We start from the raw sequence: 55,416 nt of genomic DNA, 5'->3' as shown, positions 1-55,416 counted from the left end.
CCGATCTGCAGCTGCTGTGATCCCGCACGTGGCCGCCTGAGCTCCGCAGCGCGGCATGGAGGAAGCGCACCCCCTCAGAGATCGAGGAGGTGCGCTTCTTCGTTCGCTGTCCGTGCCGCGGGACGACTAGGTCGCCAGCAGCGGCGGCCGATGGGGGATGGAGATCGGACGTGTGGCCCTGCTCGAACCACGCATCCTCTCGACATCCTCGAGCACCTCGAATGCGGTTCCATAACGCGTGGCGAGTGGCAGGTCACGCAGCCAGGTCACCTCGACCTCGGTCTCGGCGAGTTCGTACACGCACGCGACGACATGGCGCGGGTCGTTGGGCGAGTATCGAAGGTCGTTGATCACCCATTCCGACGCCGTGATGCGATTCAGCATGAAACGCGGATCCGGAAGTTCAGACATGTGGGGCCCTCCAGGACTCTCTCTCCACAGAGAGTGCGCCACAAACCGCGCCCGGGGAAGCCCCTTGACACCACGCGCGGAGGGTGCCGTCACGGAAACCCGGGGCTACGACCCGGCGTCCACAGCCCCTGCCGAGGCCACCTGGGCCCGCCACCACGGCGTCTCGATGAAGCCGCGCTTCATGAAGACGAGCTCCATCGCCGCATTCCATCCGCGAACTCCCTTGAGGTGCGCGATGGTCCCGGTGAGGAAGTCGTGCAGGGTCTCGGTGCTCGGAAGGATGATCTCGCAATAGAGCGAGTTCTCCTCCAACGCCGCGGCGAGGAATCGCACCGACACGTGATGGGCGAGCGTCTGGGCGACGGAGGCGATCCGCGACGGTTCTACCCGCAGGATCAACAGTGTCTCGGCACTCATCCCCAGTGCCGATGCCGGCACCATCGTCACGGTGGTCAGGCATCCGGCGTTGCGCATCCGCTCGTAGCGACGGCGCACGCTGCTCTCGTTCATGTCGAGCGTGTCGCCGATCGACTGGAACGACGCACGGCCGTTGTGACGCAGCTCTTCGACGATGGCCCGGTCGGCGTCATCGAAGTGCGTGGGATCGCAAGTGTTCGGCGCGGGCATGTACGACTGCGGGTCGCTTGCAGCCTCGGCATGGGCGTCGTAGAGCTGCCGCCCCCAGTCGAAGCTCACCTTGTACGTGTGCACGACCAGGTCGCTGCGCCACCGTTCGACGCCCGGGATCGCCTGCAGATCGGTGAGGACATGCGCATACGTCGCGGAGTCGCCCGGGATGACGACCTCGGCGAACACGTCGAACTTGCCGGTCACCAAGGTCACGAAGCGCACGTAGGGCGAGCCGATCAGCGCCTGCGCGACACTCAACTGCGACCCCGGTGTGCAGTTGATGCGCACGAAGAAGGTCTCCACGTGCCCTTCGCTGCCCAGGGTCGGCACGATCCCTACACGCACCAGCCCTTCCGCCAGCAGCTGCTGGCCGCGTCGCGTGACGGTCGAGACCGATGCTCCGGCGAACTCCGCGATCGATGTCCAGCTTGCGCGCCCGTCCTGCTGCAGCGCTACGACGATCCGTCGGTCGAGGTCGTTCACTTCTCTCGTCAGGTGAACACTGCTCATCGGGTCGGCGGGTACACCCGGTGCAGGAACGTGCGCACGGTCTTCGTCCACGCCTCTGCCTCCTCGATCTGCGGGGAGTGCCCCGATTTCTCGAACACCACCATCTCGGAGTCCGGGATGAGATCGGCGATCGTCTGGCTACACGATACTGGCGTGATCCAGTCCGTCCGGCCCACGGTGATGAGTGTCGGCACACCGATCTCGTGCAGCCGTGGCTTGAGGTCATAATTCGGGAGGTTCACCGAGAAGGCGTAGTTGTGCGCGCGGTAGCGGTACGGCGTGGCCTGCACCTTGCGCTCGGTCGCCTCCGGATCGTAGACGAAGTCGTACAGAGGCAGGATCTCGCGCCAGCAGTCCTTGAGGTCTTCGTCGTCGTGGACCTGTCCCACGTCGATGCGATCGAACTTCTCCATGTCGATCGTCACGCGGTCGGAGGCGAGCGCGTTCTCGCGAGCCAGATGGGCGTTGGAGTTGTCCGGCGAAGTGTCGCGCAGCACGATGGCCGCCACCCGCTCCGGGTATCGCAGCGCGTACTCCATGGCCATGAAGCCGCCGTACGAGCCCCCCGCCATCACGATCTTCTCGGCGCCGATCCATTCCCGCAGACCATCGATGTCCGCCGCCCACTGCTCGTGGCTGTAGACGCCTTCCCCGTCGCTCTGGCCGCTCCCGCGCGCATCGAACACCACGACGCGGTACTCGTCGGCCAGGCGCCCGAAGCTGGCACGCGGTTCCGCACGGGAACCGAGACCAGGAGCACCGTGGTGGGTGATGATGACGGGCGCCCCCTCAGGACCGAGCACCTCGACGGCCAGGTGGTTGCCGTTGATCTCGACCCACTCGTGGGTGCTGGTGGCTGCGGCGAACTCCGGCGATACCGGCGGTGTCGATGTCATGTTCTCTTCTCTCTCTCGGATTCCGGGGCGTCAGAGCGCGATGGTGCAGTCGTCGAGACTGCGGGGGTAGGTGGTCAGAGGTTCGGCGCCGGTGTCCGTCACGAGCATGCTGTCGCTGATGCGGTACCCCGCGTGCTGTGGGACGTAGATGCCCGGCTCGTTCGAGACGACCATGCCCGCCTCCAGCAGCGTCGCATCGCCGTCTTCCAGCCAGGGCGCCTCGTGCATGCCGAGACCGATTCCGTGTCCTTGACGATGCCGGATGAACGCGCCGAGTCCGGCACCGCGGATCACGTCGAGACAGAGGCGGTTGGCTTCGCGACACTCGAGCCCGGCGCGGATGGTCTCACGCCCGAGCTGCTGCGCCGCGTTGATCGTGTCGTGGTAGCGCCGCTGCTCCGCCGTGGGCTCGCCCAGCACGAAGGTGCGCTCGCCCTCGATGAAGCGACCGCCCACCGCGCAGCCCAACGACAGCATGAAGGTGTCGCCGGCTTTGAGGCGGTTCACCGACGGGAGCCCGTGTGGGAAGGCGGAGTTCGCGCCGGAGTAGACCAGCCCGCCGGCGAGCAGGGAGGCCACCACCACGTTGCGGTGCTCTGCGTACATGATGCCGGTACCCGTCGCCGTGACGTGACGCTCGAGCTCGGCCTCGGTGGGGAGCTCTCCCCCGGCTGCGACGGCCTCGACCACCAGCGAAACCCCGGCCTCGAGCATCCGATCCGTCACGCGGGCGGCCTCGCGGTGCAGGGTCACCTCCTCGGGGAACTTCACGAAACGGGCGCGGGTCAACAGATCCGAGGCGACGAGATCGGCTCCGGGCATCGCCTCCCTCGCCGCCGAGAGACGGGAGAACGGCATGGACGACGCGAACCCGACCCGCCCCCGCGGCGAGACCGCGCGAGCCAGAGCCTCGAACGGTGCAACGACTCCGGGGAACTCGAAGAACGCCACCAGTTCTGCCCTCGCGGACTGCGACTCTGCGTACTCGCGTTCCAGTTCGGGCAACAGCATCACCACCCTGCCGTTCGCCTCGATCCAGATCGCCACCGGACGCTCGGAAGGGTGGTGGAAGAAGCCGGTGAGGTACGCGATGTCCTCCGGATGGTCGGTGAGGAAGGCGTCGAAGCCCTGCGCCCCCATCCGGTCGCGGACACCGGTCTGCACGCGATCGAAGAACTCGGGCGCGAGCCGCTGGTCGAACTCGGTCATCTCCGGCTCCTATCGGGCGAGGTGGCGCGGGTTGCGCGCATCGTTGTAGGCGATCGACAACAGGGTCGCGGACAGCACCAGGATGAGGATCGCGATCGAGGGGAACAGCGTCAGCCACCAGGCACTGACCATCGCGCCGGCCTGCTGCGCCTCGTAGAGGATGCGACCCCAGGACCAGGTCGTCGGGTCGCCGAGGCCGAGGAAGGCGAGTCCGGCGGCCGAGAGCACGGCCCGCGAGGCGGTCACGACCACGGACACCACGACCACCGGCGTGACGGCGGGGAGGACGTGTTTCGTGATGATCCAGACCGGAGAGGTGGTCATCAGGCGCGAGGCATCGACATAGGGCAGCCCGACCACGGTCAGCGCCTGCGAGCGCACGAGACGGGTGACCTCCGGCCAGGAGAACGCGGCGACCACGAAGATGATCGTCGACGTGCTCGGCCCCACGAGCGCGGCGATCAGGATCATGAGCGGGAGCACCGGCAGCGAGAGCGTCATGTCGACGATCACGCTGATAAAGCTGTCGAGCTTGCGGAAGTAGGCGCCGAGAACAGCGATGATCGTGCCGAAGACGATCGCGATCAGCGAGGCGGCCACCGCGACGAGCACACTCTGCTGCGTTCCCCAGATCACCTCGGAGAAGACATCGCGGCCCAGTGCGTCGGTACCGAACCAGTGGTCGCCGCTCGGCGGACGCAGGACGTCCGGTCCGTAGCTGGCGGGATAGGGCGCGATCAGCGGCGCCGCGAGAGCCACGATCACCAGCAGGATCAGCAGCCCGAGCGAGATCATGCCGAGCGGGTCCCGGCGGAAAGCGCGCCAGGTGTGCGCGCTCGCCCGCTCGCTGCCGGCGGCGGTCGGCTCGCTCGGAGCGAGGGTCTCTGAGGCGGGCATCGGAGCGGTCATGAGGTCTTCACTCTCGGGTCCAGGTAGCCGTAGATGATGTCGGTGATCGTGTTGGCGACCACGACGGTGATGGCGAGCATGAGGAAGGCGCCCTGCAGCACGGGGAAGTCGAGCTGTGTGACGGCCTCGTAGATCCCGCGCCCGATGCCCGGATAGGCGAACACGGTCTCGGTGAGTACTGCACCGCCGACCAGGAATCCGAGTTGCAGGCCGATCAGGGTCGTGGTGGGGAGCAGGGCGTTGCGCAGGGCGTGCTTCCAGAGGATGCGGCTGCCACGGATGCCGTTCGCCTTCGCCAGGAGGATGTAGTCCTCGCCGAGCGTCTCGATCAGCGTCGAACGCATCGTGAGCACGTAGGAGCCGACCTGGATGAGCATGAGCGACACCGCCGGGAGGACGAGGTGCTGCGCGACGCTGAGGTACCACTCGAAGCCGTAGGTGTTGTTGGTGTAGGCACCTCCGATCGGGAACCATCCGAGGTTCAACCCGAACACGAAGAGCAGGAGGATGGCGACGCTCGGGACGAACAGGGACTGCCCCGTCACGCCGACCACCTGCACCGCCCTGTCGATGAAGCGCCCCTTGTGGGACGCAGCCGCGACGCCGAGTGGAACGCCGATGAGGATCGTGAGCACCAGTGCCGTGATCGTCAGGAGAAGGGTCCACGGCAGCCGCTGCATGAGGACATCGGTGACCGGGATCGACTGCGTGAACGAGATGCCGAGGTTGCCCTGCAGCAGCTGCCACATGTAGAGCCCGTATTGCACGATCAGGGGCTGGTCCAGCCCGTACTGCTCGAGGATGGTCGCCCGGATGTCGTCCGTCATGTTCGGACTCGCCAGGGCCGGGTCGCCGGGAAGCAGACGCAGGAGCAGGAACGTCACGGTCACGGCGAACCAGATCGTGAGCAGACCTCGACCCACGCGACGGAGAATGAACGATGCTCGGGACACCCGGGCGACCTTCCTCGAGATTTCAGTGGTTGTTACTCGACCGGGTGCGCGCTCGCGAGCGAGAGCGGGTTCACGATCGAGAGCAGCTCGCTCGGCTTCGAGATGAAGCCGGCCCATTCGTCGCTGGCCGCGAAGAACAGGTTCTGCGTGTACATGATGTTGTCGTAGACCTGCTCGTGCACGATCTTGTTCGCCTCGCGCATGATCGAGATCTTCTCGTCCTCGTCGAACGTCACCATGCCCTCCTCGATCAGCGCGTTCAGGTCGGCGTCGTCGACATGGGTGTAGTTGATCGCACCGCCGGGAAGGTACGACAGCGAGAAGTTCGTCACCGGATCGTCCATGATCGCGAAGTTGCCCGCGTAGATGTCGTAGTCGCCCTCGCTGGTCATCGAGAGGTATGTGTTGCGCTCGGTGCCCTGCAGCTCGATCGTGATGCCGGCCTCCGCCGCGCTGTCCTTCACCATCTGCGCCCATTGGCTGGTCACGCTGTCCTGCAGCGAGTAGATCAGCCGGAACGAGACGGGGAAATTCCCGTTCGCGTCTGCCGTGTAACCGGCCTTCTCCATGAGGGAGCGCGACTTCTCGGGATCGAACTCGTACTCCTTCACCGACTTGTCGTAGTACTTCGCGAGCACTGGCATCAGAGCGCTGGAACCTGTCGAGACGGCCTGCCCCTGCAGCACGACGGTGCGGATCGCGTCATAGTCGACCGCATGGGCCAGAGCCTGTCGCACCTCGGTCTTCGCGAGGTCGGGCTTGTCCATGTTGTAGACCAGGTGCGCGTAGCCGAGCCCGGGCGCCTCGACGACCTGGAGGCCGTCGGTGCTGCTGAGCTGCTCGACCTGTGCGGGTGGCAGCGCGTTCGCGATCACGTCGATCTCGCCGCTCTGCAGCGCCAGGATCTCGGTGTTCACGTCCGGGTACACGCGGTACACGACCTCGGCGTGCCCGGGGACGCCGCCCTTGACGAGCGGGTAGTCCTCGACGCGCTTCAGCGTGTAGTGCTGACCGACCTGGAAGTCGCTCATGATGAACGGCCCCATGCCCACCCAGCCTCCGGCGCTGCCGTCGTTCGCGAACTCGGCGATCGACCCCTGCGGCTCGAACACGTGCTTCGGAACGACGACGCCCCAGAAGCCGATCTCTTCGACGATCGAGGAGTCGGGCTGGGTGAGGGCGAGCTCGACGCGGGTTTCCGACACCGCGGTCGCGGTGTCGAGGTTGCCCAGCTGCCCGTAGAACGTGCCGGGAGCCTGATCGCGCTTGACGGCGTTCAGCGTCCAGGCGACGTCCTCGGCGGTGAGGGGCTCACCATCGCTCCAGGTGAGATCGTCGCGGATCTCGTAGAAGCCGGTGGTGTCGTCCACGTAGCCCCAGTCGGTGGCCACGTGGGCTTCCTTGGTGCCGTCGTCGCTGATGCTCAGCAGATGCGGATACATCAGGTTCGTGATCCACGAGTCCGTGCGGCTGTTCCCGAGGACCGGATTGAAGTTCACGACATCTGTCGTCGTGCCGATGCTGATCGTCTCGTCGCTCGGGCCGGTGGAGCCGGATGACTCCCCCGGTTCCGGCGCGGACGGGGCGCACGCGGCGAGGCCGACGGCGAGAGCCGCGGCCGCACCGAGGGCGAGGAACTTGCTGTACTTCATCAGACCCAAACCTCCTCGAGTACGCGCATGGTGTTCCCTCCGACGACGGCGCGAATCTCGTCGTCGGAGTAGTCGTGCTTCACGAGCCAGCCGATGATGTTGTAGAAGGCCTCGGCCGGGTTCTCGATGCCGTCGACGTACGGCTGCTTCTCGTAGTCGACGTTCGCATGTGCCTGCCCGAGCGACAGGTTCGACGAGAACGCGTCGTGCAGGCCGACGTGATCGCCGAACAGCGTGTCAGGACCGAAGCTGACGTGCTCGAGTCCCACCAGGTCCACGCAGTACTGGAAGTGGTCCATGACCGATTCCAGGGAGTGCTTCGGGTGCTGGGGGGAGATCGTCGTGTGAGGGGCGGCCTCGATTCCGATCACGCCGCCACGCTTGGCGCATTCGATGATCGTCTCATCCGTCTTCATGCGGTTCGTCGGCCACAGGCCGCGCGCACCGGCGTGCGTGATGAATACCGGCTTGGTCGAGTGGGCGATCACATCGAGACAGGTCTGGTCACCGGAGTGGGAGATGTCGATCGCGATGCCGAGCTTGTTCATACGCTCGACCGCGCGCTCGCCGAAGTAGGTCAACCCGCCGTCTCCGCGCTCTTTGAGACCGCCGCCGAGCATGTTCGCCTCGGAGTATGCGATGCCCATCTGCCGCACGCCGAAGCCGTACAGGACGTCGAGGCGGTCGACCTCGTTCTCGATCATGGTCGAGGCTTCGAGCGCGAAGATGTGCGCGACCCGTCCGGTCTCGGCGGCGTGACGGATGTCCTTGATTGACTCGGCCTTGATCACGTAGTCCTGGTGTGCGAGGTCGGCCATGCGCACGCCGAGGTCGAACAGCACGTCCTGGTACTTCCAGCCGGCATCGCTCGAGATGCAGCAGGTGCCGTCCATGCCGTTGTCGAACACGGCGGTCAACCCGGAGCGGGCGAGGCCCTGGTAGCCGGTGGGTTCGCGGCCCTGGCGGATGTGGTCGCGCAGCTCGCCCATGTCTTCGGGAAAGACCTGCACGTGCTCGTGCAGGGAGATCACGGTCTCTTCGCGAAGCAGACGTTCGGTGCGTTCCTGCTGCGCGGCACTGAGCCCGAGGTCGTAGGCCGGCACACGGCCGATCTGCTTGGCGTAGCGGAACTCGCGGTAGTCCTTGCCGGCTTCCAGGTAGTCGTACGCGGTGTAGCCGGTGTACCGGCCAGCTTGTTCGAGCACGGATGCGCTCCTTCGGTTCGATGATGCGGGTGCCCCTCCCGGTCGACGAGCGGGAGATTCCTCGAATCTGGAGGATTTCGGCGCAGATGTCAACCATTGTGATTATCTTCGGCTGAAATGTTTCCTGTTCGAAACAATTCAGAACAAAGAAGCTGGCATGATGGCATCCATGGAGAACACATCCGCCCCCCGGAACGCCGTCGTCCTGGACGTCAAGGGACTCACCGTCACCCTCACCGGCGATGGACGCCACAGCCGCGTGGTCGACGGCATCGATCTCGCCGTTCGCCGCGGCGAAGTCTTCGCGCTGCTCGGCGAATCAGGCTCGGGCAAGTCGATGACCGCCCGCGCGATCATGGGTCTGATCGACGAAGGAGACGTCGAGGCGGAGACGATGTCACTGAGCGGAACCGACCTCCTCGCCCTCTCCCCCGAGCAGCATCGACGCCTGCGAGGCGTGCGCGTCAGCCTGGTCATGCAAGATGCCCTTTCCGCGTTGAACCCGGTCCTCAGCATCGGCGACCAGATCATCGACCTCATCCGCGCTCATGGCAGCATCGGCCGCCGAGCCGCCGAAGCGCGCGCGGTCGAGCTGCTGACCCTCGTCGGTATCCCCACCCCCGACAAGCGCGTGCACGACTATCCGCACCAGTTCTCCGGCGGTCAGCGCCAGCGCATCCTGATCGCCATGGCGATCGCGCTGGATCCTGATCTCATCATCGCGGATGAGCCGACCACCGCGCTCGATGTGACGGTGCAGGCGCAGATCCTCGACCTGCTGCTGTCCCTGCGCGACCGGCTGGGCATGGGAATCCTGCTCATCACGCATGATCTGGGCGTGGTGATGGAGGTCGCCGATCAGGTCGCCGTCATGCGCTCTGGCCGCATCGTGGAGTCAGGGCCCGCCGACGAGGTGCTCACGAAGCCGCAGCACGCTTACACCATGCGTCTGCTGAACTCCATGCCGCGAGATGTGAGCGCCGCCGCGGAGAACGACGGGACGGTGCCCATCCTCGAAGGCCGCGGCCTGAAGCGCACGTTCCGTTCCGGGAGCGGGCGACGAGCGCACCGAGTCGCCGCCGTCGCGGGTGTCGATCTCGAGCTCCGCCAGGGCGAGATCCTGGCGATCGTCGGCGAATCGGGCAGCGGCAAGTCGACGCTGGCGCGGATGCTGGTCGGACTCGACTCACCCGATGCCGGCACCCTGCGCTACCGCGATCAGGACGTGACGCGCGGTCGGCTCCGCGACCGGAAGATCCTGCGTCGTGGCGTGCAGATGGTCTTCCAGGACCCGTATATGTCGTTGAACCCGCGGATGACCGTGCAGCAGATCATCTCCGAACCGCTCGCCGCGACCCACTCCGGAACGCCGGCGACGCGACGGGAGCGCGTCGCCGAGCTGCTCGATCTCGTCGGCCTCACCCCCGAGATGGGCTCGCGCTTCCCGCACCAGTTCTCGGGCGGCCAGCGCCAGCGCATCGGCATCGCCAGGGCGCTCGCGCTCGATCCGGACGTTCTGGTGTGCGACGAGCCTGTCTCGGCGCTCGACGTGTCGATCCGCGCACAGATCATCGACCTGCTGTGCGACCTGCGCGAGCGGCTGGGCATGTCGATCGTCTTCATCGCGCACGACCTGTCCCTCGTGCGTCACATCGCCGATCGCGTGGCGGTCATGTACCTGGGGAACATGGTCGAGATCGGGGAGACGGAGGACGTTTACCGCCACCCCGAACATCCCTATACGCGGTCGCTGCTGTCCGCGATTCCGCCGCAGACGCGCGCGGAGCGCGGCATGCTCGCACGCCGAACGCGTGTGACCGCCTGACCGTCCGGTACGACGAGGCCGGATCAGCGACCCGGCCGCACCGTGAGGTCGGTGATCTCCGCGTCTCGCGGAAGATCGAGGGCGGTGAGGATGGTCGTGACGACGGCGTCGGGGGTGATGAAACGCTCCGCGTCGTAGTCCTGCCCCTCCTGCTGGTGCACACGCTCCTGCATGGGAGTGGCCGTGCGACCGGGATAGATCGAGGTCACGCGCACACCGTGTGCGGCCTCCTCGGCTCGCAACGCATCGGCGAGGGCCCGGAGACCGTGCTTCGACGCCGCATATGCCGCCCACCCGGCGTTGGCACGCAGTCCCGCCCCCGAGTTCACGAATACGACCTGCCCTTGCGACACGCGCAGAACGGGCAGCAGAAGGCGCGTGAGCTCGGCAGGAGCCACGAGGTTCACGGCCAGCTGCTGTTCCCACAACGCGGGAGCGAGGTCGGCCACGTCACCGAGGTCGACGACCCCGGCGACGTGCACGAGCGAGTCGATCCGGTCGGGCAGGTGCTGCTTCGACAGCGCCCACGACAGACGACCCGGCTGAGCCAGATCAGCGACCAGGACGGATGCTCCCAGAAGGCTCTCTGCGATCTGCCTGGCGCGTCCGGCGTCGCGGGCAAGCACCACCACGTCATCGCCACGGTCCAGCAGACGGCGCGCGAGGACTGCACCGATGCCGGAACCCGCACCGGTGATCAGGTGCGTGGGCATGTCAGCTCGGGTCTGTGGTGGCGGGCTCTGCCACGTCGATCGGAACGACGGGGCAGTCCTTCCACAGTCGCTCGAGGCCGTAGTAGACGCGCTCCTCCTGATGGAAGACGTGCACGATCAGGTCGCCGAAGTCGAGGAGCACCCATCGGGCCTCCGCGCGCCCCTCGCGCCGTACGCGCTTGTGGCCCGACTCGATCAGCCGGTCCTCGATCTCATCGGCGATGGCGGCGACGTTGCGCTCGCTGTTTCCGGTGACGAGCAGGAAGATGTCGACGAGCGGAAGAGGCTCGGACACGTTCAGTGCGACGAGATCTTCACCGCCCTTGTCGATGGCGGCTTGTGCTGCGAGACGCAGCATCTCTTCGGCAGTTTCAGGTGATTGCATCAGAACACATTCGTGGTGATGGCGATGATGACGACGACACCGACAGCGAGGGCGAGGCCTCCGGCGACGATCGCCAGGGTGATCATCAGCCGGTTGCCCTTCTCGGGCGCCGGCGGACGGATCACCTCGCCGGCGGGCTTGATGGTGCTGACCGCCGAGCTGGCGGCGATCGGCGTAGGCGACGACGCGGGGGGAAGCTCGCCGTCGATGAGAACGGCGTCGACGTCCTTGCCGTCGGTGGTTCCCAGGGCGTGGCCCTGCGAGCCCATGCCCTGAGGCAGTTCATAAGACCCGGTGACGAGGATCTCACCGGTGGAGGCGACAGGGCCGGAGAGCGAGCCCTCTCCCGGGGACGGCGTGAAGATCAGGGCGTTCGGTGCGGAGTGCTGCGACCCGGTCGAGTCACCGACGGAGAGCAGCTCGTCGAACGACGGGCGGAAGGGGGTGTGCGGGTCGGGAGCATCGGCGAGGATCCCTTCACCGAACGCGGGGTTGACGGTGGGGCGGGCTGCGGCGTCGTCATCGTCATCATCGGCGTCACCGACATCTGCCAGCACGTCGTCACCGTCGGCCTCGGAGTCACCGGTGCTCTCGGCCGGAAGGCCCAGAGCCGAAGCCACGTCAACATCGTCCTCGTCGGACTCGTCACCGGCACCATCGACGGACTCCAGCGGAACATCTCCCACGGAATCCGCGACGATGGATGCACGCACGGGAGCGACGGCGACCTCGTCGTCGACGTCATCATCGTCGGCGTCGCCCGGCTCTTCGTTCCGTGTGAAGTTCGGGACCCCCGACACGATCTCCGCGGGGTCGTGCGTCGCGGCGGACTCCTCGTCGGTCGGTTCCGCCGGCGCGTCGGGGGCTGGCTGCTCGACCTCCGCCTCTTCGGACTGCTCTCCGGCGATCACGGGCACCGAGGCCGTGCGCACCTTCTCGAGCTCGCGCGCCTGGCGGCGCGTCAACGGCGCATCGCCGCTGACGTCGTCAGGCACGGAAGTCGGCGCGGGCGGGATCTCCACGGGCTCGGCGGCACGGGGCAGCGGCGGTGCGGGCGGTGCCGCCTCAGCCGCCGCGGCAGCCTCCTCGCTGGAGATGACCGGGGTCGAACCCGTCAATCGAATCTCCCGCAGCTGCTTTCGCGTCAGCGGACCCTGCTCCTGCTGATCCGATGTACTCATGCCTTGCTCCGATACAGATGATGCTTCGCGATGTACTGAACGACCCCATCAGGGACCAGATACCAGACCGGCTGATCGTCGCGAACGCGTTCACGGCAGTCCGTCGACGAGATCGACAGCGCCGGCACTTCCAGTTGGCTGACGTTGTCGCTCGGGAGGCCGTCTGTGCTCAGGACATGTCCAGGGCGTGAGACCGCGACGAAGTGGGCCAACTCCCACAACTCATCATGGTCCCTCCAACTGAGAATTTGCGCTACGGCGTCGGCTCCGGTGATGAAGAAGAGGTCGGCATCCGGTCGATCACGCTTCAGGTCGCGCAGTGTGTCGATCGTGTAGGTGGGGCCCTCGCGGTCGATGTCGACCCGGCTCACCGTGAACTGCGGGTTCGAGGCGGTGGCGATGACCGTCATGAGGTAGCGGTGCTCGCTCGGCGAGACTCCCGACTTCTGCCACGGGTGGCCGGTCGGCACGAAGACGACCTCGTCGAGCCCGAAGGAGTTCGCGACCTCGCTGGCTGCGACGAGGTGGCCGTGATGGATGGGGTCGAACGTACCGCCCATCACGCCGATGCGCGGGGGGCGCGTGGTCGCAGCGTCGTTCATGGGGGCCTAGTGGCCGTGTCCCGCCTCGTGGCCGTCCTTGCCGTGCTGCGCTGCCCATGCCTCGGCCTTCGCCGAGTGACGGTTGGCGACGTTCTTGTACGAGAAGGTCACCAGCCCGAGGAAGGCGAACACGACCGCAGCGATGGCTCCGAAGATCACCGTTTCGAGCGCGACGTTGCCGTGGTGCTCGGTTTCGGCAGCGGCCATCGCGATCTGTGCGACGAGGTTCATCCTGACTCCGTTTCGTGGCGTGCTGTTCGGGATCCTGTGAGGTACAGCGTCCCCCAGTCTAGCCCTCAGCCGCGGGTCTGCCCCGACCCACGCGCGAGCCATTTCGTGCTGGTCAACTCGGACAGCCCCATGGGCCCGCGAGCGTGCAGCTTCTGGGTCGAGATGCCGACCTCCGCGCCGAATCCGAATTCGCCGCCGTCGGTGAAGCGCGTCGACGTGTTGACCATCACGACGGCGGAATCCACCTCGGCGAGGAAGCGTTCCGCGTTGCGCGAGTCGGTCGTGATGATCGACTCCGTGTGTCCCGTGCTGTAACGGCGGATATGGTCGAGGGCCTCGTCGAGGGAGTCGACGACCTTGATCGCGATGTCGAGACTCAGATACTCGGTCTCCCAGTCCTCCTCGACCGCCGGGATCACGTTCGACACCATGCCGGCGACCATGTCGTCACCGTGGATCGCGACGCCCTCACTCTGCAGAGCGCTGGCCACGAGCGGGATCAGACGCGGAGCCGCCTGACGATGCACCAGCACCGTCTCCACCGCGTTGCACACGCTGGGGCGCTGCACCTTGGCGTTCACGACGATGTCGCTCGCCCAATCGTCCGGGGCCGTCTCGTCGAGGAATATGTGGACGTTGCCCGCTCCGGTCTCGATGACGGGCACGGTCGACTCCGTGACGACGGCTTCGATGAGACCGGCACTCCCCCGTGGCACCAGCACATCGATGAAGCCGCGACCGTGCATGAGCGCCTTCGCGCCCTCGCGACCGAAGTCATCGACGGTCTGGATCGCCTCGCTCGTGAGTCCAACGCTCTCCACCGCCCGCCGCATGACGTCGACGAGCACGGTGTTCGACTCGCGCGCGGCACTCCCCCCGCGCAGCACGACGGCATTGCCCGCGCGCAGCGCGAGCGCGGCGATGTCGACCGTCACGTTCGGCCGGGCTTCGTAGATGGCGCCGACCACTCCGAACGGCACGCGCACCTGCTCGAGGGCGACACCGTTGGGCATCCTGTGCCCGCCGACGACGCGGCCGACCGGGTCGGCGAGGGCCGCGACTTCGCGCACAGCGGCGGCGAGGGCCGCCACGCGCTTCTCGTCGAGACGCAGCCGGTCGATGAGCGACTCCCCGATGCCCTCGTCACGCCCACGGACGATGTCGCGGGCGTTCGCCTCGATGATGCGCGGCGCGGCGTCGAGAAGGGCGACGGCGATCGCTTCGAGCACCCGCGCCTTGTCGTCGCTCGTGAGCGCGGCAGCGGCGCGGGAGGCCTCTTTGGCGCGCTCCAGGCGCACCTGTGGGGTCTGGTCGGTCATCCGCCCAGTTTATGAGGTGGCCGGCTCGAACCAGGTTCCTATTTCCGCACCGGCGAGGGCCTGTTCGACGAGGTCGGCGCTGGTGACCAGGACGCCGATGCCGGATGCCGCCGCGAGACGCGCGGCCGAGACCTTCGTGGCCGCTCCTCCCGTGCCGACGCTGTTGACGACGGTCGCCCCGAACTCGAGGCCGGTCAGGTCGGCATCGGGAGCCACGACATCGATCGGTTCGGCGCCGGGGTCCGTCGGAGGTCGCGTGTACAGCGATTCGATATCGCTGAGAAGGATGAGCGCGTCGGCTTCGATCAGCTGGGCGACGAGCGCGCCGAGCCGGTCGTTGTCGCCGAAGCGGATCTCCTGCGTCGCGACAGTGTCGTTCTCGTTCACGATCGGCAGGGTGCGAAGCCCGAGCAGCCGCTCCATCGCGCGACGGGCGTTGGAGCGCGATGTCGGGTTCTCGAGGTCGCCGGTGGTGAGGAGCACCTGCCCCGCGACGATATCGAAGGGACGAAGCGACTCCTGGTAGCGATACATCAGGATGTTCTGACCAACGGCCGCCGCGGCCTGCTGGGTCGCGAGGTCGGTCGGGCGGGCGTCGAGCCGCAGGAACGGGATTCCGGACGCGATCGCACCAGACGACACCAGGACCACCTCGGCTCCGCGTGCATGCGCCGCGGCCAGAGCTTCGACGATGACGGGGATCCGCCACGACGAGTCTCCGCTGATCGAGGAGGATCCGACTTTGACGACGATGCGGGACGCGGTGGCCAGATCCGCGCGTGTGCGTGCTGTCACTCGCCGTCCTCGCGGTACGCGGCGAGACGCTGCGTCTCCACCTCGGCGCGAGCCTCGGCCTTGGCATCCATGCGCTCGTAGTACTGCTCGCGTCGCTCCGACGTCGTCCGGCGCGAATTCGGTGCCAGACGGGGGTCGGTCCCCCGAGGCGCGCTCATCAACTCTGCCGCCGAGGTCATGGTGGGCTCCCAGTCGAAGACGATGCTGTCGCCCTCGCCGATCACGACGGTCGATCCCTGCACCGCACCGAGGCGGAAGAGCTCGTCCTCGACGCCGAGCTTCTCGAGACGATCGGCGAGATACCCGACGGCTTCTTCGTTCTGGAAGTCGGTCTGCTGCACCCAGCGCACCGGCTTCTCGCCCATGATGCGATAGACGTTGCCGTAGGTGCCGCCCTCGACCCGGATGGTGAAGTCCTTCTTGGAGCCTCGCGGGCGGATGACGACGCGCTCCGGCGGCGTCTCGAGCGCGGCCTCGGCACGGGCTTTCTCGACCAGCTCGCCCAGCGCGAAGGTGAGGGGACGCAGACCCTCGTGCGAGACCGTGGAGATCTCGAACACCCGGAAGCCGCGAGCCTCGAGATCGGGACGCACGAGCTCAGCGAGGTCGCGTGCCTCGGGGACGTCGATCTTGTTCAGAGCGATGAACTGCGGGCGCTCGAGGAGCGGCGTCTGTCCCTCGGGCACCTCGTAGGCGCCGAGTTCCGCGAGGATGACGTCGAGGTCGGAGATCGGGTCGCGACCGGGCTCCAGAGTCGCGCAGTCAAGAACGTGCAACAGCGCCGAGCAGCGCTCGACATGACGGAGGAACTCGAGACCGAGTCCTCGGCCCTCGCTCGCACCCTCGATGAGTCCGGGCACGTCGGCGACCGTGTAGCGGAAGTCGCCGACCTGCACCACGCCGAGGTTCGGATGGAGGGTCGTGAACGGGTAGTCGGCGATCTTGGGGCGGGCGGCGGAGATCGCGCCGATCAGGCTCGACTTGCCGGCCGACGGGTACCCCACGAGGGCGATGTCGGCCACGGTCTTCAGCTCGAGGACGATGTCGCCCTCGTGGCCGGGAGTGCCGAGCAACGCGAAGCCGGGAGCCTTGCGCTTGGGGGTGGCGAGGGCGGCGTTGCCGAGCCCACCCATACCGCCCTTGGCCACGACGAACCGCTCGCCGGGGATGATCATGTCGATGAGGACGTCGCCCGCGGTGTTCTTCACCACCGTGCCGACCGGAACGGGCAGCTCGAGCGTCTCGCCGAGGAATCCGGAGCGGTGATCGCCCATGCCCGGCCCACCGTTGCCGGAGGAACGATGCGGCGAGTGGTGGTACGAGAGCAGCGTGCCGGTCTGCGGGTCGGCGACGAGCACGACATCGCCGCCGTCGCCACCGTTGCCGCCGTCGGGACCACCGAGCGGCTTGAACTTCTCGCGGTGCACGGAGACGCAGCCGTTGCCGCCCTTACCCGCACGCAGGTGCAGTGTGACGGTGTCGACGAACGTGACCATTTGCTAGTCCTCAGGGTTGCTGTGCGTTTTCGGAGGGTAGATACACGGACGGGGCGAGCCGAAGCCCGCCCCGAACCGGATATCTAGTGTCGCGCTGTGATCACTCAGCTGCGGCGACGATGTTGACGACCTTGCGGCCGCCCTTCGCGCCGAACTGGACCGCACCGGCGGCCAGAGCGAACAGCGTGTCGTCGCCACCACGACCGACGTTGACGCCGGGGTGGAAGTGCGTGCCGCGCTGGCGAACGATGATCTCGCCGGCGAGGACCTGCTGACCGCCGAAGCGCTTCACGCCGAGGCGCTGAGCGTTGGAGTCACGACCGTTACGGGTTGAGCTTGCGCCCTTTTTGTGTGCCATGTCCTAGTCCCCTCGGGCTTACTTGATGCCGGTGATCTTGACGCGCGTGAGCTCCTGGCGGTGGCCCTGACGCTTCTTGTAGCCGGTCTTGTTCTTGTACTTCTGGATGATGATCTTCGGGCCGCGGAGGTTGCCGATGACCTCTGCCGTGACCTTGACCTTCGCCAGCGAGTCAGCGTCGGTGGTCACCGTGGCGCCGTCGACGAGCAGCACGGCGGCCAGCTCGATCTTCTCGCCCTGGGCAGCCTTGACACGGTCGAGCTGAACGATCGTGCCGACCTCGACCTTCTCCTGCCGCCCACCGGCGCGCACTACTGCGTAAACCACTTCATACCTGTTTCGTTGGGGAGCTCGCGGCTCCGAGATCTCACGGGAAGACTGTTGCTTGCATGCGCCGCAGAACGGCGGGCGCGAACGCAAGACTCTCCGCTTCGACCGACGAGGACGACGCGGCATACGCACCAAGGGACTACTTTACCGGATGCGGGTCGGTGTCGCAAAGCGGCGCGGCTCCGAGGCGTCTCACATTCCGCTTCCGGCCCTGCCCTGTCGAGGCGGTCGTAGGCTGACCGGGTGACCGTACTCGTCGACGAACCCCTCTGGCCCGCCCACGGACGCCTCTGGGCGCACCTGGTCAGCGATGAGAGCCTCGACGAGCTGCACGTGTTCGCGCGCGCGAACGACGTCCCCGCACGTGCGTTCGACCTCGACCACTACGACGTGCCGGAGGAGATCATCCCCCGGCTCGTCGCCGCCGGCGCTCACCACGTGCAGGGCAAGGAACTGGTGCGCCGGCTGATCGCCTCAGGACTCCGAATCCGCAGCCGCGACCGGCGCTGACGGCTCGTTGTTCACCGAGACGGGAGTGCCGGTGAGCGCAGCAGTGCTCACCCGACGGCGTCCTCGCCCCTGACCGGGAGCTTTCGGCTCCGGAAGAGCGTCGAGGACCGAGTCGAGGAGCTGCTCGGCGGGAGTCTTCGGCCCCTTGCGGTCGCCGCGCTTCTTGCGGGCCTTCTTCGGACGTTCGGCGGCCGCGGGCGCCTCAGCCGCGACATCGGCCGACTCGACTGCGGGCGCGCCATCCGCCGCCGGGGCGATGGTGGAGGCGGCGATCTGCGCGAGGGCCGATTTCGCGCCCTCGGTGATGCTGTGGGTGACCGGAGGAGCGGAGGGAGCACTCTGGCTCTGTCCGTTCCCGCTGCCGCCGTTGCCGCGCTGACGACGACCGCTCTGCCCGTTGCCGCCGTTGCTGCCGCCGCCGTTGCTGCTGGAACGGTGCTTCACCACGGGGTCGTGGTGCACGATGACACCGCGACCGGCGCAGACCTCGCACGCCTCGCTGAAGGTCTCGAGCAGGCCGAGACCGAGCTTCTTGCGCGTCATCTGCACCAGGCCGAGCGAGGTGACCTCTGCCACCTGGTGCTTCGTGCGGTCGCGGCTCAGGCACTCGATCAGTCGACGCAGCACGAGGTCGCGGTTCGACTCGAGCACCATGTCGATGAAGTCGACGACGATGATGCCGCCGATGTCGCGCAGACGCAGCTGGCGGACGATCTCCTCCGCCGCCTCGAGGTTGTTCTTGGTGACGGTCTCCTCGAGGTTTCCGCCGGAGCCGACGAACTTGCCGGTGTTGACGTCGACGACCGTCATGGCCTCGGTGCGGTCGATCACGAGCGAACCGCCGGAGGGCAGCCATACCTTGCGGTCGAGAGCCTTCTCGATCTGCTCCGTGATGCGGAATGCATCGAACGGATCGGTCTCGTCCTCGTAGGCCTCGACGCGCTCGAGGAGGTCGGGGGCGACGCTCTCCAGGTAGGCGCGGATGGTCTGCTGGGCGTCCTCACCCTGGATGAGCATCTTCGTGAAGTCCTCGTTGAAGACATCGCGGACGATCTTGACGAGAAGGTCGGGTTCGGCGTGCAGGAGCGCGGGCGCCTGCTGGTTCTCGACCTGCTTCTGGATGTGCTCCCACTGCGAGGTGAGCCGCTGCACGTCGCGCGTGAGCTGGTCCTCGGTCGCACCCTCTGCCGCGGTGCGGACGATCACGCCGGAGGACTCCGGCAGCACCTCTTTGAGGATGCGCTTGAGGCGCGCCCGCTCATTGTCGGGGAGCTTGCGGCTGATGCCGTTCATCGACCCGCCCGGCACGTAGACCAGGTAGCGGCCGGGAAGCGAGATCTGGCTCGTGAGACGGGCACCCTTGTGGCCGACGGGGTCCTTCGTGACCTGCACGAGAACACGGTCGCCGGGCTTGAGGGCCAGCTCGATGCGACGCGGCTGGTTGCCGGTCTCGACGCCGTCCCAGTCGACCTCACCGGAGTAGAGCACGGCGTTGCGCCCGCGCCCGATGTCGACGAACGCGGCCTCCATGCTGGGGAGGACGTTCTGCACGCGCCCCAGGTAAACGTTTCCGATGAGCGACGCGTCCTGGTTGCGGGCGACGTAGTGCTCGACGAGCACGCCGTCCTCGAGGACGCCGATCTGAGTGCGGCCGTTCTTGGAACGGACGACCATCTTGCGGTCGACGGACTCACGGCGTGCGAGGAACTCGGCCTCGGTGACGACAGGGCGACGGCGGCCGGCGTCACGACCGTCGCGGCGACGCTGCTTCTTCGCCTCGAGACGGGTCGATCCCTTGATCGCCTTCGGCTCGGTGATGTACTCGACGACACGCTGACGCTGACGCGGCTCTTCGCGCTGGTCGTCACCCTCGGAACCACCCCGGCGACGACGACCGCGGCCTCGGCCGGCTGCATCGTCCTGCGGCTGGTCGCGGTCGGCGATGCGGTCGAAGATGCGCTCGCGACCCGGACGTGCGGGCAGCGGTACGATCTCCGGCGCGTAGAAGTGCAGCTGCGTGGAGACCTGGGAGACGAACACCTCGGGCAGCAGGCCGAGGGAGACGGCGGTCACCGGAGCCGGAGCCTCGGGAGCAGAAGGAGCCTCTTCGACCGCGGGGGCATCGTCCGCAGCGGGAGCTTCGTCCGCGACGGGAGCTTCGTCCGCGACGGGAGCTTCGTCCGTAGCCGGCACTTCGTCAGCGGCCTCGTTCTCCGCCTCCGATTTCGCCTCGGCGACGGCCTCTGCGATCGACTCGGCCGCAGCAGCGGCGTCGTCGGCAGCCGCAGCAGCGTCATCCGCCGCCGCGTAACCGGCCGCGACGTCATCGGCGGCCGCGTCCTCGGCCACCTCTGCAGCCTCAGCCACTTCTGCAGCCTCGGCGGCTTCCGCAGCAGTGGACGGCTCTTCGCCCTCGCCCGAAGACCCCGCGCGGTCGTCCGCGCCGGGAGCCGTGGGCTCCGTCAGCTCTCCCGCGGCGTCAGCCGGGAAGTCGAGGGTAGGGGCGTTGTTGTCATTGTTCTCATCGGCCATCTCTGGCTTACTCCCTGCACGGGACACTCGGTGTTCCGTGAAATCTCATGCGGTACCCGCAGGTGCCGCGAACTCACTCGGTCTGCGACCGGCTCATGGCTCTGATCGCGTGGGGCATTGGACCCCGAAGTCTGCTCGACGCGTGTCGCGGCAACGCCGTTCATCGCATCACAGGCCATTATCGCACCAAGTGGCTCCGTTCGCGGCATCCCGTCATCCGGGCCGGACATTTCTCCGGCCTGTTCTCGCCGCATCCATAGCAGTCGCTGGGATAATCCCCAGTATGAGCGAGCAGCGCACCCGCCCCGTCATCTACGCCGTCTGGCTGATCATCGCAAGTGTGGTGGGCTGGTTCGCCGCCTTCCAGCTCACTGTCGAGAAGTTCGTCCTGGCGGCCAACCCTGACGCCGTCCTCAGCTGCAACGTGAGCGTGATGATCCAGTGCGGGAAGAACCTCGAATCCTGGCAGGGCGAGGTCTTCGGCTTCCCCAACCCGATTCTCGGTATCGCCGGCTGGATGGCGCCGCTGTTCGTCGGCGTCGCCCTGCTCGCGGGATCCCGCTTCCCGCGGTGGTTCTGGCTGACCTTCGGTGCCGGGGTCACCTTCGCCTTCGGCCTCGTGTGCTGGCTGATCTGGCAGAGCATCTACGCCCCCAACCTCGGCGTTCTCTGCCCCTGGTGCATGCTCACCTGGTCGGTCACCATCCCCACATTCTTCGCGACGATGCTGCACCTCACCCGCAACGGCACCTTCACCAGCAACGAGAAGACGAAGGCCCGCGCCGAGAAGCTGATGGCCTGGGTCCCGCTCGCGACGATCCTCGCGTACGCCGTCGTCATCCTGCTCGCTCAGCTGCGTGGCCTCGATCTCCTCGGCGAGGTCATCGGCATGATCTTCTGATCCCCGCTCCGCCGACGGCGGAGACGACGAAAGCCCGCCCGCCGAGACTCGGCGGGCGGGCTTTTCACGTGCGGACGGGTTCTCAGTCGAACCAGATGCCGAGCTCGCGCGCGGCAGACTCGGGGCTGTCCGAGCCGTGCACGAGGTTCTGCTGCACCTTGAGGCCCCAGTCGCGACCGAAGTCGCCACGGATCGTGCCGGGCGCAGCGGTCGTCGGGTCGGTGGTGCCGGCGAGCGAGCGGAAGCCCTCGATCACGCGGTTGCCCGCGAGACGGATGGCGACCGAGGGGCCGGAGAGCATGAACTCGAGCAGCGGCTCGTAGAACGGCTTGCCCTCGTGCTCGGCGTAGTGCTCGGCCAGCAGGTCGCGGTCGGGCTCCACCAGGCGGATATCGACGAGGGCGTAGCCCTTCGCCTCGATGCGGGCGAGGATCGCGCCGGTGAGGCCGCGAGCGACGCCATCGGGCTTGACGAGGACGAGGGTTTCTTCGGTGGCCATGTCATTCACTCTCTGTGTCTGAGATCTGCGTGGTCTGAGTCTCGGTCGTGGGTCCGGCCGGGCGTCGTGCGTCCAATCGGGCCCCTCCGATGGTCGCATACGCCCACATGCCGCCGAAAATCAGGACGACGAGCAGGATGGAGGGAACGAAGAACGCCGATAGGGCGACGAGTGCCTGCACGACCCACCCGGCGGTGATCGCCCAGGGCTTCGTGATCATCCCGGCGATCGCGATGCAGGCGAGCGCGACCACCGCCCCGGCGACGATCGCCCACCACTGCTCGATACCGTCGGGAAGCTGCCGCAGCCCGAAGATCGTCAGGCCCACGAGGAAGACCACGATGGCCTCGAAACCCAGCACGACAGGTGCGAGCTTCTGCACGAGCGTGCGCGGCGGGCGCGGCCGGCGGGTACGGCGAGCCGGTGTCGCGTCGGCGCTCATGCGCGCCACCCCGCCTTCCAGTCCTCGTCCTGCGCCAGGGCGACCGCCTCTCCGGCGAGCACCACGGAGCCCGCGATGATGACCGCGCGTCGATCGGAGGATGCGGCCCACTCGCGCGCGGCGTCGGCGGCGTCGGCCAGCGAGTGGTGCACGGTCGCCCGCTGTCCGGCCTGCTCGACGAGGTCGGCGATCGCATCCGCATCGCTCGCGCGATCCGAATCCGGAGCGGTGGCGAACACGTGCGCCGCTCCCGGTGCCAGTTCGGCGACGATGCCGGCGGCGTCCTTGTCGGCGAGCACACCGAGCACCAGGCCCCATTCGTCGAAGTCGAAGCTGTCGTCCAGAGCCTGCGCGAGTGCCTTGGCGCCGTGCGGGTTGTGAGCCGCGTCGACGATCACGGTCGGGGCGATGCCGAGCAACTGCAGCCGGCCCGGTGAGGTGCTCTCCTGCAGACCCGCCGTCACGATGTCCGCGGCGATGCGCTGGGTGGCACCGCCGATCAGCGACTCGACGGCGGCCACTGCGAGAGCGGCGTTGTGCCCCTGGTGAGCGCCGTACAGCGGCAGGTACTCCTCGGTGTACTCCCCCGCCAGGCCACGGATCGTGAGCAACTGGCCGCCGACGGCGAGCTTCTGCTCGGTGAGACCGAACTCCTCGCCCTCGAACGCGATGGTCGCGTTGCGCTCCGCCGCCACGCGACGCAGCACCTCGGCCGCCTCCGCGGGCTGCTGGGCGGACACCACGGCCGCGCCCTCCTTGATGATGCCGGCCTTGACCTCGGCGATCTCGGCGATCGTGCTGCCGAGACGGTCGGCGTGGTCGATGTCGATCGGCGCGAACACCGCGACGTCGCCGTCGGCGGTGTTCGTGGAGTCCCACTCCCCACCCATGCCCACCTCGAGCACGAGCACGTCGATCGGCGCATCGGCCACGGCGACGAACGCCAGCACGGTCAGCAGTTCGAAGAACGTCAGCGGAGCATCACCCGCGGCTTCGAGCTCGGCATCGACGATGTCGACGAACGGCTCGATCTCGTCCCACGCATCCGCGACGGCCTCATCGGCGATGGGCTCGCCGTCGATCATGATCCGCTCGGTGAAGCGCTCCAGATGTGGGCTCGTGAACAGTCCCGTGCGCAGATCGTGCGCCCGCAGGAGGCTCTCGATCATCCGCGCGGTCGACGTCTTGCCGTTCGTACCCGTGATGTGCACGACGCGGTACGTGCGCTGCGGGTCATCGAGGAACGCGAGGATGCGGGCGGTGCGCTCCTTGCGCGGCTGCACCCAGCGCTCTCCGGCGCGGCTCAGCAGGGCCTCGTAGACGGCATCCGCCCTGTCCTTGTCACTCATGCTCCCGCTCCCATCCTGGTGACGGCGATCGTGAAGTCGCCGGCATTGGCATATGTCCCGGCGGGGATGACCGCGGAGAACTCGGGCGTCACTCCCGCAGCCGCGGCCAGGACCGCTCCGTGTCCGAAGATCGAGTCTCCCTGCGCGTCGATCACGTAGTACTCCTCGGCGAGAGTCTCTGCCGCGATGCCGGCCAGGTCGAACGCCGACACGACAGCCTGGGTGTCCACGTCGTCCTGGAACCGGAGGACCAGCTGGATGCGGTCGCTGACGTCGAAGTCGGCGTTCTTGCGCGTCTCCTGCACGGCGCGGATGACATCGCGTGCGAGTCCCTCGGCCTCGAGCTCCGGGGTCGTCCTGGTGTCGAGCAGCACGAAGCCACCCGTCGGGACGATGGCCAGGGCCTCCCCCTCCGGGCGGCCGGTCGTCTCGAGCACGAGCTCGTACTCCGACGGCTCGAGGACGATGCCACCTGCCGTCACGACACCGGAGACCTCACTCCAGTCACCGGAGCGCGCCGCCTGGATCGCCTTCTGCACGTCCTTGCCGAGGCGCGGACCCGCCGCACGGGCGTTGACGCTCAGGCGGTGCGCGATGCCGTACTCCGCCGCCGTGTCATCGGCGAGTGTGACGAGCTCCACCGACTTCACGTTGAGCTCCTCACGGAGGATGTCCTCGAACTGTCCGAGCGACGCCGCGAGCGGTGAGACCACCGTGAAGCGTGCGAGGGGCAGGCGCACGCGCAGCTTCTCCTTCTTGCGCAGCGCGTTGCCGACGCTCGACAGCTCGCGCACCGCGTCCATCGCGTCACGGATCTCGTCCGCTGCCGGGAACTGCGTGTCGTCCGGCCAGTCGGTCAGGTGCACGCTGCGACCGCCGGTCAGGCCCTGCCACACGCGCTCGCTGACGAGCGGCACGAGAGGCGCCGCCACACGGGTGAGCGTCTCGAGCACGGTGTAGAGGGTGTCGAAGGCCTCGCGGCTCTTCGGGTCTTCCGTCACGCCGGTCCAGAAGCGGTCTCGCGAGCGGCGGATGTACCAGTTGGTCAGCACCTCGGCGAAGTCGCGCAGCCGCGCGGACGCGGTGGTGGAGTCCAGCCCCTCCAGATCCACGCGCACCTCGCGGACGAGGTCGCCCAGACGGGCCAGGATGTAGCGGTCGAGCACATCCGTGGAGTCGGTGCGCCACTCGGCCTGGTAGCCCTCGGCCCCCGAGGCGTTGGCGTACGTGGCGAAGAAGTACCACGAGTTCCACAGCGGCAGCAGGAACTCGCGGACCCCCGAGCGGATGCCCTCTTCCGTGACCGCGAGGTTCCCACCGCGCAGCACCGAGCTCGACATCAGGAACCAGCGCATCGCGTCGGAGCCGTCGCGGTCGAGCACCTCGGACACGTCCGGGTAGTTGCGCAGCGACTTCGACATCTTGTAGCCGTCGCTGCCCAGCACGATGCCGTGGCAGCTGACGCCGGTGAAGGCCGGACGATTGAACAACGCGGTCGACAGCACGTGCATGACGTAGAACCAGCCGCGGGTCTGGCCGATGTACTCGACGATGAAGTCCGCCGGCGCGTGCGAGTCGAACCACTCCTGGTTCTCGAACGGGTAGTGCACCTGCGCGTAGGGCATCGAGCCCGAGTCGAACCACACGTCGAAGACGTCCTCGATGCGGCGCATCGTGCTCTTCCCCGTGGGGTCGTCCGGATTCGGACGCGTGAGGTCGTCGATGTACGGCCGGTGCAGGTCGACCTCGCCCTCGGGGTTGCGCGGCAACGTGCCGAAGTCGCGCTCCAGATCCTCCAGCGACCCGTACGCGTCCACGCGCGGGTACTCGGGGTCGTCGCTCTTCCAGATCGGGATGGGCGAGCCCCAGTAGCGGTTGCGGCTGATCGACCAGTCGCGCGCGCCCTCGAGCCACTTGCCGAACTGTCCGTGCTTGACGTTCTCCGGCACCCACGTGATCTGCTCGTTGTTCGCGAGCATGTCGTCCTTGATGTCCGTGACGCGGATGAACCAGCTCGACACGGCCTTGTAGATCAGGGGGTTGCGGCAGCGCCAGCAGTGCGGATACGAGTGCTCGTAGCTCTGCAGACGGATCAGCCGGCCGTTCTCACGGATCAGGCGCACGAGCGGCGTGTTCGCGTCCATCCAGAGCTGGCCCGCGACGTCGGTGACGTTCGGGAGGAACTTGCCGCCGTCGTCGAGCGACAGGATCGTCGGGATTCCGGCGGCACCGGCGACCCGCTGGTCGTCCTCACCGTAGGCCGGAGCCTGGTGGACGATGCCGGTGCCGTCGCTGACCGTGACGTAGTCGTCGACCAGGATGCGCCAGGCGTTCTCGGTGCCGTACGTCTCGGTGTCGGCGTAGTAGTCGAACAGCCGGTCGTAGGTGACGTCCTGCAGCTCGGCACCGCGCACGGTCGCATCGACGGCGGCCAGCGCGTCATCGGCACTCTCGTAGCCGAGGTCCTTGGCATAGCCTCCGATGAGCTGCTTTGCGAGCAGGTATCGGTGGGCCGACGCCTCGACGGCGGCGTCCGTCGTCCCCGCGGCCTGATGCACGTCCGCCGCACCGCGGGGTCCGGCCGGCAGCACCACGTACTCGATGTCGGGACCGACGGCGAGCGCGAGGTTGGTCGGCAGGGTCCAGGGCGTGGTGGTCCATGCGAGGGCGCGCACACCGGTGAGGCCGAGCGCCTCGGCCTTGGCGCCTGTGAGCGGGAAGGTCACCGTCACGGAGGGGTCCTGGCGCATCTGGTAGACGTCGTCGTCCATGCGCAGCTCGTGCGCCGAGAGCGGGGTCTCGTCGCGCCAGCAGTACGGGAGGACGCGGTATCCCTCGTAAGCGAGGCCCTTGTCGTACAGGGTCTTGAACGCCCACAGCACGCTCTCCATGTAGCCCAGGTCGAGCGTCTTGTAACCGCGGTCGAAGTCGACCCAGCGCGCCTGACGGGTGACGTAGTCCTGCCACTCGTGCGTGTAGGCGAGCACCGAGCTCTTCGCCTTCGCGTTGAAGACGTCGATGCCCATCTCCTCGATCTCGGCCTTCTCGGTGATGCCGAGCTGCTTCATCGCCTCGAGCTCTGCGGGCAGGCCGTGCGTGTCCCAGCCGAAGACACGGTCGACCTTATGACCCGTCATGGTCTGGAATCGCGGGAACACGTCCTTCGCGTATCCGGTGAGCAGGTGGCCGTAGTGCGGCAGGCCGTTCGCGAAGGGAGGGCCGTCGTAGAACACCCACTCGGGCGAGCCCTCACGCTGCGCGATCGAGGCGCGGAAGGTGTCGTCCGTCTTCCAGAAGGCGAGCACCTCCTCCTCGATCTGCGGGAAGCGGGGGCTGGGCGCGACGGAGTCGGCGGCGGGGCCGAAGGAGGAACGGGGGTAGGTCATCGTGTCTCGCAGTGGTCGTCGTGGCGGATGCTCCTGCGAGGACGACCCTCACGGACCGCGGTACCACCTCGCGTGCCGCGCCTTGCGACGCGACCACTCTCACTGCGGCTGTGACGGGCCTGCCCCGCTCGGTTCTACTGAGCACCGCCCGAGGGCCGCGCCGTTCTTCCGAGAGCTCCCCGGTGATGGCCGGATCGATGCTCTTCCCTCCAGTGTACGCGTGCGCATCCCCTCAGGACGCCGCTCTCCTCTCCGGCGCCCGGCGCCCCGCTCCCGGTTCGCGATGTCGTCGGCGCGCCCTACGCTCGGACCATGGCCCGCACCCCCGAGTCCCCCGCTCCTCCCCGCATCACCGACCCCGACCTCCCGCCCGTGCTCGAGCCCGCTGTTCCCCGACGCAGCGCCGACCTGATCGCCGCCCGGCTCGACCTGAGCGGCACCGTCGATCTCGCCTACTCGACGCTCGAGCAGTGCGTGGTGAGCGCTGACGCCGACACGGTCGATCTCACCGGAGCGACGGTCGTCGACGTCGACATGCCGGGTGTGCGCATCGCCTCGCTCCGCATGCGCGATGCCGGCGTGCGGCGGGTGCGGATCAGCGGTGGCCGCATCGGCACGCTCGACTTGAGCGAGTCGCGCATCTCGGAGCTCGAGCTGCGCGACGTGCGCATCGACTACCTGAACCTCGGTGCGGCGAAGGTCACCGATCTCGAGATCTCCGGCTGCGCCATCCGCACGATCGACATGCCGCAGGCCGAGCTGACGCGCGCGAGATTCACCGCCACGTCGACCGACGAGGTCGATTCGCGGGGCATGCGGGCGAAGGACCTCGACCTGCGCGGCCTCGACGCTGTCGCCTTCCTCGATGCCAACAGCCTCCGCGGAGCGACTCTCACGTCCTTCCAGGTGCAGCAGCTCGCGCCGGTCATCGCGGCGGGCATCGGCATCCAGATCAAGGACTGACGTCTGATCAGAGCTCGGCAGGGCCGCTCGCGGCGAGCAGCTCACGGGTGAACGCATGCTGCGGCGCCCCGAACACCTCTGCAGTGGTGCCCTGCTCGACGATCCGTCCGTCCTGCATCACGAGCACCTCGTCGGCGACCGCTCCGACCACATCGAGGTCGTGGGAGACGAGGATCATCGTCAACTGCCGCTCCTGCTGCACCCGCGCGAGCAGCCGCAGCACCCGCTCCCGCACCGAGGGGTCGAGGGCCGAGACAGGTTCGTCGAGGACCAGCACCTCCGGGTCGGCGGCGAGCGCGCGGGCGATGGCCGCCCGCTGCCGCTGTCCGCCGGAGAGCGCGCTCGGACGCCGGTCGGCGAGCTCCGGGGCGAGGTCGACCTCGGCGAGGAGTCGGGCGACGCCCGCAGCCCGCTGAGCGCGAGGCACCCCGCCCGCTTCCAGCCCCTCTCGCAACGAACGGCCGATCGTCCATCGCGGGTCGAACGCTCCGAGCGGATTCTGGTGCACGAGCTGCACCCGGCGCTGCGATGTCCACCGCAGCGTACCGGCGTCCGGAGCGTCGACTCCGACGATCATGCGCGCCAGCGTCGTCTTACCGGACCCCGACTCCCCGACGATGCCGAGCGTCCGTCCGTCTTTCAGGGCGAAGGAGGCATCGACGACCGCGGGCACGGCATCGAAGCTCCGTGAGACCTCGTCGGCGATCAGCAGCGTCGAGGAATCCGCGGGGGCCGTAGCGCGTGGTTCATGGATCGTCGCCGCGATGAGCTGCTTCGTGTACTCATGCCGGGGGTTCTCGAGAACCTCGGTCACCGGACCGGACTCCACGACGACCCCACCCCTCATCACCAGGACGCGATCGGCGATCCGTCGGACGGCCGCGAAGTCGTGGCTGATGAACACGAGTGCCGTTCCCGCCTCGACGATCTCGCGCAGCAGACCGAGGACCCGTGCCTGCACGGTCGCGTCGAGAGCAGTCGTCGGCTCGTCCGCCACCAGCACGGCGGGATCCGCGGCGAGCGCGGAGGCGATGAGTGCTCGCTGTCGGAGTCCACCGGAGAGCTCGTGCGGGTGCTGTCGGGAGCGGCGTTCGGGGTCGGGCATCCATACCCGTGCCAGGAGCTCCCGCACCCGCTCCGCCCTCGCCGCCCGTCCCCGGACGATCTGGTGCAAGAGCAGCGGCTCGGCGATCTCTGCCCCGATCCGTCGCAGGGGATCGAGCGAGACCAGGGCGTCCTGGGAGACGAGCGCGATCCCGGCCCCGCGCAGCTCGCGCCACGCGCGCTCGGACAGCCCGGCCGCATCCGTCCCGTCCACGACCAGCCCGTCCAGCGAGACGTCGGCGTCCGTGGGAGTCAGTCCCAGCAGCGCACGAGCCGTGAGCGACTTGCCGGCGCCGGACTCCCCCACGATCGCGATGCACTCTCCGCGGTCGACGGCGAAGGACACGTCATCGACGACCGGGTTCCCGTCGAATGCGATCCGCAGCCCGCGCACTTCCAGGGCGACGCTCATGCGATCCTCCCGTCTCCGCGAGCGCGCAGGATACGCCCCACGACGGTCGCCGCCACCACGGTGAGCGTGATCGCGATGCCGGGGAACAGCGAGATCCACCAGGCCTGCCCGAGGACGTTGCGCCCACCGGCGAGCATCAGTCCCCACTCGGGAGTCGGCTCCGACGGGCCGAGCCCCAGGAAGCTGAGCCCGGCCGCTGCCAGGATGCTGGAGCCGATGCCGATGGTGGCGAGCACGCTCAGCGCGCCGAGGACTCCCGGAACCACGTGCCGGGTGAATGCGCGCATCCGTGGCACCCCGAGGATGCGCGCCGCCTCGACGTGCTCGGCGACGCGGAGAGTCTGCGTCTGCACTCGGGCCAGCCGGACGTAGACGGGCACGGCGGCCAGCGTCACCGCGATCGCGATGTTCACCGGTCCCGGGCCCAGCACGGCGACGACGACGAGTGCGACGAGAAACTCGGGGAAAGCCATCAGCACGTCGTTCACCCGCATCACCGTGGTGTCGACGCTCCTCGGCGCGACCCCGGCGAGCGCGCCGATGACGAGTCCGCCGACGAGCGCCACCCCGGTGGCGAGGAGCCCGATGCCCAGCGAGCGCGCCGCACCGTAGACGACCCGCGAGTACACGTCGCGTCCGCTCTGGTCGGTGCCGAACAGATGCTCGGCGCTCGGGGGAAGCAGGGCGGAGCGGACATCCGTCTGCAGCGGATCGTGCGTGGCGAGGACACCGGGCCAGAGCGCCGCGAACGCGATCACCGCGAGGACCAGGATCGCGACCCACAGCAGCATCCGCTGCGCGCGCCTCATCGGACACCTCCCGATCGCGAAGCCCTGATGCGCGGGTCGATCAGCGGATGGACGAGTTCGACGACGAGGTTCACCGCCACGAAGACCAGGGCGCTCAAGAGGATGATCCCCGTGATCACCGGAAGGTCGCGGTCGCTGATCGCGGCGAGTGTGACCCGGCCGAGGCCAGGACGGGCGAACACCGTCTCCACGAGCACCGCCCCACCGAGGACGGATCCGGTCAGGTAGGCGGCGAGCGTGACAGCAGAGGCGGCGCCGTGTCGAAGCCCATGCCGCAGCGTGAACCACGAGGGACTGGCCCCACGAGCCCGCACCGTCTCGGCGAAGGGCATCCGCTCCGCCTGCATCAGCCCGTCGCGCAGCACTTGGCTGAGCAGCGCCGCCACCGGAAGCGCGAGCGTGATCGCCGGCAGCACGATCGTGGCGGGGTTGCGAGCACCCGACACCGGGAACCAGCCCAGACCGAACGCGAAGACGCTCAGCAGGACGAGCCCGATCCAGAAGACCGGGGAGGAGAGCACCACCAGTTCGACCGCCGCCGCGACCGTCCGACCCGCCTTGCCGCGAACGAGCACCGCCACGGACAGCGCGAGCACCAGGGCGATCACGAGCGCGAGCACCGAAAGCTGGACCGTCGCACCGAGTTGACGCCCGATCACCTCGGTCACGGGCATCCGCAGCTGGTACGACTCTCCCAGGTCTCCCCGAGCGAGCTGACCGATGAAACCGAGGTACTGCTCGAACGGCGGGCGATCGAGCCCGAGATCGGCTCTGATGCCTTCTTTGACCGCCTCGCTCACCTGCGCCTGGGGCCCCAGCATCACCGATACCGGATCCCCCGGGATCACCCGGAAGGCGAGGAAGGCGACGGTCGCCGCGCCCCAGAGGACGATCACGACGGACGCGGCGAGGCCGGCGATACGGACGAGAGCAGCCCTCACCACCCGTGCCCTCCGCTCAGCCGGCGGCTCAGCCGACGGTCACATCGTAGAACAGCGGTCGACCGTACAGGTCGTACTGCAGCCCGTCGACGCGATCGCCGACGGCGGTGATCGCCGACGGGCTGTAGAGCGGCACGATCGCCGTATACGTCGCGTTCCACTGCTGCAGCTGGGTGTAGAGCTCGTTGCGCTCGTCCTGGTCGCTGGTCGCGACGGCCTTCTCCAGCAATGCATCGATCTCGGGATCGCTCACCTGCGACGCGTTCTGGAACCCGTCGGTGTGCAGGTGGCTGCGCAGCAGGTCGGGGTCGACGCCGGAGAAGCCCCAGTCCGTCAGATCGAACGTCTTCGGCTCGTACTGCTCGTTGTAGGCCCCGGGTTCGAGCACCTCGCGCTGGACCTCGAACCCGATCTCCTTGAGGTCGGACTGGATCGCGTTCGCGAGAGCGGCGCGGTCATCCGGAACGGGAGTCCAGGCGATCCATCGCACCGAGAGCCGCTTGCCGTCCTTCATACGGATGCCGTCGGTGTCGCGTGCGGTCCATCCCGCCTCGTCGAGGAGCGCGTTCGCGGCGTCCTGGTCGAACGGCCAGCTGCCCTCGAGCGACGCGTCGTAGCCCGGGGTCGTCGAGCCGAGGATGCTCCATGCGCGCGGGAACTGGCCGAAGTAGATCTCCTCCACCGCCGCGTCGATGTCGACGCCGCGCGCGAAGGCCTGACGCACCTTCTCGTCCGCGAACACCCCGTACTTCTCGTTCAGGTACAGCGAGTACGGCAGACCCGGGTACTCGATCGAATCGACCGTGATGCCGTCGCCGAGATCCTTCGCGAGGTTCGGCGGGATGTTGCTGGCCAGGTCGGCCTCCCCGCTCGTCACCACGCCCGTGCGGACCGAGGCTTCCGGCTGGATCTCCACACGCAGCGTCTCGAACTTCGGGGCCTTCGCATCATGCGGACCCCACGCATAGTCGTCGTTGCGGGTGTACACGATCTCCTGGTCCGGCGTGTACTCGGTGAGCTCGAACGGACCGGTACCGACGGTGACGTCGGGTCCCCCCGCCTTGAGCTTGTCCGCGGACTTCGCGAGGACGGCCGGCGAGTAGAAGCCGAGCTGCGGCGTGCTCGCCGCCTGCAGGAACGGTGCGTACGGCTGCGTGAAGGTCACCGTGACCGTGTAGTCGTCGACGACTTCGGTGCCCTCATAGAAGTCGGCGCCGAGCATGCTGGCCGCCTGCGCGGATGCCGTCTCCGGATCGACGATGCGGTCGAAGTTCGCCTTGACCGCGGCGGCGTCGAACTTCTCGCCGTCGGTGAAGGTCACGTCGTCACGGAGCACGAACGTGTACTCCGTGCTGTCCGGCGAGACCTCCCAGCTCTTCGCGAGCCACGGGCTGAACGTTCCATCCGCCTCCTGGAACACCAGCGAGTCGAGCACCGCCCGCTGCACCATGCCGGAGACGTCGAGCTGGCTCACCTGCGGGTCCATGTGCCCAGCCGAGAGGTTCGCGCCCTCGATGGACCACACGAGCTCTCCGCCCTCGCCGTCCGAGCCGGGAGCCGCGCATGCGCTGAGCACCAGCGCAGTGGCAGCGGCGAGCGCCGCGAAGGGCAGGAGACGACGCACAGGTCTTGCGGGCATGACGGTTCCTCTGGACGAACGGGTCGGGACATCCCATCCTACGGCCGATTGTTGGACGGGGTCGATCTGCGACGGGCTGCCGATGCCCCGATGCTCGGTAGACTGTTCGGCACAACCCACACTCAGGCACGCTCACACAGTGCCGCATACATCGCTCGAGGAGACCTTCATGCCTGCTTCCGAATCGTCGCAGAACCAGATTCCCGACAAGCCCGCACTCGAAGGCCTCGAAGCGAAGTGGGACGCCGCCTGGGCCGAGCAGGGCACGTACCTGTTCGACCGTCTTCGCGCGGCGCAGTCCGGCCGCGAGGGCGTGTACTCGATCGACACCCCGCCTCCGACGGCATCGGGCAGCCTGCACATCGGACACGTGTTCTCCTACACGCACACCGATGTGAAGGCTCGGTTCGAGCGCATGCGCGGAAAGACCGTCTTCTACCCGATGGGTTGGGACGACAACGGCCTGCCGACCGAGCGACGGGTGCAGAACTACTACGGCGTGCGGTGCGACCCCTCGCTCCCGTACACCCCCGATTTCACTCCTCCCTTCGAGGGCGGCGACAACAAGTCGAGCCGCGCGGCCGACCAGCAGCCCATCAGCCGCCGCAACTTCATCGAGCTCTGCGAGCGCCTCACCATCGAGGACGAGAAGCAGTTCGAGGCGCTGTTCCGCCAGCTCGGACTGAGCGTGGACTGGACGCAGACCTACCGCACCATCTCCGACGACACCATCCGACAGAGCCAGCTCGCTTTCCTGCGCAACATCGAGCGCGGCGAGGCCTACCAGGCGCTGGCTCCGACCCTGTGGGACATCGACTTCCGCTCCGCCATCGCGCAGGCCGAGCTCGAGGACCGCGACCAGCAGGCGTCCTATCACACGATCGAGTTCCCGTTCGCGGACGGCTCGGGATCGATCGCGATCGACACCACCCGCCCGGAGCTGCTCCCCGCGTGCATCGCGATCGTGACGCATCCGGAGGGGCCGCACAAGCACCTCATCGGCACCAAGGTGAAGACCCCCTTCTTCGGCGCTGAGATCGAGATCCACGGCCACCACCTCGCCCAGCCCGACAAGGGCACCGGAGCGGCGATGGTCTGCACCTTCGGTGATGTGACCGACATCATCTGGTGGCGCGAGCTGCGCACCACCGAGAACGAGTCCCTGCCGAACATGACCACGATCGGTCTGGACGGGCGATTCCTGCCCGAGGCTCCGGCGTCCGTCGAGAATCCCGAGGCCGCGACCTGGTACGCCGAGGAGATCGCGGGCAAGACCGTCTTCAGTGCGCGCAAGGCCATCGTCGAGAAGCTGCAGGCGACCGGCGACATGACCGCGGTCGGCAAGCCCTTCAACCACGCCGTGAAGTTCTTCGAGAAGGGAGACCGTCCGCTCGAGATCGTCTCCACGCGCCAGTGGTACATCCGCAACGGTGCCCGCGACGGCGAACTGCGCGACAAGCTCATCGCCCACGGCGAGGAACTCTCCTGGCACCCCGAATTCATGCGCGTGCGCTACGAGAACTGGGTGGGCGGTCTCACGGGCGACTGGCTCGTGTCGCGTCAGCGCTTCTTCGGTGTGCCGATCCCCCTCTGGTACGCCCTCGACGAGAACGGCGAGCGCGATTATGACCGCGTGCTCACCCCGGATGCGGCGTCGCTCCCGATCGATCCGACCACCGACGTGCCCGCCGGGTACACCGTGGACCAGCGCGGCGTGCCGGGTGGCTTCGACGCGGAGGCCGACATCCTCGACACCTGGGCGACCTCGTCCCTCACACCGCAGCTCGCGGGCGGCTGGCAACGTGATGAGGAGCTGTGGCAGCTCACCGCTCCGTTCGACCTGCGCCCGCAGGGCCAGGACATCATCCGCACCTGGCTGTTCTCCACCATGCTGCGTTCGACGCTCGAAGACGACAGGACGCCGTGGCGCAACGCCGCGATCTCGGGCTTCATCGTCGACCCCGACCGCAAGAAGATGTCGAAGTCGAAGGGCAACGTGGTCACCCCGGCCGACGTGCTCGACGCCCACGGCTCGGACGCGGTGCGTTACTGGGCCGCATCGAGCCGCCTCGGTATGGACGCGGCATTCGACCCGCAGAACCCCACGCAGGTCAAGATCGGCCGTCGTCTGGCCATCAAGGTGCTCAACGCCGCCAAGTTCGTGCTGTCGTTCCCCGTGCCCGACGGCGCACAGGTCACGCACGCCCTCGATGCGTCGATGCTGACAGCCCTCGACGGCGTCGTGGTCGAGGCGACCAAGGCATTCGAGCGGTATGACGCCGCTCGTGCTCTGGAGCTCACCGAGGCCTTCTTCTGGACGTTCTGCGACGACTACCTCGAGCTCGTGAAGGAACGCGCCTACAACCAGGCCGATGTGGGGCAGGCATCCGCGGCGCTCTCGCTGCGTCTGGCCCTGTCGACGCTGCTGCGCCTGCTGGCTCCCGTGCTGTCCTTCGCGGCAGAGGAGTCGTGGTCCTGGTTCGAGGAAGGGTCCGTGCACACCGCCGCGTGGCCGACGCCTCTCGGTATCGACGGTGACCCGGCCGTGCTCGCCGCGGCCAGCGAGGCGCTGATCGGCATCCGTCGCGCGAAGACCGAGGCGAAGGCCTCGCAGAAGACTCCGGTCTCACGTGCGGCGATCGCCGCCCCCGCAGCGAAGCTCGATGCCCTCCGTGCCGCAGCCGATGACCTCCGCGCCGTCGGCCGCATCGCCGAGCTCGAGTTCACCGAGGCCGAGGCGTTCGCGGTCACCGCGATCGAGCTCGCCCCGGTCGAGGCCTCCTGATGCAGCTGGGCACGCGCTGGGCGACCGGGTCCGAGGCTCCGGCCTCCGTCCCGGCATCCCTCCGGCCGGCGATCGCCGAGGTCGAGTCCCGGGGCCTCACGGGCCACTGGACGCTCACGTGGCTGGAGGGGCGCGCGATCGCGGAGCTCGACGCGGGCTGGGAGGTCTTCCAGACCGCGACCGGCGAGATCGTCGTCCGTCCCTTCCAGGACTGAGTCCCGGCCGGGACCGCGCTACGCCTCAGCGCCGCGTCAGGCCGAGCTGTGCGAGTGCGTGATCGACTGCGCGCGGATCCTGCCTGCGGGTCTGCTGCTCGCGCAGCAGGTCGAGGGCGATCTCACGTCGCTCGGCACGTCGGGAGATGCGGTGCTCGACGTACGCGGTGAGATGGTCGGCGAGTCGCAGCAGCCCGCGTTCGGTCTGCGTCGGAGCCACCAGGTGAAGCGTCGCGCTGGTCATGATTCCTCCAGGATGTCGTCGCCGGATCCGTGCGTCGCGTGCTGCGGCGTCGGCAGGTCGAAGAGTTCGGTGCGGAGCGAGACGCGTCGCACATCGGGTCCGGTCTGGCCCCGGTAGCGCTCGATGGCCCTCTCGACGATGGTCTCGAGCTCCTCGCGGAGCGACATGGCCTGCTCCGGCGTCATATCGAGGTGCGTGGTGATGGTGATCCCCACATCGCGCCACGCCTCCGGGACCTCGGACTGGGGTCGGTTGAGGTACGACATCAGGGTCTCGTGCCGCAGACGGAAGAACTCCGACGTCACGATCTGGGCAGCCGCCCGATTCGACGGCGAAGTCATCTCGTCAGGACCGGGCACGTCGATGCGCCCCTTGGGCCGTTCCCACCACCGCTCGCGCGCCGTGCCTCGCCCCTCGACTTCGCGGATGAGATCGTGAGCAGCCAACGCGCGGAGGTGATAGCTGGTCGACCCCGATGTCTCCCCTACGAGTGCAGCGAGCGAACTGGCGGTCTGCGGACCGCGCGCGGCGAGGATGTCGAAGATCTTCACCCGGAGCGGGTGCGCCAGCGCCTTCAGGGCGCTGGCATCGAGAGTCCTGACCTGCGTCTCGTTCGTCATGCATGCAAAGATACCCTTGCAAATATTTCTTTGCAAGGGTTTCTTTGCAACTAGCCCCGGTTCTGTCGCAGGGTCAGGTGCAGGGCCCGTCGCAGGGTCAGTTGCAGGGTCAGTTGCAGGGTCAGTCGACGACAGCGCGTGCGGCGACGAAGGCCTCCACGCAGCGCTCGACCTGCTCGGGTGTGTGAGCCGCCGACAGCTGCACGCGGATCCGCGCCAGCCCGCGCGGCACGACGGGGAAGCTGAATGCGGTCACGTACACGCCGCGCTCCTGCATCTCCCTGGCGATCCTCGCCGTCTTCGCCGCATCGCCGAACATGACGGGCACGATGGGGTGCTCCCCGGGGAGCAGGTCGAATCCCTCGGCGGTCATGCGCTCGCGGAACAGGGAGGCATTGCGGCGCAGACGCGCACGAAGGTCGGCGGACCCCTCGACGAGATCGAGGGCGGTCAGGGTTCCGGCCACGATCGCGGGAGCGAGTGTGTTCGAGAACAGATAGGGACGAGAGCGCTGACGCAGCAGGGCCACGATCTCGGCGTGCGAGGCGACGTACCCGCCCGATGCACCGCCCAGCGCCTTGCCGAACGTCCCGGTGTAGATGTCGACGCGATCGGCGACCCCGCACAGCTCCGGCGTCCCCCGACCGTTCTCCCCCACGAAGCCGACGGCATGCGAGTCGTCGACGAAGACCAGTGCGTCATAGCGCTCGGCCAAGTCGCAGATCTCGGCGAGCGGCGCGATGTACCCATCCATCGAGAACACGCCGTCCGTCACGATCACCCGGAACCGGGCCTTTTCCGCCGCCTTCAGCTGCTCTTCGAGATCGCTCATGTCGCGGTTTCGATAGCGAAGCCTCTGCGCCTTCGAGAGCCGGATCCCGTCGATGATCGACGCATGGTTCAGCTCGTCCGAGATGATGGCGTCCTCGGCGGAGAAGAGCGTCTCGAACACGCCGCCATTCGCGTCGAAGCATGACGAGTACAGGATGGCTTCGTCCGTGCCGAGGAAGTCGGCGAGCCGACGCTCCAGCTCGAGGTGCTGCTCCTGGGTGCCGCAGATGAAGCGCACGCTCGCAAGCCCATAGCCCCATTCCTGCAAGGCCGTCGTCGCCGCGTCGAGGATGCGCGGGTCGTCGGCGAGCCCGAGGTAGTTGTTGGCGCAGAAGTTCAGCACCTCTGCGCCGTCGGCGGTGATCTCCGCGTTCTGGGGGCCGCGGATGCCGCGCTCATGCTTGGTGAGCCCGGCCTCCTCGATGCCCGCCAGCTCATCCGACACATGCTTCTGAAAAGTCCCGTACATCACAGCTCCGTCCAGTCGAGGATGATCTTGCCTGTTCCCGCCGACTCGGCCGCGGCGAATCCGTGTTCCCAGTCGCGAGCGGGGACCACCTCCGCGATCACGCGGCCGATGGCGTCCCGCAGGGAGGCGCTGGTCTGCAGCATCGCTCCCATCGCGTTCCACGTCTCGAACATCTCGCGCCCGTAGATGCCCTTGATCGTGAGCATGTGGGTGACGAGCTTGCCCCAGTCGATGCCGAATCCCGCGCTCGGCAGACCCAGCATCGCGATGCGACCGCCGTGGTTCATGTTGTCGATCATGGCGGGGAGGGCCGACGGCGCACCGCTCATCTCGAATCCGATGTCGAAGCCCTCCCGCATGCCGAGCGCCTGTTGCGCTTCGCGGATGTCGCGGACCGAGACGTCGACGACCTCGTCGGCGCCCATCCGGCGGGCCATCTCCAGACGCGGCGCGCTGACGTCCGTCGCCGTGATGAACCGTGCTCCCGCATGCCGGGCGACGGCGATCGCCATCAGCCCGATGGGTCCGCAGCCGGTGACGAGCACGTCCTCTCCGACGAGTGGGTAGGTGAGCGCTGTGTGCACGGCATTGCCCAGGGGATCGAAGATGGCCCCCAGCTCGGGGGTCACTTCCGAGTGATGGACCCAGACGTTCGCCGCGGGCAGCACGAGGTACTCCGCGAAGGCGCCGTCGCGCTGCAGACCGAGACCGATCGTGCGGATGCACATCTGGCGGCGACCCGCTCGACAGTTGCGACAGGTGCCGCAGACGATGTGTCCTTCGCCGGAGACCCGATCGCCGACGGCGATGTCGCGCACGCCAGGGCCGACCTCCACGACCTCCCCGTAGAACTCGTGACCGGGGATCAGCGGTGCGGCGATCGCGGACGCCGCCCATTCGTCCCAGCGGAGGATGTGCAGATCGGTGCCGCAGATCCCCGTGCGCAGCACGCGGATGACGACGTCGTCAGTTCCGGCGGTCGGGTCGGGGCGCTCGACGAGCTCGAGTCCCGCACCGGCTGCGGCTTTGAACAGTGCCTTCATGATCTCGATCACACCGCACCTGACGTTGTAGAACAATCGGCATCGTCTGCACCGTCGATGTAGCGAGAGCTACACTGTGGTCGTGGAACTCCATCAACTGCAGATCCTGAGGGAGCTCGGCGCCCTCGGCAGCGTGACCGCCGTGGCCGACGCGCTCAGAGTCACTCCGTCTGCGGTGTCCCAGCAACTCGCAGCCCTGCAGAGGGGTGTTCCGACACCGCTGACACGCCGGATCGGCCGGACCCTCGCCCTTACGCCCGCCGGTGAAGTGCTGGCGACGGCCGGCGCCGAGGCGATCGACGCGATGGCCGCAGCACGGCATGCCCTCGACGAGTTCGAGGGAGCCGCGACGGGAGTCGTGAGCATCAGCGGATTCCACAGCGTCGGGCAGGCCCTGTTCGGCGCGCTGGTGCGGGTACTGGCGTCCGCAGAGGATGCGCCGACGGTCCAGCTCACCGACGAGGATGTCGCGCAGAGCGAGTTCCCCGCGCTCACCGCCCGCTACGACCTCGTGCTCGCGCACCGCATGGAGCACTCCGACCCCTGGCCCACGCAAGGCGTGCGCAGTCTCACCCTCATACGTGAGCCCCTCGATGTCGCCGTCTCGATCTCCCACCCTCTCGCCGGCCGCGCCAGCCTCACTCCGGCCGACGTCGCAGGACAGAGATGGGTCACCAGTCGCATCGGCTACTCCCCCGACGATGTCCTTCGTGCGGTGTCGGCCGTCGCCCACCACCCTGTCGACATCCAGCACCGCATCAACGACTACGGCGCGGTGTCGGCGGTCGTGGCGGCAGGTGGGGTGATCGGAATGCTGCCGCGCTTCACCTCACGGAGCGTCGATGATCGCGAGATCGTGCGGATCCCGCTCGAGGGGGTGAGCACGCACCGGATGATCGATCTGCTCGCCCGCCCGGAGACCCTGCGTCGTCGATCGGTCCGCGTGGTGGTGGAAGCGCTGCGCGGAGTGATGACGCGCCTGAGCGAGGACGGTTCCTGAGCCTGGACAGCCGGGGTGGATAGGCTCGGAAGATGACCGACGCCACGAATCCGCTGCTGCAGCCGTCGACGCTCCCCTACGGCCTCCCGGACTACGGCGCGATCCGGCCCGAACACTACCTCCCCGCGTTCCAGGCGGGTTTCGAGGAGCAGCGTCGCGAGATCGCGCGCATCACCATGGTGCGCTCGATGCCGACGTTCGAGAACACGCTTGAGGCGCTGGAACGATCCGGCGAGCTCCTCGACCGCGTGGCGCACACCTTCTATACCGTGAGTTCGGCCGATGCGACGCCCGAGATCCAGGCGATCGATGAGCAGCTGGCACCGCTCATGGCCGCGCATCAGGACGCGATCACGCTCGACGGCCAGCTCTACTGGCGGGTGCAGCACGTGTACGACCAGCGTGACTCCCTGGATCTCGACCCTGAGCAGCGCTACCTGGTGGAGCGCCACCACCGCGAGATGACCCACGCGGGTGCGGGTCTCGACGACGAGGCCAAGGCGCAGCTGACCGCACTGAACCAGAAGCTCTCGACGCTGACGAACACGTTCGAACGCAACCTCCTGAACGACACCAACGACCTCGCCGTGGTCTTCGACACCGCCGACGAGCTCGACGGGCTGAGCGCGGGAGAGCTGTCAGCCGCCGCGCGCGCGGCAGCGGACAGGGGCCTCGACGGCAGGTACCTGATCACCCTGCCGCTCTTCACCGGGCATCCTGCACTGGCACAGCTGCGCGTACGGGAGTCGAGGCGGCGCATCATGGCCGCCTCGCTCGCGCGCGGATCCCGGGACAATGCCAACGACAACCGAGGGGTGCTCCTCGAGATCGTGCGGTTGCGGGCGAAACGCGCCACACTGCTCGGCTACGACTCGCACGCCGCCTACATCACCGCCGACGAGACCGCTGGAACTCCGGATGCCGTCGAAGAGATGCTCCGTCGCCTCGCAGCCCCGTCCGCGCGCAACGCCCGTGCCGAGCACGCGGCCCTCCAGGCGATCGTCGACGAGACCGAGGCAGCACCCTTCCCGGTCGAGGCGCATGACTGGGCTTTCTACACCGAACGAGTGCGTACAGCCAGGTACGACATCGACTCCAGTGCGCTGCGCCCCTGGTTCGAGGCAGAGCGCGTCCTGCAGGAAGGTGTCTTCTTCGCGGCGACCCGACTCTACGGCGTCACCTTCTCCGAGCGAGACGACCTCGCCGCGTACCATCCCGGCGCACGCGTGTTCGAGGTGCGCGATGAGGACGGCACCGCGGTCGGCCTGTACGTGCTCGATCTGTACACCCGGGACTCGAAGCGTGGCGGCGCGTGGATGAACGCGATCGTGAGCCAATCGCGCCTGCGCGGCACGGCTCCCGTCGTCGTCAACAACCTGAACGTGCCGCTTCCGGGAGATGGCGAGCCGACGTTGCTGACTCTCGATGAGGTGACCACGCTGTTCCACGAGTTCGGGCATGCGCTGCACGGACTCTTCGCGACCGTGACCTACCCACACTTCGCCGGGACGAATGTGTTCCGCGACTTCGTGGAGTTCCCGAGCCAGGTCAACGAGATGTGGATCCTGTGGCCTGAGGTGCTCGACAACTACGCACGCCACCACGAGACCGGTGCGCCGCTCGACCCCGCGATCGTGGAGCGCCTGCGAGCGACCGAGACGTTCGACCAGGGGCATGCCACCAGCGAGTATCTGGCGGCGGCTTGGTTGGATCAGGCCTGGCATCGCCTCGGCACCGACGTGCAGGTCACCGACGTCGCCGCGTTCGAGGCTGCCGCATTGGCGGACATCGGCCTGGACGACTCGGCCGTCCCGACACGGTACTCGTCGACGTACTTCGCCCACGTCTTCTCCGGCGGGTACAGCGCGGGCTACTACTCGTACATCTGGAGCGAGGTGCTCGACGCCGACACGGTCGAGTGGTTCCGCACGAACGGCGGCCTCACCCGGGGCAACGGCGACCGGTTCCGTCGGCGTCTGCTCGGGGTGGGCGGCTCGAAGGATCCGCTCGACGCCTACCGCGACTTCCGTGGCCGCGATGCCGAGATCGAACCGCTCCTGAAGCGCCGTGGACTGGGCGACGGAGTCGTGAGACTCTGAGCGCATGAACGCATTCCCTGAGTCCCCATTCGGTCCCGCGGACCGCCTCGACCTCGACGCCGTCCCCCTCGCGGTGATCCGCCACAACGGCATCCGTCTGGCCGACATCCAGGAGGCATTCGATGCCGGCTACTCGGCGATCGCGCTCACCTTCGCCGGAGACGTGCTGGTCCCGACCGGCCCCGCGCTCGCGATCTATCACGGAGATCCGATGGACCTCTTCGACCTCGAACTCGGCTTCCCCGTGCAAACTCCCCCGGAGAACCCGATCCCCACGGCCAGCGGGCGCGTCATCGTCGCCTCAAGGCTGCCCGCGGGCCCTGCGGTCGCGACGACCCTGTTCGGCTCCTACGAGGAGCTCGGCGGCGCCTGGGGTGGTCTCGTCGAGCGTGCAGGCGCCCAGGGGCTCCGTCCCGGCGGCGTCTGGATCGAGATCTACGTGTCCGACCCGAGCACCACCCCGTCAGAGCTGCGCACCGATCTCGTCATGCCGACCGCCTGAGGTCATCAGACGTCTACGGGATCGGCGGGACGCATCGTCCGAGCTGCTCCATCGCTTTGTACCAGGTGAGCTGGTGGTAGCTCTGCGAGAGGCGGTCGCCGAGTCCGTCCAGTGACAGCACGTGCACGGCGATCGACTCGCTGTCGTCGAGCGACTGCTCCACGATGCGCGTGCATCCGCGAGCGAGGAAGTGATGCACGCGGTTGGTGTGGTTGCCGAAGTTCGCCCACGTCGCACCGAGGTCGATGAGCTCATCTGCCACGAAGCCCGTCTCCTCCAGGAGTTCGCGGGCGGCCGCATCCTCCGGAGCCTCGCCAGGCTCTACTCCCCCGCCGATCGTGCCGAGCGCCACGACGCGGGCACCGTGCCGATATTCCTCCACCAGGATGGCATCGTCGTTCCGGTCGAGGGCGAGGACCGAGATCCAGTCGCCGTACTCCAGCACGTAGTACGGGGCTATCGAGCGCCCGCTCACGTCTTCGCATCTGTCCTCATGCAGTCGGATCCATCGGTCGGCGACGAGAGTCTTCCTCGCCACCGTCTTCCAGGGAACCGGCTCCGCGCTCATGCGCTCTTGCGCTTGCGCTCCATCACGATCGTGGGCGGTGCGCCTTCATCGACGGCTGCACGGGTGACGATGACCTTGGCGACGTCCTCCGCCGAGGGGATCTCGAACATGATGGGTCCGAGCACGTCCTCCAGGATCGCCCGGAGTCCACGGGCACCGGTCTTGCGTTCGACGGCCAGGTCGGCGATGGATCGCAGCGCATCTTCTTCGAACTCGAGCTGCACGCCGTCGATCTCGAACATGCGCTGGTACTGCTTCACCAGCGCATTGCGCGGCCCGGTGAGGATGTCGATCAGTGCATCCTGGTCGAGCGGCGACACATTGGTGACGACCGGCAGACGCCCGATGAACTCGGGGATCAGCCCGAACTTGTGCAGGTCTTCCGGGAGCACCTCGCTGAACAGGTCGAGGTCCTTGCCCTTATCGTGCAGCGGGGCACCGAAGCCGATGCCGTGCTTGCCGACGCGCGCCGACACGATGTCTTCGAGACCGGCGAAGGCCCCGGCGACGATGAACAGCACGTTCGACGTATCGATCTGCAGGAACTCCTGATGCGGGTGCTTGCGGCCGCCCTGCGGAGGGACCGAGGCGACCGTGCCCTCGATGATCTTCAGGAGGGCCTGCTGCACACCCTCGCCCGAGACGTCGCGGGTGATCGACGGGTTCTCGGCCTTACGGGCGATCTTGTCGACCTCGTCGATGTAGATGATGCCCTGCTCGGCGCGCTTGACGTCGTAGTCCGCGGCCTGGATGAGCTTGAGGAGGATGTTCTCGACGTCTTCTCCGACGTAGCCGGCCTCGGTCAGCGCCGTGGCGTCGGCGACGGCGAAGGGGACGTTGAGGCGCTTCGCGAGCGTCTGCGCGAGGTAGGTCTTGCCGCAGCCGGTCGGCCCGATGAGCAGGATGTTGCTCTTGGCGATCTCGACCTCTTCGGCCTTCTGCTCGGCCGTCTGCAGGGTGCCGTGTGCCCGCACCCGCTTGTAGTGGTTGTAGACGGCGACGGCGAGAGCGCGCTTGGCGGGCTCCTGCCCGACCACGTACTCCTCGAGGAAGGCGAAGATCTCACGCGGCTTCGGGAGCTCGAACTCGGCGACCCCGTCTGCGGACGACTCGGCCATCCGCTCTTCGATGATCTCGTTGCACAGCTCGACGCACTCGTCGCAGATGTACACGCCGGGGCCGGCGATGAGCTGCTGGACCTGCTTCTGACTCTTTCCGCAGAAAGAGCATTTGAACAGGTCAGCGCTTTCACCGATGCGGGCCATGCGCGTCCTCCTAGGGGGGGATCAGAGATCGTTCTTCGAGCCTAACCTCTGCATACGACACCGGGCCGCATTGAGGGCATTCGACATCGGATCGCGAAACGATGAAGGGGCCGGGAGCCTTCAGCTGCCCGGTCGTGGGCGAAGGCTCCCGACCCCCTTCATGAGGTCGTCAGAACGGTCAGACCATGCTCTTGGTGTGCCAGACGGTCTTCACCTCGGTGAAGGCACCGATCCGCTCCGGCGAGGCGACGACGTCTCCCGGGGCGAGCACCCGCTTGAGCGTCTCCGCCGCGGCGATCTGCATGTCGACCCAGTCGAGAGCGCCGGCTCCGGCCAGGTCGAGAGCGTTCACGTCCTGGTGCGAAGCCAGCCACGGAGCGATCTCCGCGGGCGAACCCGTCAGCACGTTCACGACTCCGCCCGGGACGTCGCTGGTGGCGAGGACCTCGGCGAGGCTGATGGCCGAGAGCGGGTGCTGCTCGCTCGCGACGACCACAACCGTGTTCCCGGCGACCAGAGCCGGAGCCACGACCGACACCAGACCGAGCAGCGCCGAGTCCTGCGGGGCGACGATCGCCACGACACCGGTCGGCTCTGGCACGGAGATGTTGAAGTACGGCCCCGACACGGGGTTCGCGTTGCCCGCCACCTGTGCGTACTTGTCGCACCATCCGGCGTACCAGACCCAGAGGTCGATAGCTTCATCGACCTGCGAGGCCGCGGCCGCGGACGACACGCCCTCCTGAGCCGCGATCTCGTCGATGAACTGCGCGCGACGCCCCTCCAGCACCTCCGCGACGCGGTACAGGACCTGGCCGCGGTTGTAGGCGGTCGCACCGGACCAGCCCTTGACGGCGGATCGGGCGGCGACCACGGCGTCGCGGGCGTCCTTGCGGGAGCCCTTCGCGGCGTTCGCGAGGAAGGCCCCCTTCGGCGTGAGCACCTCGTACGTGCGGCCGGACTCGCTCCGCGGGAAGGCCCCGCCGATCGCCAGCTTGTACGTCTTCGGAACAGTCAGTCGCTTGCTCATGCTGCGGCTCCCTTGAGGTAGGCGGTGAGACCCTGGCGACCGCCCTCGCGGCCGAATCCGGACTCCTTGTACCCGCCGAACGGGCTCGACGGGTCGAAGCGGTTGAAGGTGTTGGCCCAGATCACGCCGGCACGCAGGCGGTCAGCCACAGCGAGGATGCGCGATCCCTTGTCGGACCAGATCCCGGCGGAGAGACCGTAGGGCGTGTTGTTCGCCTTCGCGATCGCCTCGGCGGGCGTGCGGAAGGTGAGCACCGAGAGCACCGGGCCGAAGACCTCGTCGCGGGCGATGCGATGCGATGCCTCGACACCGGTGAAGATGGTGGGTGCGAACCAGAAACCCTGCTCCGGAATGGCGCAGTCCGCGGTCCAGCGCTCGGCGCCCTCGGCCTCGCCGATGTCGCTGAGCTCGCGGATACGGGCCAGCTGCGCAGCGGAGTTGATCGCACCGATGTCGGTGTTCTTGTCGAGGGGGTCGCCCAGACGCAGGGTCGACAGACGCGTCTTGAGCCTGTCGACGACCTCGTCGTGGATCGACTCCTGCACGAGCAGACGACTGCCGGCGCAGCACACGTGACCCTGGTTGAAGAAGATCCCGTTCACGATGCCTTCGACCGCCTGGTCGATGGGGGCGTCGTCGAAGACGATGTTCGCAGCTTTCCCGCCGAGCTCCAGCGTCAGCTTCTTGTGGGTGCCTGCCACGGCCCGTGCGATGTCACGACCGACACCGGTTGAACCGGTGAAGGCGACCTTGTCGACGTCGGGGTGGCGCACGAGGGTGGAACCGGTGGCTCCGGCACCCGTCACGATGTTCACGACACCCGCCGGCAGGTCGGCCTGCTGCAGGATCTCCGCGAAGATCAGCGCCGTGAGGGGCGTGGTCTCTGCGGGCTTGAGCACGACCGTGTTGCCCGCGGCGAGGGCGGGAGCGATCTTCCACGCCAGCATCAGCAGAGGGAAGTTCCAGGGGATGATCTGACCGGCGACGCCCAGCGCGCGGGGGTCGGCGCCGAGACCCGCATGGTCGAGCTTGTCCGCCCAGCCCGCGTAGTAGAAGAACCAGGAGGCGACGAGCGGCACGTCGACGTCACGGCTCTCCTTGATCGGCTTGCCGTTGTCGAGGCTCTCGGCGACGGCGAGCTCGCGAGCGCGCTCCTGCACGAGGCGGGCGATGCGGAAGAGGTACTTCCCACGGTCGCGACCGCTCATCTTCGACCAGGTCTTCTCGTAGGCACGACGGGCGGCGGCGACCGCGCGGTCGACATCCTCGTCGCTGGCCGAGGCGATCTCGGCGATGTGCTTCTCCGTCGCCGGCGAGATCGTGTGGAACGGGGTGCCGGAACCGTCGACGAACTCGCCGTCGATGAACAGGCCGTAGCTGTCCTTGAGGTTCAGGATCGCGGTGGACTCCGGTGCGGGAGCGTATTCCAGAAATGACATGTTCGTCTTCCCGTCAGTCGATCGTGACGTAGTCGGGGCCCGAGTAGTGGCCGGAGCTGAGCTTCTGACGCTGCAGGAGCACATCGTTGAGGAGGCTGGATGCGCCGAACCGGAAGAGGTGCGGCTGCAACCACTCCTCGCCCACCGTCTCGGCGACGGTCACCAGGTACTTCACCGCGTCCTTCGAGGAGCGGATGCCACCGGCCGGCTTCACGCCGATCTTCTCGCCGGTGCCGCGGTGCCAGTCACGCACGGTCTCCAGCATGAGAAGAGTCGTCGGAAGCGTCGCGGCGGGCTGCACCTTTCCGGTCGAGGTCTTGATGAAGTCCCCTCCCGCCAGGATGCCCAGCCACGAGGCGCGCTTGATGTTGTCGTAGGTGTTCAGCTCGCCGGTCTCCAGGATCACCTTGAGCGAGGCGTATGAACCGTCCTCGCGACGGCATGCTTCCTTGACCTGGGCGATCTGGTCGAACACGAGGCCGTAGCGGCCGGAGAGGAAAGCCCCACGGTCGATGACCATGTCGATCTCGTCGGCTCCGGCGGCGACCGCCTCAGCGGTGTCGGCGAGCTTGATCGCGAGAGACGAGCGCCCGCTCGGGAACGCCGTGGCCACCGCGGCGACGGAGATCATTCCGTCGTCGGGGTCGCCGTGCAGGCCGCCGAGCGCGACGACGGCGTCGCCGACCATGTCGCCATAGACGCAGACCGCGGCGACCCGTGGAGTCGAGGGGTCTGCGGCGTCGGGGGTCTTCGCCTTGGCGACGAGCGAGCGCACCTTGCCAGGGGTGTCCGCACCCTCGAGCGTCGTGAGGTCGATCAGCTTGATGATCGTGTCGAGGGCCCACGCCTTCGAGGTGGTCTTGATGGAGCGGGTGCCGAGCCCGGCAGCGCGCTGCTCGAGACCGACGGCATCCACACCGGGGAGTCCGTGCAGGAAACGTCGGAGGGTGGCGTCGTCGGGCTCTCCGCCCAGAACGTCCACCGCCGTCCTGCGGCTGAGTTCTTTGGTCGTCACTGTTCCTCCAACAATGCTCGTGCTGTGGTCTCATCGGTCACCAGAACGCCGCACAGGCCGCTGGTGACCACGGTTCGTGCGATGTCGTGCTTGGCGGGGCCCGCCGTGACGAAGATCGCGCGGGCGGCTCCGCGCAGACGATCGAGCGAGACGCCGACCGTTCGCGCATCGAGCTGCGAATCGACGATGTTCCCCTCGGCGTCGACGTAGCGGCCGAGAACGTCTCCGACGGCGCCGCGACGCGCGAGCTCTTCCACGTCCTCAGCGCTGAGGTAGCCGTTCTCGACGTGCGCGGATGAAGCGTCGCACGGCCCTGCGGTGAACAGGAATGCCTGCGCCTCCGCTGCTTCTTCGAGCACGGCAGCGACGGTGCGGTCGGACTCGATCGCCTGCTTCGTCTCCACACGCTCGAGGATGGCCGGGCTCGGCAGCAGCGAGACCTGGCCAGACGCGCGCTGAGCGATCGTGACAGCGAGGCCTGCCGCCCCGCCGGAGCGCCGATTCAGGCTCACTCCCCCGTTGAGCTGCACGACCGTCACGCCGTTCGCCCATCCATCCGGGAGCGCCTCGGCGACGGCGCGGAGCGTGCGCCCCCAGCTCACCCCGAGTGTGCGGGGCACCGGCCGCAGTGCGGTCAGGAAGTCGGCGGCGGCCTGCGCCACCCGCTCGAGCGTGCCGTCATCGCCTTCCGGGGCCGGCACGACGACGGCGTCCGTCAGTCCGAATCGGTCGACCAGAAGCCGCTCGAGGCCGAGCCTGCGGGCGCGGGGATGCACGATCTCGATGCGCACGATGCCGCGTTCGCGAGCCTGCGTCAGCAGGCGGCCGACCTTCCAGCGGGAGATCTTGAGGAGTCCGCCGATCTCGTCCTGGGTCTTGTCCTCGTCGTAGTACAGCTCGGCGACGCGAACCATGAGCAGATCTTCTTCCACGGCATCCTCCTTCCTCTCCCAGAGTAGGCCCTCATCAGCGTTCGCGCATCATGATGCTCATATGCGCAATCGAGCGTGGGGGCTCTGCACATCCGCCGGGCACGACGAAGGGCGCCCGTCGTGATGACGGACGCCCTTCGGGATCGATCGGGTCAGACGCGCTTGCGCGTCGTGAGGACCTGGTCGACGATGCCGTACTCCAGTGCCTGTGCGGCGGAGAGGATGTTGTCGCGATCGATGTCGCGGTTCACCTGCTCCGGCGTGCGCTTCGTGTGGCCGGCGAGGGTCTCCTCGAGCCAGGTCCGCATGCGGAGGATCTCCGCGGCCTGGATCTCGATGTCGGAGGCCTGGCCGTGGCCCGCCTCGCCCATCGCGGGCTGGTGGATCAGCACGCGGGCGTTCGGGAGCGCGAGGCGCTTGCCCGGCGCGCCGGCCGCGAGCAGCACGGCCGCAGCGGAGGCCGCCTGGCCGAGCACGACGGTCTGGATCTGCGGTGCGACGTACTGCATCGTGTCGTAGATCGCCGTCATCGCGGTGAACGAACCACCGGGCGAGTTGATGTACATGGTGATGTCGCGCTCGGCATCCTGGCTCTCCAGGACGAGGAGCTGCGCCATGACATCGTCGGCCGACGCGTCATCGACCTGCACGCCGAGGAAGATCACGCGGTCTTCGAACAGCTTGTTGTACGGGTCCTGGCGCTTGAATCCGTAGGCGGTGCGCTCCTCGAACTGCGGGAGCACGTAGCGGCTGGAAGGCAGGTCACCGGCTGAGCGGAAGGTGGGTGTGTACATGAGCGTCCTTTCGCTTTCCGTTACTCGGTGTCCTGGTCGGTTCCGCCGCCGCCGATGACGTCGGAGGCCGATTCGCGGATGTGGTCGACGAAGCCGTACTCGAGCGCTTCCTCGGCGGTGAACCAGCGGTCGCGGTCACCATCGGCGTTGATCTGCTCGACCGACTTGCCGGTCTGCGCCGCCGTGATCTCCGCGAGGCGGTTCTTCATCGACATGATGAGCTGCGCCTGGGTCTGGATGTCGCTCGACGTGCCGCCGAAGCCGCCGTGCGGCTGGTGCAGCAGCACCCGGGCGTTGGGCGTGATGTAGCGCTTGCCCTTGGTGCCGGCGGTCAGCAGCAGCTGACCCATCGATGCGGCCATTCCGATGCCGACCGTGACGATGTCGTTCGGCACGAACTGCATCGTGTCGTAGATCGCCATGCCCGCGGTGATCGAACCGCCGGGCGAGTTCACGTAGAGGTAGATGTCTCGCTCGGAGTCTTCTGCGGCGAGAAGAAGGATCTTCGCGCAGATCTCGTTCGCGTTCTCGTCGCGCACCTCCGACCCCAGCCAGATGATGCGGTCCTTCAGCAACCTGTCGAAGACGCTCGTTGCGAGGAGGGGTTCTGCAGCCATGTCAGCTCCTGATTCCGTGTTTCAGTGATTCGAATCTACCGGCGACAACGCGGCACCCAGGCCGTGTTCGCCGTCGGCATATCAGGTGTCGGCGTCCGCGATCTCGCGGGCATACGCCGTCATCGACCGGTGGTAGCGCGGCAGATGCGGGACCAGGGCGAGCAGCGCCACCGAGAGACCCTGCGCCGGTCGCCCCGCGCTTGCGAGGATGAGGGCGTGCACGCACGCGATGGCGTCACGGTAGGGACCGTCGGCCGACAGCTGCTCCTCGGCGCGGATCACGGCGAGGGCCTCGTCGTATTCGCCCAGATTCCGCAGCGAGCTCGCCATCTGGATCACGCATTGCGGGCGATGCTCAGCATCCAACCCCAATGCCAGCGCGCGCCGATACAGAACGATGGCTTCCGCGGGCCTTCCCGCGGAATCCCGCGCGCCCGCGCGTTCGAACTCGGCGCGGGCGTCACCTGCTCCGCGCTCGGCGGCGAGGGCGTCGATGCGGGCGATGGTGTCGTCACCGACCTCCTCACCCGTCGCGTCGTCCCACACCTCGTCGATGCGCTCATCCCACGTCTTCATGATTGCCCTCCCTGGATGGAAAAGAGGGCGGATGCCGCAGCACCCGCCCTCTTCACTGGATCGTGTCCGATCACTCGGCCTTGTCGGCCGCCTTCTTGGCCGGAGCCTTCTTGGCCGGAGCCTTCTCAGCCGGAGCCTTCTTGGCGGCGGGCTTCTTGGCAGCCGGCTTCTCGGCCTCGTCAGCGTCATCGGCCTTCTTGACCGGAGCCTTCTTGGCGGCGGGCTTCTTGGCCGGAGCCTTCTTGGCCGGCTTCTCCTCGGCGTCGGTGGACTCGGCGTCGGTGGACTCCGCCTCGTCGTCGGTGACGATGAAGTCGGACAGATCGACGGCCTTGCCATTGCTGTCGACGACCTTCACCTTGCCGAGCGCGATCGCGAGGGCCTTGTTGCGCGCGACCTCTCCGACGAGCGCCGGGAGCTGGTTCGAGGACTGCAGCGCCTCGACGAACTCCTGCGGAGCCATGCCGTACTGCGCAGCCGACTGGATGAGGTACTGGCTGAGCTCTTCCTGCGAGACCTGCACATCGGCCTGCTCGGCGATCGTGTCGAGGAGCACCTGCGTGCGGAACTGCTTCTCGCTCGCCTCGGTGACCTCGGCGCGGTGCACCTCGTCCTCGAGACGGCCTTCGCCTTCGAGGTGGTTGTGCACCTCGTCCTCGATGAGCTGCGGCGGAACGGGGATCTCGATCTGCTCGAGCAGCACCTCGACGAGCTTGTCGCGCGCGGCGGAACCCTGCGTGAAGACGCCCTGCTGAGCGACGCGCTCGGCCAGGCTCTCGCGGAGCTCGGCGATCGTGTCGAACTCGCTCGCGATCTGCGCGAAGTCGTCGTCGGCCTCGGGGAGCTCGCGCTCCTTGACGGCCTTGACGGTCACGGAGACCTCGGCCTCGGAGCCGGCGTGGTCGCCACCGACGAGAGCGGAGCGGAAGGTGGTGTCCTCACCGGCGGTGAGCGACTCGATCGCGTCGTCGATGCCCTCGAGCAGCTCGCCGGAGCCGATCTCGTAGGAGACGCCCTCGGCGCGGTCGATCTCGGCACCGTCGATCGTGGCGACGAGGTCGAGCTCGACGAAGTCGCCCTCGGCGGCCGGACGGTCGACCGGGACCAGCGTGCCGAAGCGCGCGCGCATGTTGTCGAGCTCGGCGTCGAGCGCGGCGTCATCGGCCTCGACGGCGTCGACCGTCACGGTGATGCCGTCGTAGGAGGGCAGCTCGATCTCGGGGCGGACATCCACCTCGATGTCGACGAGCAGGTCACCCGAGAAATCCTTCTCGTTCGGCCACTGCGTGATGTCGGCAGCCGGGCGACCGACGACGCGCAGCTTGTGCTCGACCGTCGCCTCGCGGAAGAACTTGTCCAGGCCCTCGTTGACGGCGTGCTCGATGACGGCGCCACGACCGATGCGCTGGTCGATGATCGGAGCCGGGACCTTGCCCTTGCGGAAGCCGGGGATCTGCACGTCCTGAGCGATGTGCTCGTACGCGTGAGCGATGCTGGGCTTGAGGTCTTCCGGGGTGACCGTGATGGTGAGCTTGACCCGGGTCGGGGTCAGCTTCTCGACGGTGCTGTTCGCCATGCTGGTGTGTTCTCCTTGTGATTTCCGCTTCGATTCGCGGCTGTAAGGTCCGTGGGGGCTGTGTCGGGGCGACAGGAGTTGAACCTGCGACCTCCCGCTCCCAAAGCGGGCGCTCTACCAAACTGAGCTACGCCCCGGGGAATCCGCACGCGGATTCAGCCCCACCGAGTCTAACGGACCGGAGCATGCGCCAGAGTCCGGTATAGTCGATGAGTCGGTACCGAACCTTTCCGAAGGTCCGGATCCGGGGCTGTAGCTTAGTGGTAAAGCCTTAGTCTTCCAAACTAATGATGCGGGTTCGATTCCCGTCAGCCCCTCCGCTCGAGAAGGCTCCCACCATCGGTGGGGGCCTTCTCGCATTCCCCGTGACCTTCTCCGGCTCGCGTCCGCCCGTCGAATACGCTGTCAGCATCGCTGCACGCAGTCTCCGACCGGAAGGCATCATCGAATGGGCACGACGTGACCGACCGGCCCCCTTTCCAGACCGCGACAGGCACGGCGCCGCTCCCGGGCGGGCACGTGCTGCCCGTCCTGCTCTCCGCCGGTCCCCCCACTGCTGCTTCATCGCCGCGACGGAAGAAGCACACGGGCGTGGTCCTCGGACTGCTCGGCGGAGCGGCCGTGATCGCAGGGCTGGCACTCGCTCAGGTGACGGCGAACCTCGGGTACGACAACGCGCTGTCGCGATACGGGAGCACCGCCGAGGCCACGTCGACCACGAAGACGCAGGTCCGTGAGGAGATCGCGGGCCTCCGTGCGGTCACCGGGGCGGCGGAACAGATCCTCGCCCGAGGAAACCAGCCGATCGCGGTGCCCGAGGAGGTCCAGGCGGGGCTCGCCTCAGCGCTCGCCGACGGCACCACCGCCGCCTCCGAGGCCGACGCCGTGGTCGCGACCGAGATCGCCGGGGTGGGCACGAAACCGGGCTGGTTCTGGGAACTGTTCGGCGCCACGTCGGAGCTGGAACAGCGACGGCACGATCTCGACGTGCTGTCCGATGAGCTCGCTGTCGCCTCCGCGGAGACGGCAGACACGCAGGAGGCTGTGGTGGAGAGTGGGTTGGCCGTGATCAACGCCGCCGGTGCGGCCGCTCCGGCGTTCGAGGCCGCGCACCTCTCCGCCCGCAACGAGGCCGTGATCGCCCTGCGCGACGCGGCCGCCGAAGCAATCGCCGCGACGATGGTGGATGAGGATGCGGCGACCGCCTACGTCTCCCTGCAGGACGCGGCCGCGCGGGTCGTCGCCACCGAGGGCGAGGAACTGGCGGAGAAGTCGGGCCCGCTGTTGAACGCGCGGCTCGAGATCGAGGCCTTCGCGCGGTCCCTCGCTCCCGGCGTGCTCCTCGACTTCGACTGGTCGCCGGTCGTGAGCGGGGCCGGCTACAACGGCAGCATGGGCGGGTACACCACCTGGTGGTGGGGAGAATCCGGGCGCGCGACGATCGAGCTCTCGAACTCGGTCGCGGAGCAGTGGCCCTCGACACGGAGCAAGGCGCTCGTCGCCCATGAGGTGGGGCACGCGATCAGCGTGAAGTGCCAGAGCATGTACGACTCGTCCACCCAGGACAGCATCGAGAAGTGGGCGACCGCGTGGGCCATCAGCATGGGCTACACCGACGACGCCAACGGGGTGTGGGCGTACGGCTATCCCCCGCAGAACTACATCGACGCCGCAGCGGGCTGCCGCTGAAGACGGTGTCAGGGTACGGAAGAAGCCGCCGCGATGACTCGCGGCGGCTTCTTCGATGGTCAGACCGAGGTCACTGGCCCCGGCGCTCGCGCAGCTGCGTGAGCGCGTCGTCCAGAAGCTGGACGGCTTCCTCGTCGGTACGACGCTCCTTCACGTAGGCGAGGTGCGTCTTGTACGGCTCCGCCTTCGCGAGCGCAGGAGGATTCTCCTTGTCGCGGCCGGCAGGAAGACCCGATTGCGGGTGATCGATCGTTTCCGGGATCTCCTCTTCGGGGAGACCGGCGGCGAAGTAGCGCACGGTCTCGTTGCCGAGACCGTCCCAGTACGAGACTGCGATGCGGTCGGCGTGATAACCGTGGTCCTGCTCGCCCATGGGGCCCGAGCCGACACGGGTGCCGCGGATCGCGTTTCCACCGGTAGCCATCAGATGACCTCGAATTTCGTGATGAGGCCCAGCGCGACGATGGAGACGAACCACGTCAGAGCCAGGACGACGGTGAAGCGGTTCAGGTTCCGCTCCGCGAGCCCGGAAGAGCCGACCGCTGAGGTCATGCCTCCACCGAACATGTCGGACAGGCCACCGCCGCGGCCTTTGTGCAAGAGGATGAGGAGGGTCAGCAGAACGCTGGTGATGCCCAGCACGACCTGCAGGACGAACTCGAGAATTGCCACGAGAAAGAGCCTTTCGCTGGGGCCGGAGCGCCCCCGTAACGGTCAAGTATACGGTGCAGCGGGGCCGAAGCCCCGCTGCACTCACACGCCGACGTGCTTCTCGAAGCGGATGATCGCGGCGAACTCGTCCACGACGAGGCTCGCCCCGCCGACCAGAGCGCCGTCCACATCGGGTTCGCGCATGAAGCTGGCGATGTTGCCCGACTTCACCGAGCCGCCGTAGAGGATGCGCGTGCGCGCAGCCGCTTCGTCGCCCAGGACCTTCGCGATGACGGCTCGCAGTGCGGCGCAGACATCCTGCGCCTGCTGCGGGGTCGCTGCCTGGCCGGAGCCGATCG

At 67.7% G+C, this 55,416-nt stretch carries 55 protein-coding genes and 2 tRNA genes (2 of these 57 cut by a window edge); 12 read left to right on the top strand and 45 right to left on the bottom strand.

All coding sequences use genetic code 11. The features are described 5' to 3' along the window. Window positions 1-20, top strand: partial view of a CueP family metal-binding protein gene (locus ABDC25_RS07505; RefSeq protein WP_347125656.1) — the final stretch only. It extends 631 nt beyond the left edge of the window; only the last 20 of its 651 coding nucleotides appear in the window; the start codon falls outside the window, past its left edge; it ends in the stop codon at window positions 18-20. 106 nt (window positions 21-126) lie between these two features. On the opposite strand, the gene ABDC25_RS07500 is transcribed toward ABDC25_RS07505, so the two are convergent. The 8 genes from ABDC25_RS07500 to ABDC25_RS07465 form a co-directional block, all read right to left on the bottom strand. Continuing rightward, entirely contained in the window at window positions 127-411 is a 285-nt protein-coding gene (locus ABDC25_RS07500) for a hypothetical protein (RefSeq protein WP_021198535.1), read from the bottom strand. 105 nt (window positions 412-516) lie between these two features. After that, entirely contained in the window at window positions 517-1,524 is a 1,008-nt protein-coding gene (locus ABDC25_RS07495) for an Lrp/AsnC family transcriptional regulator (RefSeq protein ID WP_021198534.1), read from the bottom strand. Window positions 1,525-1,547: 23 nt separating this feature from the next. Further along, window positions 1,548-2,447, bottom strand: a complete 900-nt coding sequence (locus ABDC25_RS07490; protein ID WP_021198533.1) for an alpha/beta hydrolase — start codon at window positions 2,445-2,447, stop codon at window positions 1,548-1,550. Window positions 2,448-2,477: 30 nt separating this feature from the next. Further along, window positions 2,478-3,656: a Xaa-Pro peptidase family protein gene (locus ABDC25_RS07485; protein ID WP_021198532.1), complete on the bottom strand. Its 1,179-nt coding sequence runs from the start codon at window positions 3,654-3,656 to the stop codon at window positions 2,478-2,480. A gap of 9 nt (window positions 3,657-3,665) precedes the next feature. After that, the gene (locus ABDC25_RS07480; protein WP_021198531.1) at window positions 3,666-4,565 is read right to left on the bottom strand and encodes an ABC transporter permease; all 900 of its coding nucleotides are present in this window, start codon (window positions 4,563-4,565) and stop codon (window positions 3,666-3,668) included. Then, window positions 4,562-5,518 (bottom strand): ABC transporter permease, encoded by a 957-nt coding sequence (locus ABDC25_RS07475; protein ID WP_347125652.1) that lies wholly within the window; start codon window positions 5,516-5,518, stop codon window positions 4,562-4,564. The genes ABDC25_RS07480 and ABDC25_RS07475 overlap by 4 nt, the downstream gene beginning before the upstream one ends. Window positions 5,519-5,550: 32 nt before the next feature. After that, window positions 5,551-7,170 (bottom strand): ABC transporter substrate-binding protein, encoded by a 1,620-nt coding sequence (locus ABDC25_RS07470; protein WP_347125650.1) that lies wholly within the window; start codon window positions 7,168-7,170, stop codon window positions 5,551-5,553. Then, the gene (locus ABDC25_RS07465; RefSeq protein ID WP_021198528.1) at window positions 7,170-8,375 is read right to left on the bottom strand and encodes a membrane dipeptidase; all 1,206 of its coding nucleotides are present in this window, start codon (window positions 8,373-8,375) and stop codon (window positions 7,170-7,172) included. Before ABDC25_RS07465 ends, ABDC25_RS07470 begins: the two co-directional genes overlap by 1 nt. Here ABDC25_RS07465 and ABDC25_RS07460 point away from each other — a divergent pair. Beyond that, entirely contained in the window at window positions 8,350-10,200 is a 1,851-nt protein-coding gene (locus tag ABDC25_RS07460) for an ABC transporter ATP-binding protein (RefSeq protein WP_347125648.1), read from the top strand. The two genes, ABDC25_RS07465 and ABDC25_RS07460, sit on opposite strands and share 26 nt — an antisense overlap. Before the next feature lie 23 nt (window positions 10,201-10,223). Here ABDC25_RS07460 and ABDC25_RS07455 read toward each other — a convergent pair whose 3' ends face one another. From ABDC25_RS07455 to rplU, 10 genes are all read right to left on the bottom strand, one after another. Further along, window positions 10,224-10,913: an SDR family oxidoreductase gene (locus ABDC25_RS07455; protein ID WP_021198525.1), complete on the bottom strand. Its 690-nt coding sequence runs from the start codon at window positions 10,911-10,913 to the stop codon at window positions 10,224-10,226. 1 nt (window position 10,914) lies between these two features. After that, entirely contained in the window at window positions 10,915-11,298 is a 384-nt protein-coding gene (gene rsfS, locus ABDC25_RS07450; RefSeq protein ID WP_029260174.1) for a ribosome silencing factor, read from the bottom strand. Further along, window positions 11,298-12,479: a hypothetical protein gene (locus ABDC25_RS07445; RefSeq protein WP_347125645.1), complete on the bottom strand. Its 1,182-nt coding sequence runs from the start codon at window positions 12,477-12,479 to the stop codon at window positions 11,298-11,300. The genes rsfS and ABDC25_RS07445 overlap by 1 nt, the downstream gene beginning before the upstream one ends. Then, a complete protein-coding gene (gene nadD / locus ABDC25_RS07440; protein WP_021198523.1) occupies window positions 12,476-13,081 on the bottom strand; it encodes a nicotinate-nucleotide adenylyltransferase in 606 nt (201 codons plus the stop codon). The genes ABDC25_RS07445 and nadD overlap by 4 nt, the downstream gene beginning before the upstream one ends. A gap of 6 nt (window positions 13,082-13,087) precedes the next feature. Further along, window positions 13,088-13,312: a hypothetical protein gene (locus ABDC25_RS07435; RefSeq protein WP_021198522.1), complete on the bottom strand. Its 225-nt coding sequence runs from the start codon at window positions 13,310-13,312 to the stop codon at window positions 13,088-13,090. Window positions 13,313-13,377: 65 nt separating this feature from the next. Next, window positions 13,378-14,631, bottom strand: coding sequence for a glutamate-5-semialdehyde dehydrogenase (locus ABDC25_RS07430; protein WP_029264967.1), 1,254 nt, complete (start codon window positions 14,629-14,631; stop codon window positions 13,378-13,380). Window positions 14,632-14,640: 9 nt separating this feature from the next. After that, window positions 14,641-15,426: a glutamate 5-kinase gene (gene proB / locus ABDC25_RS07425; RefSeq protein WP_021198520.1), complete on the bottom strand. Its 786-nt coding sequence runs from the start codon at window positions 15,424-15,426 to the stop codon at window positions 14,641-14,643. Beyond that, window positions 15,423-16,922: a GTPase ObgE gene (obgE, locus tag ABDC25_RS07420; RefSeq protein ID WP_029260171.1), complete on the bottom strand. Its 1,500-nt coding sequence runs from the start codon at window positions 16,920-16,922 to the stop codon at window positions 15,423-15,425. Before obgE ends, proB begins: the two co-directional genes overlap by 4 nt. Before the next feature lie 100 nt (window positions 16,923-17,022). Next, on the bottom strand, window positions 17,023-17,280 hold the full coding sequence (rpmA, locus tag ABDC25_RS07415) for a 50S ribosomal protein L27 (RefSeq protein WP_028501603.1): 258 nt from the start codon (window positions 17,278-17,280) through the stop codon (window positions 17,023-17,025). A gap of 18 nt (window positions 17,281-17,298) precedes the next feature. Continuing rightward, complete coding sequence (gene rplU / locus ABDC25_RS07410; protein WP_028501602.1) at window positions 17,299-17,607, bottom strand: 50S ribosomal protein L21; 309 nt, start codon at window positions 17,605-17,607, stop codon at window positions 17,299-17,301. A 246-nt stretch (window positions 17,608-17,853) separates the two neighbouring features. Here rplU and ABDC25_RS07405 point away from each other — a divergent pair, with 246 nt between their 5' ends. Continuing rightward, on the top strand, window positions 17,854-18,120 hold the full coding sequence (locus ABDC25_RS07405; RefSeq protein ID WP_021198518.1) for a DUF4031 domain-containing protein: 267 nt from the start codon (window positions 17,854-17,856) through the stop codon (window positions 18,118-18,120). Here the strand turns inward: ABDC25_RS07405 and ABDC25_RS07400 are convergent. Beyond that, complete coding sequence (locus tag ABDC25_RS07400) at window positions 18,085-20,652, bottom strand: Rne/Rng family ribonuclease (RefSeq protein WP_347125640.1); 2,568 nt, start codon at window positions 20,650-20,652, stop codon at window positions 18,085-18,087. The genes ABDC25_RS07405 and ABDC25_RS07400 overlap by 36 nt on opposite strands. A 283-nt stretch (window positions 20,653-20,935) precedes the next feature. Here ABDC25_RS07400 and ABDC25_RS07395 point away from each other — a divergent pair, with 283 nt between their 5' ends. Continuing rightward, window positions 20,936-21,553, top strand: a complete 618-nt coding sequence (locus tag ABDC25_RS07395; RefSeq protein WP_347125638.1) for a vitamin K epoxide reductase family protein — start codon at window positions 20,936-20,938, stop codon at window positions 21,551-21,553. Window positions 21,554-21,635: 82 nt separating this feature from the next. Here ABDC25_RS07395 and ndk read toward each other — a convergent pair whose 3' ends face one another. From ndk to ileS, 4 genes are read right to left on the bottom strand one after another with little or no spacing between them, the layout of a single operon-like run. Beyond that, the gene (gene ndk / locus ABDC25_RS07390; RefSeq protein ID WP_017830321.1) at window positions 21,636-22,052 is read right to left on the bottom strand and encodes a nucleoside-diphosphate kinase; all 417 of its coding nucleotides are present in this window, start codon (window positions 22,050-22,052) and stop codon (window positions 21,636-21,638) included. A gap of 1 nt (window position 22,053) precedes the next feature. Continuing rightward, entirely contained in the window at window positions 22,054-22,494 is a 441-nt protein-coding gene (locus ABDC25_RS07385; RefSeq protein ID WP_208323550.1) for a DUF4233 domain-containing protein, read from the bottom strand. Then, on the bottom strand, window positions 22,491-23,843 hold the full coding sequence (locus ABDC25_RS07380) for a folylpolyglutamate synthase/dihydrofolate synthase family protein (protein ID WP_347125636.1): 1,353 nt from the start codon (window positions 23,841-23,843) through the stop codon (window positions 22,491-22,493). Before ABDC25_RS07380 ends, ABDC25_RS07385 begins: the two co-directional genes overlap by 4 nt. Then, the gene (ileS, locus tag ABDC25_RS07375) at window positions 23,840-27,229 is read right to left on the bottom strand and encodes an isoleucine--tRNA ligase (RefSeq protein ID WP_347125634.1); all 3,390 of its coding nucleotides are present in this window, start codon (window positions 27,227-27,229) and stop codon (window positions 23,840-23,842) included. The genes ABDC25_RS07380 and ileS overlap by 4 nt, the downstream gene beginning before the upstream one ends. 312 nt (window positions 27,230-27,541) lie before the next feature. On the opposite strand from ileS, the gene ABDC25_RS07370 reads away from it, so the two are divergent. Then, entirely contained in the window at window positions 27,542-28,192 is a 651-nt protein-coding gene (locus ABDC25_RS07370; RefSeq protein ID WP_347125632.1) for a pentapeptide repeat-containing protein, read from the top strand. A gap of 7 nt (window positions 28,193-28,199) precedes the next feature. Here ABDC25_RS07370 and ABDC25_RS07365 read toward each other — a convergent pair whose 3' ends face one another. The 4 genes from ABDC25_RS07365 to ABDC25_RS07350 are packed head-to-tail and all read right to left on the bottom strand — an operon-like array spanning window position 28,200 to window position 33,097. Beyond that, window positions 28,200-29,708 carry an ABC transporter ATP-binding protein gene (locus ABDC25_RS07365; protein ID WP_347125630.1) on the bottom strand — a complete coding sequence of 503 codons (1,509 nt, stop codon included), beginning with the start codon at window positions 29,706-29,708 and terminating at the stop codon, window positions 28,200-28,202. Next, window positions 29,705-30,517, bottom strand: coding sequence for an ABC transporter permease (locus ABDC25_RS07360; RefSeq protein ID WP_029258185.1), 813 nt, complete (start codon window positions 30,515-30,517; stop codon window positions 29,705-29,707). The genes ABDC25_RS07365 and ABDC25_RS07360 overlap by 4 nt, the downstream gene beginning before the upstream one ends. Continuing rightward, the gene (locus ABDC25_RS07355; RefSeq protein WP_347125627.1) at window positions 30,514-31,458 is read right to left on the bottom strand and encodes an ABC transporter permease; all 945 of its coding nucleotides are present in this window, start codon (window positions 31,456-31,458) and stop codon (window positions 30,514-30,516) included. Before ABDC25_RS07355 ends, ABDC25_RS07360 begins: the two co-directional genes overlap by 4 nt. A gap of 28 nt (window positions 31,459-31,486) precedes the next feature. After that, the gene (locus ABDC25_RS07350; protein WP_347125625.1) at window positions 31,487-33,097 is read right to left on the bottom strand and encodes an ABC transporter substrate-binding protein; all 1,611 of its coding nucleotides are present in this window, start codon (window positions 33,095-33,097) and stop codon (window positions 31,487-31,489) included. Window positions 33,098-33,266: 169 nt separating this feature from the next. Here ABDC25_RS07350 and valS point away from each other — a divergent pair, with 169 nt between their 5' ends. Together valS and ABDC25_RS07340 are read left to right on the top strand one after the other, a co-directional pair. Then, window positions 33,267-35,882: a valine--tRNA ligase gene (gene valS, locus ABDC25_RS07345; RefSeq protein WP_347125623.1), complete on the top strand. Its 2,616-nt coding sequence runs from the start codon at window positions 33,267-33,269 to the stop codon at window positions 35,880-35,882. After that, window positions 35,882-36,097, top strand: a complete 216-nt coding sequence (locus ABDC25_RS07340; protein ID WP_347125621.1) for a hypothetical protein — start codon at window positions 35,882-35,884, stop codon at window positions 36,095-36,097. Before valS ends, ABDC25_RS07340 begins: the two co-directional genes overlap by 1 nt. 25 nt (window positions 36,098-36,122) lie before the next feature. Here ABDC25_RS07340 and ABDC25_RS07335 read toward each other — a convergent pair whose 3' ends face one another. The 4 genes from ABDC25_RS07335 to tdh all read right to left on the bottom strand — a co-directional run bounded on the left by ABDC25_RS07335 (window position 36,123) and on the right by tdh (window position 39,304). Further along, window positions 36,123-36,341, bottom strand: coding sequence for a hypothetical protein (locus ABDC25_RS07335; RefSeq protein ID WP_136025007.1), 219 nt, complete (start codon window positions 36,339-36,341; stop codon window positions 36,123-36,125). Further along, complete coding sequence (locus ABDC25_RS07330; protein WP_029258191.1) at window positions 36,338-36,961, bottom strand: helix-turn-helix domain-containing protein; 624 nt, start codon at window positions 36,959-36,961, stop codon at window positions 36,338-36,340. The genes ABDC25_RS07335 and ABDC25_RS07330 overlap by 4 nt, the downstream gene beginning before the upstream one ends. Window positions 36,962-37,082: 121 nt before the next feature. Continuing rightward, complete coding sequence (locus tag ABDC25_RS07325) at window positions 37,083-38,261, bottom strand: glycine C-acetyltransferase (protein WP_021201500.1); 1,179 nt, start codon at window positions 38,259-38,261, stop codon at window positions 37,083-37,085. Further along, entirely contained in the window at window positions 38,261-39,304 is a 1,044-nt protein-coding gene (tdh, locus tag ABDC25_RS07320) for an L-threonine 3-dehydrogenase (RefSeq protein WP_031208257.1), read from the bottom strand. The genes ABDC25_RS07325 and tdh overlap by 1 nt, the downstream gene beginning before the upstream one ends. Before the next feature lie 82 nt (window positions 39,305-39,386). Between tdh and ABDC25_RS07315 the strand changes: the two genes are divergently transcribed. From ABDC25_RS07315 to ABDC25_RS07305, 3 genes are read left to right on the top strand one after another with little or no spacing between them, the layout of a single operon-like run. Next, complete coding sequence (locus tag ABDC25_RS07315) at window positions 39,387-40,304, top strand: LysR family transcriptional regulator (protein ID WP_029258194.1); 918 nt, start codon at window positions 39,387-39,389, stop codon at window positions 40,302-40,304. A gap of 32 nt (window positions 40,305-40,336) precedes the next feature. Next, window positions 40,337-42,403 (top strand): M3 family metallopeptidase, encoded by a 2,067-nt coding sequence (locus ABDC25_RS07310; protein ID WP_167253911.1) that lies wholly within the window; start codon window positions 40,337-40,339, stop codon window positions 42,401-42,403. Between the two features lie 4 nt (window positions 42,404-42,407). Further along, entirely contained in the window at window positions 42,408-42,905 is a 498-nt protein-coding gene (locus ABDC25_RS07305) for a GyrI-like domain-containing protein (protein WP_167253910.1), read from the top strand. Window positions 42,906-42,918: 13 nt separating this feature from the next. Here ABDC25_RS07305 and ABDC25_RS07300 read toward each other — a convergent pair whose 3' ends face one another. From ABDC25_RS07300 to ABDC25_RS07250, 11 genes are all read right to left on the bottom strand, one after another. Next, window positions 42,919-43,473: an NUDIX hydrolase gene (locus tag ABDC25_RS07300; RefSeq protein ID WP_347125617.1), complete on the bottom strand. Its 555-nt coding sequence runs from the start codon at window positions 43,471-43,473 to the stop codon at window positions 42,919-42,921. Further along, window positions 43,470-44,738: an ATP-dependent Clp protease ATP-binding subunit ClpX gene (gene clpX, locus ABDC25_RS07295; protein WP_021201506.1), complete on the bottom strand. Its 1,269-nt coding sequence runs from the start codon at window positions 44,736-44,738 to the stop codon at window positions 43,470-43,472. Before clpX ends, ABDC25_RS07300 begins: the two co-directional genes overlap by 4 nt. Window positions 44,739-44,916: 178 nt before the next feature. Next, window positions 44,917-45,768 carry an aldehyde dehydrogenase family protein gene (locus ABDC25_RS07290; protein ID WP_021201507.1) on the bottom strand — a complete coding sequence of 284 codons (852 nt, stop codon included), beginning with the start codon at window positions 45,766-45,768 and terminating at the stop codon, window positions 44,917-44,919. Beyond that, the gene (locus tag ABDC25_RS07285) at window positions 45,765-47,207 is read right to left on the bottom strand and encodes an aldehyde dehydrogenase family protein (RefSeq protein ID WP_021201508.1); all 1,443 of its coding nucleotides are present in this window, start codon (window positions 47,205-47,207) and stop codon (window positions 45,765-45,767) included. Before ABDC25_RS07285 ends, ABDC25_RS07290 begins: the two co-directional genes overlap by 4 nt. 13 nt (window positions 47,208-47,220) lie before the next feature. Further along, the gene (gene deoC / locus ABDC25_RS07280) at window positions 47,221-48,222 is read right to left on the bottom strand and encodes a deoxyribose-phosphate aldolase (RefSeq protein WP_021201509.1); all 1,002 of its coding nucleotides are present in this window, start codon (window positions 48,220-48,222) and stop codon (window positions 47,221-47,223) included. Further along, window positions 48,219-49,154, bottom strand: a complete 936-nt coding sequence (locus ABDC25_RS07275; RefSeq protein ID WP_021201510.1) for a sugar-binding domain-containing protein — start codon at window positions 49,152-49,154, stop codon at window positions 48,219-48,221. Before ABDC25_RS07275 ends, deoC begins: the two co-directional genes overlap by 4 nt. A 152-nt stretch (window positions 49,155-49,306) precedes the next feature. Then, window positions 49,307-49,948 carry an ATP-dependent Clp protease proteolytic subunit gene (locus ABDC25_RS07270; RefSeq protein WP_021201511.1) on the bottom strand — a complete coding sequence of 214 codons (642 nt, stop codon included), beginning with the start codon at window positions 49,946-49,948 and terminating at the stop codon, window positions 49,307-49,309. Window positions 49,949-49,968: 20 nt separating this feature from the next. Continuing rightward, window positions 49,969-50,565, bottom strand: coding sequence for an ATP-dependent Clp protease proteolytic subunit (locus ABDC25_RS07265; protein ID WP_017830295.1), 597 nt, complete (start codon window positions 50,563-50,565; stop codon window positions 49,969-49,971). A gap of 81 nt (window positions 50,566-50,646) precedes the next feature. Next, a complete protein-coding gene (locus tag ABDC25_RS07260) occupies window positions 50,647-51,141 on the bottom strand; it encodes a tetratricopeptide repeat protein (RefSeq protein WP_021201512.1) in 495 nt (164 codons plus the stop codon). Window positions 51,142-51,211: 70 nt separating this feature from the next. Further along, entirely contained in the window at window positions 51,212-52,717 is a 1,506-nt protein-coding gene (gene tig, locus ABDC25_RS07255; protein WP_347125612.1) for a trigger factor, read from the bottom strand. 63 nt (window positions 52,718-52,780) lie between these two features. Next, window positions 52,781-52,854: transfer RNA gene (locus tag ABDC25_RS07250), tRNA-Pro, on the bottom strand. 109 nt (window positions 52,855-52,963) lie between these two features. On the opposite strand from ABDC25_RS07250, the gene ABDC25_RS07245 reads away from it, so the two are divergent. Both ABDC25_RS07245 and ABDC25_RS07240 read left to right on the top strand, forming a co-directional pair. After that, window positions 52,964-53,034, top strand: a tRNA-Gly gene (locus ABDC25_RS07245). 142 nt (window positions 53,035-53,176) lie between these two features. Further along, on the top strand, window positions 53,177-54,406 hold the full coding sequence (locus tag ABDC25_RS07240; RefSeq protein ID WP_021201514.1) for a hypothetical protein: 1,230 nt from the start codon (window positions 53,177-53,179) through the stop codon (window positions 54,404-54,406). A 70-nt stretch (window positions 54,407-54,476) separates the two neighbouring features. Here ABDC25_RS07240 and ABDC25_RS07235 read toward each other — a convergent pair whose 3' ends face one another. The 3 genes from ABDC25_RS07235 to tpiA all read right to left on the bottom strand — a co-directional run. Continuing rightward, window positions 54,477-54,830: an RNA polymerase-binding protein RbpA gene (locus ABDC25_RS07235; protein WP_017830291.1), complete on the bottom strand. Its 354-nt coding sequence runs from the start codon at window positions 54,828-54,830 to the stop codon at window positions 54,477-54,479. Beyond that, window positions 54,830-55,078 (bottom strand): preprotein translocase subunit SecG, encoded by a 249-nt coding sequence (secG, locus tag ABDC25_RS07230; RefSeq protein WP_017202783.1) that lies wholly within the window; start codon window positions 55,076-55,078, stop codon window positions 54,830-54,832. Before secG ends, ABDC25_RS07235 begins: the two co-directional genes overlap by 1 nt. An 81-nt stretch (window positions 55,079-55,159) precedes the next feature. Then, window positions 55,160-55,416: the 3' end of a triose-phosphate isomerase gene (tpiA, locus tag ABDC25_RS07225; RefSeq protein ID WP_021201515.1), read on the bottom strand. Its footprint extends 535 nt past the window's final position; 257 of the gene's 792 nt are visible here — the last part of the coding sequence; its start codon lies off the right edge, out of view; it ends in the stop codon at window positions 55,160-55,162.

It is taken from the genome of Microbacterium sp. SY138 (genome assembly GCF_039729145.1).
In the GTDB taxonomy this organism is placed as follows: Bacteria; Actinomycetota; Actinomycetes; order Actinomycetales; family Microbacteriaceae; genus Microbacterium; species Microbacterium maritypicum_A.
The sequence above is the reverse complement of the archived record's forward strand: the minus strand, read 5'-3'. Positions and strand labels throughout refer to the sequence as shown.

Excerpts from the sequence above, each read along its gene's own strand:
- ABDC25_RS07455 (WP_021198525.1), bottom strand. The coding sequence starts at position 10,913 with ATGCCCACGCACCTGATCACCGGTGCGGGTTCCGGCATCGGTGCAGTC.
- ABDC25_RS07300 (WP_347125617.1), bottom strand. The coding sequence starts at position 43,473 with ATGAGCGCGGAGCCGGTTCCCTGGAAGACGGTGGCGAGGAAGACTCTC.
- ABDC25_RS07430 (WP_029264967.1), bottom strand. The coding sequence starts at position 14,631 with ATGACCGACCAGACCCCACAGGTGCGCCTGGAGCGCGCCAAAGAGGCC.
- tdh (WP_031208257.1), bottom strand. The coding sequence starts at position 39,304 with ATGAAGGCACTGTTCAAAGCCGCAGCCGGTGCGGGACTCGAGCTCGTC.
- ABDC25_RS07435 (WP_021198522.1), bottom strand. The coding sequence starts at position 13,312 with ATGAACCTCGTCGCACAGATCGCGATGGCCGCTGCCGAAACCGAGCAC.
- ABDC25_RS07260 (WP_021201512.1), bottom strand. The coding sequence starts at position 51,141 with ATGAAGACGTGGGATGAGCGCATCGACGAGGTGTGGGACGACGCGACG.
- ABDC25_RS07380 (WP_347125636.1), bottom strand. The coding sequence starts at position 23,843 with ATGAGTGACAAGGACAGGGCGGATGCCGTCTACGAGGCCCTGCTGAGC.
- ABDC25_RS07470 (WP_347125650.1), bottom strand. The coding sequence starts at position 7,170 with ATGAAGTACAGCAAGTTCCTCGCCCTCGGTGCGGCCGCGGCTCTCGCC.
- ABDC25_RS07370 (WP_347125632.1), top strand. The coding sequence starts at position 27,542 with ATGGCCCGCACCCCCGAGTCCCCCGCTCCTCCCCGCATCACCGACCCC.
- ABDC25_RS07335 (WP_136025007.1), bottom strand. The coding sequence starts at position 36,341 with ATGACCAGCGCGACGCTTCACCTGGTGGCTCCGACGCAGACCGAACGC.
- ABDC25_RS07325 (WP_021201500.1), bottom strand. The coding sequence starts at position 38,261 with ATGTACGGGACTTTTCAGAAGCATGTGTCGGATGAGCTGGCGGGCATC.
- tig (WP_347125612.1), bottom strand. The coding sequence starts at position 52,717 with ATGGCGAACAGCACCGTCGAGAAGCTGACCCCGACCCGGGTCAAGCTC.
- ABDC25_RS07360 (WP_029258185.1), bottom strand. The coding sequence starts at position 30,517 with ATGAGGCGCGCGCAGCGGATGCTGCTGTGGGTCGCGATCCTGGTCCTC.
- ABDC25_RS07445 (WP_347125645.1), bottom strand. The coding sequence starts at position 12,479 with ATGAGTACATCGGATCAGCAGGAGCAGGGTCCGCTGACGCGAAAGCAG.
- ABDC25_RS07350 (WP_347125625.1), bottom strand. The coding sequence starts at position 33,097 with ATGCCCGCAAGACCTGTGCGTCGTCTCCTGCCCTTCGCGGCGCTCGCC.
- nadD (WP_021198523.1), bottom strand. The coding sequence starts at position 13,081 with ATGAACGACGCTGCGACCACGCGCCCCCCGCGCATCGGCGTGATGGGC.
- ABDC25_RS07395 (WP_347125638.1), top strand. The coding sequence starts at position 20,936 with ATGAGCGAGCAGCGCACCCGCCCCGTCATCTACGCCGTCTGGCTGATC.
- ndk (WP_017830321.1), bottom strand. The coding sequence starts at position 22,052 with ATGGCCACCGAAGAAACCCTCGTCCTCGTCAAGCCCGATGGCGTCGCT.
- ABDC25_RS07290 (WP_021201507.1), bottom strand. The coding sequence starts at position 45,768 with ATGAGCAAGCGACTGACTGTTCCGAAGACGTACAAGCTGGCGATCGGC.
- ABDC25_RS07270 (WP_021201511.1), bottom strand. The coding sequence starts at position 49,948 with ATGTACACACCCACCTTCCGCTCAGCCGGTGACCTGCCTTCCAGCCGC.
- ABDC25_RS07310 (WP_167253911.1), top strand. The coding sequence starts at position 40,337 with ATGACCGACGCCACGAATCCGCTGCTGCAGCCGTCGACGCTCCCCTAC.
- ABDC25_RS07400 (WP_347125640.1), bottom strand. The coding sequence starts at position 20,652 with ATGGCCGATGAGAACAATGACAACAACGCCCCTACCCTCGACTTCCCG.
- clpX (WP_021201506.1), bottom strand. The coding sequence starts at position 44,738 with ATGGCCCGCATCGGTGAAAGCGCTGACCTGTTCAAATGCTCTTTCTGC.
- ABDC25_RS07385 (WP_208323550.1), bottom strand. The coding sequence starts at position 22,494 with ATGAGCGCCGACGCGACACCGGCTCGCCGTACCCGCCGGCCGCGCCCG.
- ABDC25_RS07490 (WP_021198533.1), bottom strand. The coding sequence starts at position 2,447 with ATGACATCGACACCGCCGGTATCGCCGGAGTTCGCCGCAGCCACCAGC.
- ABDC25_RS07480 (WP_021198531.1), bottom strand. The coding sequence starts at position 4,565 with ATGACCGCTCCGATGCCCGCCTCAGAGACCCTCGCTCCGAGCGAGCCG.
- ileS (WP_347125634.1), bottom strand. The coding sequence starts at position 27,229 with ATGACCTACCCCCGTTCCTCCTTCGGCCCCGCCGCCGACTCCGTCGCG.
- ABDC25_RS07235 (WP_017830291.1), bottom strand. The coding sequence starts at position 54,830 with ATGGCTACCGGTGGAAACGCGATCCGCGGCACCCGTGTCGGCTCGGGC.
- obgE (WP_029260171.1), bottom strand. The coding sequence starts at position 16,922 with ATGGTCACGTTCGTCGACACCGTCACACTGCACCTGCGTGCGGGTAAG.
- ABDC25_RS07340 (WP_347125621.1), top strand. The coding sequence starts at position 35,882 with ATGCAGCTGGGCACGCGCTGGGCGACCGGGTCCGAGGCTCCGGCCTCC.
- ABDC25_RS07485 (WP_021198532.1), bottom strand. The coding sequence starts at position 3,656 with ATGACCGAGTTCGACCAGCGGCTCGCGCCCGAGTTCTTCGATCGCGTG.
- ABDC25_RS07265 (WP_017830295.1), bottom strand. The coding sequence starts at position 50,565 with ATGGCTGCAGAACCCCTCCTCGCAACGAGCGTCTTCGACAGGTTGCTG.
- ABDC25_RS07365 (WP_347125630.1), bottom strand. The coding sequence starts at position 29,708 with ATGAGCGTCGCCCTGGAAGTGCGCGGGCTGCGGATCGCATTCGACGGG.
- rpmA (WP_028501603.1), bottom strand. The coding sequence starts at position 17,280 with ATGGCACACAAAAAGGGCGCAAGCTCAACCCGTAACGGTCGTGACTCC.
- valS (WP_347125623.1), top strand. The coding sequence starts at position 33,267 with ATGCCTGCTTCCGAATCGTCGCAGAACCAGATTCCCGACAAGCCCGCA.
- ABDC25_RS07330 (WP_029258191.1), bottom strand. The coding sequence starts at position 36,961 with ATGACGAACGAGACGCAGGTCAGGACTCTCGATGCCAGCGCCCTGAAG.
- ABDC25_RS07285 (WP_021201508.1), bottom strand. The coding sequence starts at position 47,207 with ATGTCATTTCTGGAATACGCTCCCGCACCGGAGTCCACCGCGATCCTG.
- ABDC25_RS07500 (WP_021198535.1), bottom strand. The coding sequence starts at position 411 with ATGTCTGAACTTCCGGATCCGCGTTTCATGCTGAATCGCATCACGGCG.
- rsfS (WP_029260174.1), bottom strand. The coding sequence starts at position 11,298 with ATGCAATCACCTGAAACTGCCGAAGAGATGCTGCGTCTCGCAGCACAA.
- ABDC25_RS07305 (WP_167253910.1), top strand. The coding sequence starts at position 42,408 with ATGAACGCATTCCCTGAGTCCCCATTCGGTCCCGCGGACCGCCTCGAC.